The organism is Lutibacter agarilyticus (assembly GCF_900188235.1).
In the GTDB taxonomy this organism is placed as follows: Bacteria; Bacteroidota; Bacteroidia; order Flavobacteriales; family Flavobacteriaceae; genus Lutibacter; species Lutibacter agarilyticus.
Genome location: NZ_FZNT01000001.1, coordinates 230687 through 288357, shown reverse-complemented (window position 1 = coordinate 288357; position 57671 = coordinate 230687). Strand labels below are relative to the sequence as shown.

Below are 57671 nucleotides of genomic sequence, written 5' to 3'. Positions count from 1 at the left end.
AAAACATTTTAAAGGATTTAGAGTAGCTGCTGTTTATGGTGGTGCCAATATTGAAGAGCAAATAAGAAAATTGAAAAAAGGTGCACATATTGTAGTAGGTACACCAGGAAGAACTGTTGATTTAATTAACAGAAGACAATTAAAATTAGCTAACATTGAATGGCTTGTATTAGATGAAGCTGATGAAATGTTAAATATGGGTTTCAAAGATGAATTAGATAAAATTCTTGAAGTTACTCCAAATACAAAACAAACTTTATTATTTTCAGCAACTTTCCCTAGAGAAGTAGAAAGTATTGCTAAAAATTATATGACCAAACCAGTAGAAATTACTTCAGGTCAAAAAAATAAAGGTTCTGATCAGGTATCACATCAATATTATGTGGTTTCTGAAAGAAACAGGTACAATGCACTTAAACGTATTGCGGATGTAAACCCTGATATTTATAGTATTATTTTTTGTAGAACTCGTAGAGAAACACAAGAAGTTGCTGATAAATTAATTAAAGATGGTTACAATGCTGATGCACTTCACGGAGATTTATCTCAAGCTCAACGTGACAGTGTAATGGGTAAATTCCGTAAAAAACATTTACAAATTTTAGTTGCTACCGATGTTGCAGCTAGAGGATTGGATGTAACAGACTTAACACACGTAATAAATCATAAATTACCAGACCAAATAGAGTCTTACACACATCGTAGTGGTAGAACTGGTCGTGCTGGTAAAGAAGGTATCTCAATTGCAATTGTAACTGCAAGAGAAAAAGGAAAATTACGCCCAATTGAAAGAATTATTGGAAAACAATTTGTAAGTACACCTGTACCAACAGGAAAAGAAATTTGTCAAAATCAATTATTAAAATTAATTGACAAAGTTCATGACATTGAAATTAATGAAACTGAGATTAATGATTTTTTACCTTCAATTTATGAAAAGTTAGAAGGATTAGATCGTGAAGAATTAATTAAAAGATTTGTTTCTTTAGAGTTTAACACATTCTTATCTTACTATGAAAATGCTCCTGATTTGAACGACAGCGATCAAATGAGAAGGTCTTCAGATAGAGATAGCCGTGGAAAAAGTAGAGATGATGAAAACATGTCTCGTTTCTTTATCAACATTGGAAGAAAAGATAAATTAAACCCAGCTCGTTTAATTGGTTTAATCAACGATCAAGATATTGCTAAAAATATTGAAATTGGTCAAATTGAAATTTTAGATACTTTTTCATTTTTTGAATTAGATAAAAATTATACTGAAGAAACTATCAGCGCATTTCAAAAAGGTGATGTAGATTTTGAAGGAAGAAACGTAAACGTTGAAAAAACAGAGAAAAAACGCTCAGGACGCGGCGGTGGCGGCGGAAGAAGAGATCGTGGAGACCGTAAAGATGGCGGTGGAGATAGAAATTCAAGAAGCGGTGGTGGAAGATCAAGAAGCAAAGACCGTAAATCTGGAGGAGACTTTAGTGCTGGGTTTGGAAGAAAAAGATCAGACAGTAAAAGTGACTTTGGAGGCTCAAAACCTTCAAGAAGAAGAAAAGGATAATACAAAAAAAAGCAGCCAATTGGCTGCTTTTTTTTATTATTTAAAATACATATACTCATTTCTACACTGAATAATAGCTCGTTTTTTTATTTCGTAAAGTATTTGTTCACCTTTACCATAATATACAAATGCATGAGTTAGTTTTTATAAAGATTCGTGGTATCTTTCGTTATTATAAGTGTGTACCAATTTTTATAAAGCACCTTCCAACCCCTCAGAAGTGTAATTGTAATCTTTCCCTAAAAGAGATAGATTTTCTCATAGTGCTGATAATAATTTTTAATAAAAAATCACATTAATTATTTTGCAAGTTGTTTATTATTTTTTTAATTTCTAATTAATTTTTAATCAAAACTCAATGAAAAATTTACTTATTTTAATAATGGTGTTTTTTGTCTCCCACACATTAACTTCTCAAACACTAGTTTTTCCTTTTACAAATGGTGGAGATAAAGATCAAGGGGCCATTTTTCAATATGACTATTCCAACGGAAATCATGAAGCATTGTTTTTTAATCACGAGATTGAGAAATCTGACCATTTAAATGCAGGTGCATCCAGTCGAGAAAGCAGAGGTGTATATGTAAGTTCAAATAATAGCATCTATTTTACTTTTGCTGCTGGTGGAACTCATGCTTATGATGCAGAGTCAAACGGACAAATAATAAAATATAATTTAACAAATAATGAATTTTCTGTAATTAGAAGTTTTAGTGAGTTAAACTATAACCAAGGTAGTCACCCTTCCAATGGATTAACAGAATATGATGGAAAACTTTATGGTGTTTGTAAAACTGGGGGCTCAAATGATGACGGATTAATTTACTATATTGATTTATCTGATGATAGTTATCATATTGCACACGAATTTTTAGAATCAACTGACGGCTCTATACCTTCTTCACCTTTGGTTTTAGAAAACAATAAATTTTATGGTGGAACAACAACATCTACTGATGGTAATGGTTTTGCTTTATATGAATTTGACCCAAGCAATAACAATTATAACCTGCTACATGACAATACAGGATGGGGTATACTTGAAGAAATAAATGATGTTATTTTTAAATCAGGACTTTTATATTATTGTAGTCAAGATTTAATAGGTTATTATAACTTTTCATTAAACAATATCACAACTATACATACTAGTGTAGGTGTTGATGATATTTTAGGCTATAGTTATCAAGGTTTAAACTTCGCTTCTAATACAGGAGGATTTTATGTGACCGCTACAGGTGGTGGATCTAACAGCACAGGGGCAATCTTACAATTAAACAGCAATTCACCCCATTTAGTTAACGTCCATTCTTTTGGAGCAAATGGAATCTATCCTCAACAAGAGTTAATAGATTTAGGAAATGGTAGTCAATTAGGTGTTACCTTAGAAAACAGCTCAAATATAAATGGTTCTATTTTTCAATTTACTTCTACTAATTTTGAAGTACCAATATTTAGTTTTCCAAACCCAACCACAGATGGGTTCAGAATACAAGGTATACCTGTTTTAGCAAATAATACATTGTATGGTTTTGCAGAAGAAGGAGGTACTTATGGCTCTGGAGTATTTTATAAATATGACCTTGTAACTGGTACTTATAGTAAAATTAAGGATATGGGTAGTACTATTGGTAGAGCTCCAATAGGTCAAATTATACTAACTGGAAATGGAGATTATATTGGTTTAAATACCAGAGGAGCTGAAAAAGGCTACGGATCAATTTTCACAACAGATTTATCCACAACAACTAGTGTGTATGAAAATATCAATAATAATATTATTGAAAAATTTGAAACTAATTTAGTTCATTACAATGACTTATATTATGGTGTTGGTCTCGCTTTTAATCCAAATTCAATAGAAAGCTTTAGTGTTCTTTATTCTTACGACCCAAATACAAATACTATTAATTCAGTTGCTGCTATAGACCCTAGTGGTATTGGAGTTGCATTACCTAACTCCATCACTCAAGGTAGTTTATTAATAGAAGGTAATAAACTATATGGTTTTACAACTTCAAAAATATTTGAATATGATCTTGTAACAAGTACTTTGTCTTACCCTCACACTTTTAATGAAAGTGTAGATGGAAATTTTACTATAAATGCAGAAATTAATGGTGGAATTATTTATGGTATTAATTCTAACGCTGGCGCCAATGGAACAGGTACGGTGTTTAAGTTTGAAATTTCAAGTACTACTTTTTCTGTTTTAGAAAACTTTACAGCATCAACTGGTAATCCTATTAATATTGGTTTGTCTGGGAATTTTTTATATGGTATTACTTCAAGAGGTGAAGTCAATTCTTTTGGAGGTGTTTTTAAATATGATTTACTAAACAATACATATTCTTTAATTCACAATTTAAATTCAACCGATGGATATTATAGAGGTGCTAAATTGTTTCTCGCTTCAGATGGGGATTTATATGGTACTTTAGATGAAGGTGGTCAAAATGGTTATGGAAGTATTGTGAAAATTAGCCCTAGTAATGACCAAGTTACTTTTCCTTTTCATTTTACACAATCTACAGGTAATACTACTTTAAGAAGTATAATTAGTGAGGTTAATACCTCATTATCTGTTTTAGATATTGATAAAAACAATTTTGATATTTATCCAAATCCTGCAATTGAAACAGTAAATATTTCAGGGGAAAAGATAATTAATATTGAAGTTTATACCCTTCTTGGTAAAAGAGTAATTCTCCCTTACTCTAATAATCAGATTAATGTTTCAAAACTAAAAGCAGGGGTTTATATTCTAAAAATATATACCGAATACGGATACGCTTCAAAAAAAATAATAAAGAATTGACAAACCAATTCAACTAAAAAATTATATAATTAATATTTAAATTGAACATTATGAAAAAATTACTACTCTTTGTTACTTTAATAAGTTTCAGTTTTATTCAAGCTCAAACTTTTACAATTGATAATATTAATTATGAGGTTATTCCCTCAACCACCAATGTAAAGGTTACAGGATTAGCATCTCCAGTTACCGATATGGTTATACCTGAAACGGTAAACAATAGTTCTATAGACTATACTGTAACTATGATTGATGATAATGCTTTTGAAGATAAGATAGATTTGTCTTCTGCTGTTATACCAAACTCCGTAACTTCAATTGGTGCAAATGCATTTAAAGGTTGTCTTTTTATGACTTCCTTAGATATTGGAGACTCAGTTACTTCAATTGGAAACGATGCTTTTCAATCATGCGCAAGTTTAACAACTATAGATTTACCTAATTCTTTAAAAACAATAGGTGATAGGGCATTTGAATATAATGGATTGTTATCTTTAGCAATTCCTAATTCGGTAGAAACAATTGGAAGTTATGCATTTTATGGCAGTGATGTGTTAGCATCTATTTCTATAGGAAATTCAGTAACTTCCATAGACGTATTTGCTTTTGGTGTACAAGCATTAAATTCGACTTTAACTTCTGTTAGTTGTGCAATACCATCACCTTTAACTATAAATGCTAATGTTTTTAGTAATAGAAATCTTAGTGCATGTAATCTAATTGTTCTTTCTAGTAGTTTAAGCGCGTATCAAACTGCAGATGTTTGGAAAGACTTTAACACTATTAACGGTACATTGAGTGTTGAAAATGTACTTCTTCAAAATGAAATTTCTTTTTATCCTAATCCTATTCAAAACGAATTATTTATAGATGTAAAAGGTTTAAATAATGCTAAACTTGAAGTGATAAATGTTCAAGGAAAACAACAATTTAATCATGTATTAAGAAAAATAAATACGATAAATACTAGTAATTTATCCACTGGAATTTATTTTATTAAAGTAACCTCTGATGAGGGAACAATTTCAAAAAAAATAATAAAAAATTGATAAACCAATTCAACTTAAAAATTAATATAATTAACATTTAAATTACACAGTATGAGAAAATTACTCTTTATTTCTATTATTACTTTACTATTTTCTTGTTCAAAAGATGACGAACCAGATAGAACTATGTATAATATTACATACACAGTTACTGCTACTAATGGTGCAACCATTAACAAGGTAGAATATAGAGATAGTCAAGGCAAACTTATCGAATTAACCAATGTTAATTCACCTTGGACCATCAACCTTAATGTTAGAGCAGGTCTTGGATTGGAAGCAGTAGCATACGGAGACATTCCTTATCAAGGCTCATTAAGTATTACTGCTGTTTGGGTACCAGAAGGCGGAGATTCACAATCAGAAACTGATACACTTGGGAATAATACTCCCGATTCAACTATTAATAATGGAAAAGTGGAAATTTCGGGTAGAACTTTACCTGATTAATAATTTTTCCCTATAACAAAAACAAAATGCCAACAACGGCTATAGTTCATTACGGCTTGAAATTCCTAATCGGATTTTCAAGCCTTTTTGATAAATTTATGGTTACAGTGGAATGATACTCGCGTACCACTCGCTAACGAAATCAAAGCCAAGATCGTTAGCTACAAGCTGAAAACATGTACTGACGTAACATTAATAAATTTGATGAAAATAAAATATATACATATTATGAAAATGATAATTTATACCGTTTTATTGTGTTTACCTTTAAGTTTGGTAGCACAAGAAAATACAGATAATCTGGATTTAGCAAACAAGATTTTAGAAGTTAATGAGAAAAATATTTTAAGAGATTCTGATTATCACAATTGGGGTTCTTCAATAGTAAAAGGAGAAGATGGAAAATATCACCTCTTTTATGCTCAGATGTCACAAGCAATTGGCTTTAGTTCATGGCTTACCGACGGTATTGTATCTCATGCAGTGGCTGATTCGGTTGCAGGACCCTATGTTCATAAAGAAGTTGTATTAGAAGGTCGCGGACCTGATTATTGGGATGCTTACACTGCACATAACCCCAGAATCAAGTTCTTTGATGGTAAATACTACTTGTATTATATGTCAACTAATGTAGGTGGAAGAATACTATCTAAAATAGAATGGGAAGAGGCACGGCATGGTGGCATCTCTAATGAATTTCGAGCACTGGTAAGACAAAATCAACGAATTGGAGTTGCTGTTTCCGAAAGTGTGAATGGACCCTGGAAAAGATTTGACAACCCCATAGTAGAACCTGAAGGTCCTATTGCTCAAATTACATGTAATCCGGCTGTTTCAAAACGACCTGATGGTGGTTATATCATGATTGTTAGAGGTGATAAGCCAAATGTTAAATACTCAAATGGCAAATGGCCAACTCAAAATGAACTCATAAGAAGTCAAGCAATTGCTTTGTCAAACACACCGATAGGCCCCTGGAAAATTCAACCTAAACTAGCTGTGGGGAATTTAAATTCTGAAGATCCAGCTATTTGGTATGATGCGACAAGAGATCGTTATTATGGTATTTATCATGCATTTGGATATATGGGCATGATTACATCTGTTGATGGAGTTAACTGGAAAAAAGCAAAGCATTATAAGGTGTTAGATAAAGCAATAAAAAAAGCTGATGGTACAGAAATATTAGCAGGCAGATTAGAGCGCCCTTTTATCTTTGTTGAAGATGGTGTTGCAACTGTTTTAACGGTTGCAGTGCTAGAAAAGGATGGCAATTCATATTCTCTTTTTATTCCTTTAAAGTAATTATTCCAAACCCGTTAAAATATATAAAAAGTTTGATTTAAAAATTATAATATGGCGTACAATCTAGTAAGTAATTTTGTCATTACCATACACCGTTTGTTAACACACACATCGGGGATTAAAGATTTTACTAGAGTTAAAGGACTAAATAGAATTTCAAAACAAGACTTGACTCCTCTGGAGCTAATTGATTTTTTTTGAAAACGAACCTATTGATTTTGTTCAAGGGGAAAAATTTAAATATAATAATTCGGGATATGTAATATTGGGCCATATCATTGAAAAATTAAGTGGACTGCCATATGGTGATTTTGTTAAAGAACAAATTTTTATAAAACTAGGAATGATAGCCTAAAATATAGAAGTCATAGAGAAATTCTTAAAAACAGAGCTTCAGATTACCATAATAAGAATGGTTATGTTAATCGTAGACAAGTTAGTTATTCTTTTGCTTATTCTACCAGTGCATTGATATCTAACGTCAATGATATGTTTACTTGGCAAGAAACCATAAAAAATAACCTTTTAATTAGCAAAGAAACAACTGAAAAAGCATATACAAATTATACATTGAATAACGGGGAGCATATTAACTATAGTTATGGATGGCATATTAAAGAAATAAATGGAGTTCCTACCAGAGAACATGGTGGACTCTTTTTTGGATTTAAATCTACGGGTGTATATCTTCCTAATTATGATATTTATGTTGTTAGACTGAAAAATTGTGATTGTAATTCACCAACAAAAATTACTAGAGAAATAGCAGAATTGGCAGCGAAGCATTAAATTAAAAACGCATTACAACAACTTATATCAAAAATAAAGAAGTAAGTACAAGTCTAGAAGGTATGCACTTTTTTTTGTAAAATTGTTTTAACCGAAAAATTGGTGATTTTTAATCGCTACTTTTTATATACGCGAATGTTGGCTCTTCAAATCAATCCTAAGTGTGTATTTGCCCAAATTAAGAGTTCTTAAAACCCTTTATATTGTTTAAAAAAAAACGATGAAGGTCTGTTTTGTGCATATGAGTATCTATTGTTAATTTTGACACATCAATTCCGATTAAATCTACATAATTTTTCATAATTTTATAATTAAATTAAAAATTATTACATTACTTTTAATGGGGTCTCCAAATGGTCGTAAGCAACCTAAGAGAGAAAAGAGAACTAATACTAATAATAGAACTTAATTCTAAAACCCGTTTTAGTTCTCATCTTGTTTCTTAGTAAAGGTTAATAAGTCTAATTTTATAGTGCAAAATAAAGGAGCCCGTTGGCAATAATTTATAGAAGGTTTGATTAAATCACAGAAAAATGAATAGACAAGCCATATTAAGACATGTTATCCTAACAGTAACGTTTTCACTGTGTGTATTAATTTCTATTAGGGCACAAACAACAGATAGTCTAGGTGTGAAAATTGAAGATGGCTGGATAGAAAAAATGGGAGATAAAATTGCTGTAGATATTTCATTAAATAATTCCTACGAAATATTTGAAGTTAAAACTGTTACAGAAAAATTTATACTATACCCTAACACTCCTACAAATTTACGTTTAAAATTAAATTACAAATTCATATCATTTGGTTTAGAGGTTGCTCCAAAATTCATACCCGGTAATGGTGATGAAGATGCAAAAGGTAATACAAAATCATTTAGGTTAGGCACTTCATTAGTTTTTAAACACTGGTTTTCAAATCTTTCGTATTCAAAAGTTAAAGGTTATTATCTTAAAAATTCAAACGATTTTACAACAAGGACTAAAGGAGATCCATATATACAGTTTCCTGATTTAAAATATAAAGGGTTTTCCTTTACTTTAGGTTACTATAGTAATACCAAGTTTTCACTTAGAAGTTTAACATCACAAACTGAGCGCCAATTAAAAAGTGCTGGAAGTTTTATACCCGTATTTAATTTTCGTTACTATACAATTGATGATACATCATCTAGTTTTAACACGCAAAAATCTAATAACTTTGAAACAAGTGTTGGACCAGGTTATGCTTATACTTTTGTTGCAAAAGAAAAATTTTATGTTTCCTTAAATTTTCAAGGTAGTTTAGGTTATTTAAATACTAAATTAACAACAAGACAACCAACTAGAAATATTAAAACAAACCAAGACAATTTTATTTTAAGATGGGATGGAAAAACTGGCATAGGCTATAATGGTGATGGTTTTTATACAGGGTTGTACGCAAACATTTCAGGAACAAAATATAAACAAGAAAACACAACTGCTATTAATTTTGAAACAAAAGTTTTTTATCACCTTTTTTTGGGCATACGATTTAAATCTCCAAGTGCTATAGAAATACAAATGAATAAAATAGAAAACAAACTTAATTAGTTAAACTATGGTTAGCAAGGTTAAACCCTTTGAAAAATAATCATTTATATATTTCAACCCTACTTATAAATTATACAAAAAAATAAATTAGCACTATAAATACCCAAAACTTAACTAAACGAATTGCAAACATTAAAGCTGAATTTTCACTTAAATTTGGAAAATTTCACTTATCAATTTATTCTAAAAATCAAATTATTTCATAACATAAAACACACAATTTAAACACAATGGTTAGTTTTATAAACATGAGTGAATTAGACACCATTTATATTTTAAAAGCCGATTATTTCGATACGCACGGAGCATCTGTCAGAAAATATTTAAAAGAGCCATTTTTTTAACCCCAATGGAATCAACAGAATTTATGATAGCTGAAATAGATGTTGCCGGTGGAACAGGTTCAAATTTTATGTTTGAGTGGAAATTACCCTACAATTTCACATCATAAATATTAATGAATAAGTATCTTTGTCTTTAAGACATAACACAACATCTAAAAATATAAAGAAACCTATTTTTCATTATGAATGTAAATTATTTAATGAATTTAACTTTAATAGCTGTTTTTAGCTGTTTCTTTTTTATAGGTTGTAAAAAAAATAAACATACAATTGAAAAAATAGATTTTTTTTCAAACAAACAATACAACTACGAAACTATTGGTGATTCTCTGAAAATGGCTTATTTAGATATTGGAAATCGTAAAGATCCAATAATTTTATTGATGCATGGAGAACCAAATAGTTCATTTTTGTATAGAAATATTGCTCCAAAATTAGTAAAACAACATTTTAGAGTAATTATTCCTGACCTTATTGGGTTTGGATATTCTGATAAACCAACAAATTCAAACATAATTACTTATTTAAACCATACAAAATGGCTTACTAATTTTATTAAGCAACTTAAACTAACTGATATTCATTTATTTGCTCACGATTGGGGTGGAATGATTTCCCTAAGAATTGTTGCAAATCAACCAGAATTATTTCAGAAAGTAGCTGTTTCATATAGTTATTTATTTGAAGGAAGTGAAACCATACCTGACAGTTTTATGGGTTTTGTAAATTATGCACAAAACGAGCCTACATTTTCCGCAGGAAATATTATGGATTGGGGTTCAAATATAAAATTACCAGACTCTATAAAACTACAATACGATACCCCTTTTAAGTCGAAAAGTGATTTTAATGCTGTCCGTAAATTTCCTTCATTGATACCTACCAATAAGGATGAAAAAGAAGCTATTATAAATCAAGAATTAAATGTAAAGCTTAAAAATTTCAACAAACCATTTATTACTATTTGGGGAAATCATAACGATTTAATGTGGAAAGGTAAAGACAGTATTTTGCAACAAAATATTCCAGGAGCAAAAAATCAAACACATTATAATTTAAATGCAAATCATTTTATACAAGAAGATCAACCAGAAGAACTAACGCAGATTCTTATTGATTTTTTCTCCTATAATAATTAATAAAACTATATTTGAATAACTAAATTTAGGACTTTAAACTCAAACAAATCTGTAAAATTAAGCTATATGAAACTATTGAAAATTTTCATCTTAATCATTTTTATCACAATTCCTCAACTAACTTTTTCTCAAGAAAAAAAACCAAAAGTAGTCGTAGTTTTGAGTGGTGGAGGTGCAAAAGGAGTAGCGCATATACCGTTACTTCAAGCTTTAGATTCCTTAAATATTGTACCCGATTTAATTATTGGAACAAGTATGGGAAGTATTGTAGGTGGTTTATATTCCGCAGGCTATTCAGGTGATAGCATTGCTAACATTGCAAATAATGCTGACTGGAATTATTTGTTAGGTGGAGGTATTTCTCTTAAAGATGTTAGTGTTGAAGAAAAAAGTGAATTTAATAAATATGTAGTTGATTTTGACCTTGATAAAGGAAAACCAAAAGTTAGTACTGGACTTATAAGTGATCAAAACCTTCGTGAATTTTTAGCTGTTTTAACCTACCCTGTTTATAATATCGTTGATTTTGATAAACTTCCAATACCATACAGAGCTATGGCTACAGACATTGTAAATGGTAAAGAAATAATTATGGATAAAGGCTCTTTATTGGTAGCTATGAGAGCCAGTATGTCTATTCCTACAGTTTTTGAACCTGTTACCTATAAAGAAACCTTACTTGTTGATGGTGGTGTGCTTAACAACTTTGCAACTGATGTTGCAAAGGAAATGGGTGCTGATATTATTATTGGAAGTGATGTTGGTGGAGGAATGGCTCCTATTGAAGAATTAGACAATATTGCTACATTACTTTTTCAAACAGGAATGATAAACAGTAATTTAAAAAATCCTGAAAATAGAAAACTATGTGATGTTTTAATAGACCATACTGAATATTTAACTTATTCTACTGGTGACTTTACTAATAGTAAAGAAATTTATGAACAAGGAAAAATAGGTACAAATATAAATATGAAAGCGCTTGTTGATTTGTCTGAACAACTAAAAAGATTTAATTCAACTCCACAAGGTCTTCCTAAGATAGCTAAAGAATTTATACTTGATTCAATAAAATACTCGGGAATAAGCAAGGCAAATATTGATTTGGTAAAAGCTAGAGCCAATATAAAAATCAATACAAAATATACAACTAATGATCTTATTAAAGGTATTGATAAAGCAATGGGAACTCAAATTTTTAAACAAATTACGTTTCATTCTCTTGGTCTTGAAGATAAAAAATCGATAGAAATAACGGGATATGAAAAAGCTAAATTTCAAATTAAAGGTTCTTTACATTATGATACTTATAGAGGTGTTGGTTTAGTTTTAAATAGTACAGCTAGAAATTTGCTAGGAAACTCTTCAAGATTATTACTAAGTGTTGATATAGCAGAACAGCCAAGACTTCGACTACAATACCAGAAAAATTTTGGACATTTAAAATCTTGGTGGTGGAGATCTGAATTTTTCTCAGAAAACTTAAAACAAAAAATTTTTATTGATGGTAATTCTGCCGATAAAATGAAATATCGTTTTATGCAATTTGATAATCAGTTAAACAAAAATATCAATTCATTAAATAGGTATGTAGGTTTAGGAATTAATTATAATTACACCAATGTAAAACCTGAAAATGACCCAAAATACAACGACAATATTTTAGATTTATATAATTACAGGTTCAATAATATACAGGTATATGCGCAATATTTGTTCAATAATATGAATCAAGTTTTTTACGCTACAAATGGTACTTATTTTAATGCAATGCTAAGCCGTTCTTTACTTCATGATACTGATGTGAAATTTACCAAAGAATCTATTGAAGATCAAAAAGGTAATACAAATGGGTTTACAAAATTAAGCTTCGATTTTGAAGAAAGAATTAATTTCAATAAAAAAATTACTGGAATTATTGGAGCTACTGCAGGTTTTATTTTTGAAGATGATTTATTAGAAAATCAAGTCTCTTTTACTGATTTTGGCTATGCTGCTAAATATTTTTTAGGTGGAAATATGCTAAACCCAAGAAATGGTAGTTTTATGTTTCCTGGCTTGCATGAAGATGAATTAAATGTAAATCAGATACTAAAATTAAATTTAGGTATTCAGTTTAATCCATTAAATAAAGTTTACCTAACACCTCATTTTAACATTGCTTCTGTAGGTTTTAATAATTTTGATGAATATATAAAAGAAGCTTTTTCACCTAAAGGAGACTGGAGCACTGGTTTTGAAACAAGTACTATAATGTCTGCTGGTGCAACTGCATCTTACCATTCTTTTTTAGGACCAATTACGTTTGATGCTTCTTGGGTAAACGATATAAATAAAGTACGTGTATTTTTTAACATTGGTCTGGTTTTAAATAGATAAACATTAAAAAAACTATTATTTATAACTTGTATTGCTTACTAAAATAGTTTAATTTACTTTATTTCAAAAACTTATATTTTTTTTGTAACTTAGAGAAAGCCTTAAATAACATAAACTATTATGAAAAAATCAGCATTATTACTAGTAGCCTTTTTGATGTTTTTAGGATGTCAAAAAGAACAACGTTACACAACTTCTTCACCTGAGATTGATATTGCAAAAGAGCACATACAATCTTATGAAGATGGAGATTGGGAAACTTGGAAAAAACAATACACGGATGATTCAAAAATATACCATAATAATTGGGATGTTGCAAGAACTAGTACAGAAGCTTTAAACGGACATAAATTAATTATTTCAAGATTGTCATCGTATGAATACCTTGACGAACCTATATTTTTTGAAATGATTATTGATGATAATGGTAAAAAATGGGTGAATTTTTGGGCTGTTTGGCAAGGAACGCTTAAAGCAAATAATACTACATTAAAAATTCCAGTACATTTGTCAATAAATTACAAAGATGGCAAAGTGGTTGAAGAATATGGATTTTGGGATACCAGTAAGTTAGTTGAAGCTATTGACGAAATTGCTATTGATGGTGATATGAGTTCAGAGTTAATTGAATAATATAAATTAATAAAATAAAGGACACTTCATTTTATATAAGATGAAGTGTCTTTTCTCTTCATAAAATACAAATATGGCTAAAAAAGGACGTGCAAAAAACACAGTTAACAAAGCAAAACACAGCAAACTTATGGCGCAAAAAAAAAATAAATTAACTACTAAAAAAATTGTGCATCAAGAACGTTTAAAAGCTATAATCAAAAAAAGTCAAGAAACTCCAACTACAGATTCATAATTAATTTATTTTAATGCCTTTTTTTAAATAAATTAGGTCGTTTATAAATTTTCAGTATATTAGCTTAAAATATTAGCAATACACGCTCATTTAATAAGCTTTATGAATTACCTAGCAAAAAACATCAAACATCTACGCACCTTAAAAGGATTAACCCAAGAACAATTCTCATCTATTTTAAAGGTATCTCGCTCAAGAATTAGCTCTTACGAAGAGGATAGAGCCATTCCTCCTGTTGATTTTTTAATAGATTTATCAAATTTCATTAATTTACCCATTGATGCACTTATAAAAAATGACTTGACATCAGCATCAGAAGCCTCGTTTATAAATGTAGGAAACAAAAGAACACTGTTTCCTATTACCATAGATACTAATGATGAAGAGTTTATTGAAATGGTGCCCGTTGAAGCTTCCGCAGGTTATTTACGTGGCTATTCTGATCCAGAATATATAGAACACCTAAACAAAATTAAATTGCCTTTTTTACCAACTGGGACGCATAGAGCGTTTCCTATAAAAGGAGATTCTATGTTACCTGTAAAAAGTGGTTCTTATATTGTTGCACGTTTTGTTGATGATATTAGAGATTTAAAGGATGGTCATACTTATATTGTATTAACGTTAAACGATGGGATTGTGTACAAAAGAGTATATGATAAAATTGAAGAACACAATATGTTATTACTAGCTTCAGACAATAAAAAATACGATCCGTATTATGTTCCTGTTGAAGAAATTATTGAATTATGGGAATTTACATGTAGTATAAATACCCAAGAATACAGCGAACAAGAATTAAAAATTAGCAGTATTGCCTCAATGTTAACTCAATTAGGAGTTGAATTAAAAGAATTACAAAAAACGGTTAATTAATGTATTCAATTGTAGATATAGAAACAACTGGTCACAGTTCAAAAATTACTGAAATTTCAATTTTTGTTTTTGATGGAAAAAAGATAATTGACGAGTTTACAACCCTTGTAAATCCGGAGTGTGTTATCCCTCCTTTTATCACCAATTTAACGGGTATTACAAATGCAATGGTTGGTGGCGCTCCAAAGTTTTATGAAATTGCAAAACAGGTAGCCGAAATTACTAAAGACACTATTTTTGTGGCGCACAATGTTAATTTTGATTACAATATTATTCAAAAAGAGTTTAAAGATCTTGGTTTTGATTTTAAGCGTAAAAAATTATGTACGGTTCGTTTGTCTAGAAAATTAATTCCAGGTCTAAAATCGTATAGTTTAGGTGCTTTATGTACTACACAAAATATTCATATTCAAGACAGGCATAGAGCAAAAGGAGATGCTGAGGCAACTACTATTTTATTTGAAAAATTATTGAATTTAGATAAAAATGAAGAAGTATTTACTTCATTTTTAAATCCACGATCACGCCAAGCCACATTACCTCCTTTAATTTCAAAAAAAACCATTGATGAACTTTCTGAAAAAACTGGCGTATATTATTTTAAAGATAGTAATCAAGACATTATTTATGTAGGCAAAGCAAATAATATAAAACAACGCGTTTTAAGTCATTTTTACGATAAGTCTAAAAAAGAACTCACTATGTGTTTAGAAATTGCTGCTGTTACTTTTGTAGAAACAGGTAGCGAACTATTAGCCTTATTGTTAGAATCTTCGGAAATAAAAAAATGGTTTCCAAAATATAACAGAGCACAACGAAGAACTTCAGAAAGTTATGGCATTTTTAGTTATGAAGATAGAAATGGAATTATCCATCTTGCATTCAATAGGCTGAAACTAATTACCAATCCTTTAATGAAGTTTTACAGTAGTTCAGAATGTAGAAATTTCCTTGAAAAATTATGTAAAGAATTTACCTTATGTCCTAAGTATTGCCATTTACAATCAAACGTATCAAACTGTTTTCATTATCAATTAAAGCAATGTAATGGAGTTTGTAAAGATGAAGAACCTATAAACACCTATAATTCAAGAGTTGAACAAGCTATTGAATCTGTAAAGTTTAAAGCCGAACATTTTGTAATACAAGAACAAGGAAGAATACCTAATGAGAATGCATATGTATTAATTGTAAATGGTATTTATAAAGGCTTTGGTTACGCACCAAAATCAAGTGTTTTATCTTCGGTAAGTGACTATACAAACATTATTTCAATACAAAAAGATACCACTGATGTAAAACGAATTTTAAATTCGTACTTAAAGAAAAATACAGCATCTACAACTATTTTAGACAATGTGGTGATTGAAATGAATTCTTTTGATTTATTTGCATCATAAAAATTAAACTATGAAAGCAGTTACGGTAACCGTATTAAAAAAAGAATTAAAGTATAAAACTCAAAGTGAGTTGATTGAGCTTTGCTTACGTTTATCAAAGTTTAAGAAGGAAAATAAAGAATTATTAACCTACCTACTTTTTGAAGCTTCTTTTGAAGAAGGTTATATTGAAACTGTAAAATTAGAAATAGATGAACAATTTGAACTTGTAAATACCAACACCTATTATTTCATAAAAAAAAGTATCCGTAAAATTTTACGATTGATTAAAAAATACATTCGGTATTCAAAAAATAAGGAAACTGAAATAGAACTCCTCCTCTATTTTTGCCAAAAATTAAAAGAATTTAAACCATCTATTTCAAGAAATACCGTGCTTCAAAATATTTTTGATCGTGAAATTATAAGCATTCAAAAAAAGATCCTTTTAGTGCATGAAGATTTACAATACGATTATAATTTAGCACTTCAACAAGTATTAAAAAAGTAATTTCTTTCATGGTATTTTTTAGCTATTTAAAGGTGATGTCCTGTCAAGTATGTATAAAAATGTAATGGTTAAGCTAAAAAACAATCATAACAGCACAATGTGAATTTGATATAGTGGTTACAACAGAACTTAATGCTGAATTTGAACCTCAAATAGTACTCAAAAGAAGTATTTTCTCAGAAGGTATTGAAATTCTGACTGTATCACCTTATGCAAAAGGTGTTCAAGATATCTTAATTATAGCTACTGATAATTTGAACGGATTTATCAATACAATTAAGCCGGTTTTCCCTCATTCAACCAAACAAATCTGTCTGGTATCTCAAATCAGAAACGCTGCTAGACATGTAGTTTGAAAAGATCAAAAAGTTTACCAAAGACTTGAAGTATATCTATACTGCCCAAACCAACAAGCGGTAAGAGCTGCCTTGGAAGACTTTAAATTAAAATGGAATAATAATTAAGCCTATGCTGTAGATTCTTGGTTGAAAAAGTTGGAATGAACTTACAACTTTTTTAGATTTTCCTGTGGAAATAAGACGCATTATTTAGACAACAAATCTTATTGAAAACATTAATGGAAAAATAAGAAAATACACTAAAAAATAAGCTCTCTTTCCAACGGATGAAGCTGTGAAAAAATCAGCGTATTTGGCTCTCTTGTCGAAGTCACTAAAAGATGGACAAAGCCATTCCATTACTGGGTAATCATTTTAAACCAATGTATGATTATGTTTGAAAATAGGGTTCAATTTTATCAAATTGAACCCTATAAATAAGTTTAAATACTTTACGAGATAGCGGCTGAAAATTATTGGTTTCCTAAAATAATTGGCATTCCATTTTTTCCACTTCCTATAACAATTACTTTACTGTTTGGTGAGTTAGCTAACTCTAAAGTAGCTTCAATACCTTTATCTCTTAAAATTTGATCATTTAATGATGCACTTAAAATACGGTTAGACTCTGCTTTACCTTCAGCTTCAATAATTACTTTTTCGGCTTCTTTAGCAGCTGTGACTAATCTAAACTCATATTCTAAAGATTCTTGCTCTTGTTTTAATTTACGTTCAATAGCGTCTTTAATTGTTGGTGGTAATGTTACATCTCTTACCAATACTTCATTCAATTGTATATGTTCATCATCTAAAATTGTTCTTGTTTCTTCAAAAATTTCATTCTGAATTACATCCCTTTTACTAGAATACAATTGTTCTGGAGTATAACGACCAACAACACTACGTGCTGCTGAGCGCAATGCTGGTTTAATAATACGTTCTAAATAATTTTCACCAATTTTTTGATGTAAATAGCCTAATTCATCCGCTTTTGGTAAATACCAAGTTGACGTTTCTAATAAAATATCTAATCCGTTTGATGAAAGAACTTTCATAGTTTCATATAGCTCTTGTTGACGAACTTCGTAAACGATGACGTTGTTCCAAGGAGCTACAATATGAAATCCTTCTCCTAATGGTGGTTGATCAGTTACTACACCTCCATCAAAACGTTTCCATAAAACACCCGCTTCACCGGCATCAATAGTTACAGTAGATTTTGATAAAAATATAATAGCAACAATACCTATTAAAATAATCGGCATTAATGTTTTTGGTAATTGCAATTGTGCGTTATTCGCCATAATTTATATTTTAAGTTTATTTTTATTCAAAAATACGAAACAGAATTCATAAAAAATCTGTTTTTAGCATAATTTAATGACTATGCCCTCCAGCCTCTTCATCCAATGGAATAAAAGCACCTTCAACTAAAATTTGTTTATCTTTCAATGTATTATTTATATCAATAATTTCAATAGACGTTTCATTTTTTAATCCTATATGTACCATTTCTTTTTCAAACGTATATCCATGATTTGTATGTTCATTTAAAATTAAAATATAATACTTGTCATCTTCTTCTAAAACAGCTTCAAGTGGTAATGCTAATTTCTCAGCGGTATAAGTTATTATTTTGGCCTCAACATACATACCAACTAAAAAAGGTTCTTTTTTATCCTCTAAATGTCCGTGAACACGTACTGTTCTATTTTCTTGATCAATAGACGTTCCTATTAAATGAACTTCTGCCTTATAAATTCTTTCTGAATTTTCTGGAGTTTGAAATTCAATTAGTTGACCTTCTTTGATAGACATTACATCCTTTTCAAAAACAATCAACTCTAAATGTTTATGTTTGCTATCAATAATAGAAATTAATACTTCTGAAGCATCCATAAATTTACCAACACTTGTATAAACTTCAGCAACACTTCCTGATATAGGTGCATAAATTGGTATAATTGAAGTAATTTTTCCTTCTTTTACATTTGAAGGATTGATATTCATTAATAGCAACTTTTGTTCTAAGCCATTAAATAAAGCAATGGTACTTTTATAAGTACTTTCAGCTTTTAAATAGTTTTTTTGCGAAGTTATTTTTTCATCAAATAAGGTTTTCTGACGTTCATACTCAGATTTTAAATAGTTTAATTGCTCAAACGTTTCTAAATATTTTTGTTGAATTTCAATATAATCAGGGTTTTCTAGCGTTAACAATCGTTGTCCTTTTTCCACCCAATTTCCTACCAATAAAGGAGATGTTTTAACATAACCTCCCATTATTGCACTTACTTGAGCGCGGTTTGCTGGTGGAACATCAATATGACCGTTGGTAACCACTCCCTTATTAAATGTTTCCATAGAAAGTTTTCCAATTTTCATTTTTGAATTTTGAAATTGCTCTACAGTAATTTCAACTAAATTATCATTATCATGTGTTACCGTTTCAATTGTTTCATCACTCTTTTTGGTTGAAGTACAAGATATAATGAGCATTGCTGAAACGATACAAACGGATTTTAAAATATATTTTTTCATAATGTTATAAGTTTAAATAGTTTATTTCTAACACTATTTTATTGTATGCATTTAAATTTTGTAAATAATTAATATTGATTTGATTGGAAGTCTCAATACTTTGTATATATTGAAAAAAGTCAATTTCACCATTTTTATAGCTTTTAGTGGCTGTTTTTAAAATTTCATTTGCAAGTTGTTGCCCACTTTCCATATAATAAGTAAGCTCTGCTTCACTCCTTTTTAATTTATGAAGTAAATTTTGATACATATATTTCAACTTTAATTCCGCATCAAAAGCAACTTCATTAGACAAATCTTCCTCAATTTTTGCTACAGAAATTTTTGCTGAATTTCCGAAGAAAAACAAAGGAATCGCTATTCCTGCCTGAAAACTATTTACTGAGCTATTCAACGCCAAATCTTTACTATTGAAATAATTAAATTGTAAATCTGGCAATAATTGTTGTGTTTCAATACTTTTTTTAGCTTTAAAATAGCTGCTATTTTCTATATAATATTGTTGAATTAAATGGGCACTGACTTCAATTTCTTTTACATTTATCTTTGGTAACTTTACCAATGCTATTTTAAACTGTTCATCTAATTGCAACAAACTATTTAAATTAGTGTATGCAATTTCAATATCATTATTTAACTGTTTTATTTGCGTTGTGTACTCTTTATATTTAGATTGTGCTGTAATCATTTCTAAATAATTTGTAGCTCCCAACTCGTATTTTCGCTTTGCTGCTTTCGAAAAATTTTGGTATAAACTATCGATATAAGTTACATATACTAATTTTTCATTCAAATAAACAACCTCGTAATATGCTTCAGAAATATCCTTTATTAAATCGTTTTTAGATAATTCAAAAGACAATTCGGCCATTTTAGTTTGAATTTTATTCATTTTCTTTCGAGCAAAATAAATAGATGGAAACTCAACAGTTTGAGAAACCCCAAAAGTTTCAAATGGCTTGCCATCAATTCCTAAATTAGTTCTGTCTTTTGTATAATAAACGCTGGTTTTATTGATATTAAAAGCACTGTTTTCTAACTTATCACTTCTATCAACAGTTAACTTTTGAATATTTAATTGTTTATTATTTTCAAAACCAATTTCAATAGCTTCTTCTAAAGAAATTACTCTTTCTTGTGAAAAACTGGCTAAAGGGAATAAAAACAATACCAAAACAGAAAGGTTTTTTAATTTGTTCTTTGGTTTTATCGTTATTTTTTTAGTGTCGAAAATAGCATATAAAACAGGTAATACCACCAATGTTAAAATAGTTGCTGTAAATAAACCACCAATTACTACGGTAGCTAACGGACGCTGAACTTCAGCACCTGCATTTGTTGAAATTGCCATTGGTAAAAAACCTAATGCAGCGGCTGCCGCAGTTAAAATTACAGGTCTTAAACGTTCTTTTGTTCCTACTAATATTCGTTCGTACACATTATCCATTCCTTTTTCTTTCAAGGATTTTAAATGCTCTATCAATACAATTCCGTTGAGTACTGCAATACCAAATAAAGCAATAAAACCAACACCTGCTGAAATACTAAAAGGTAATCCTCTTAACCACAAAAACAGCACACCACCAACAGCAGATAAAGGAATTGCTGAAAAAATCATCAATGCATCTTTTATAGAGTTAAAGGCAAAATGCAATAAAATAAAAATCAGCAACAACGCAATTGGAACTGCTACTTTTAACCTAGCTTTAGCACTATTTAAATTTTCAAACTGACCACCGTAAGAAATTGTATAACCAACAGGGAGTTTTACTTCGGTTTCAATAATCTTTTGAACATCTTGAACAACTGATTCCATATCACGGTTTCTAACATTTACACCAATTACAATACGGCGCTTTGTATCATCTCTAGATATTTTTGCGGGCCCTTTTGTATATTCAATACTTGCCACTTCATTCAACGGAATTTTATTTCCCGAAGGTGTATCAACATATAAATTTCTTAAATGATCTATGTTTTTTCGATAACGTGCGTCTAAACGCACTACCAAATCGAATCTGCGTTCGCCTTCAAAAACATTCCCAACGGTTGTGCCTGCAAAAGCCATTGAAACTACACTGTTTAAATTCTGAATATTTAAGCCGTAACGTGCTACTTTTTTACGATTGTAAGTCACTGTCATTTGCGGCAAACCATCAATTTTTTCAACAATAATATCTGAAGCACCTTCAACATTAGAAATCTTCGATTTAATCTCATCTGCTTTATTTGTCAAAACACTTAAATCTTCACCATAAATTTTAATAGCAACATCTGCTCTAACCCCTGTAATTAATTCATTAAAACGCATTTCAATAGGTTGTGTAAATTCATAATCTATCCCAGGAATTATGGATAATTTTTCTTTGAATTTATCGGCCAACTCATCTTTTGAATTTGCTGAAACCCACTCGCCTTTTGGTTTTAATTTGATAATTATATCACTTTCTTCCATAGACATTGGATCTGTAGGCACTTCTGCAGCACCAATTCTAGATACCACCTGATTAACTTCAGGAAAATTATCTAATAAGATTTGTTCAATTTGTGTAGTAATATTAGCCGTCTTCGTTAATGAAGTTCCCGTTTTTAAAACTGGTTGAATTACAAAATCACCTTCATCAAGTGTTGGTATAAATTCACCTCCCATATTATTAAATATAAAACCTGAAACAACTAATAAAACCGCCGAAAAACCAATCACCAACTTTTTATGATACAATGCCCACTTAATAACTGGCTCGTACAAACTGTAAAAGAAGTTCATTAGTCGTTTTGAAATGTTATTTTTTGATTCTTTTTCTGGCTTTAAAAAAATTGATGAAACTACAGGAACATAGGTAAAACACAAAAACATAGCTCCCAATAACGCAAAGCTAAATGCCATTGCCATTGGCTTAAACATTTTCCCTTCAACACCACTTAATGATAATATTGGAATAAAAACAATTAAAATTATCAGCTGTCCAAATACTGCAGAAGTCATCATTTTAGAACTACTTGTATAGGTAATTTCATCTATACTATCTTGTCGTTCATCTTTTGAAAGTAAGCTTAGCTCCTTTTGATTGGCTGTAATTTTAAAAGCTATAAACTCCACAATAATAACTGCACCATCAATAATAATTCCAAAATCAATAGCGCCTAAACTCATTAAATTGGCATCAATACCAAACAAGTACATCATAGATAAAGTAAAGAGTAATGATAGCGGAATTACCGAAGCGACAACCAAACCAGATCTAAAACTTCCTAATAATAAAATCACAACAAAAATTACGATGATAACACCTAAAATCAAGTTTTCAGCAATGGTAAACGTAGTTTTACCTATCAATTCACTTCGCTCTAAAAAGCCATTTATATACACACCTTCTGGCAATGTTTTTTGAATTTCAGCAACCCGTTGTTTTACAGCTTCAATCACTTTATTTGAATCGCCATCCTTTAACATCATTACTTGTCCTAAAACTTTCTCTCCTTCGCCATTTCCTGTAATAGCACCAAATCTATTAGCCGAACCATAATTAACTTGGGCAACATCTTTTATCAATACAGGAACGCCTTCAACATTTTTAATAACAATGTTTTCAATATCGTTTATAGATTTGATTAAACCTTCACCACGAACAAAGTAACTTTCGTTTATTTTTTCAATATAAGCACCACCTGCAACACTATTATTTTGCGCTAATGCATCTAAAATTTGAGCCGAAGAAATATGCATCGATTTTAATTTCTCTGGATTTATGGCAACTTCATATTGCTTTAAAAACCCGCCCCAAGTATTTACTTCAACAACACCTGGTATTCCTGACAATTGTCGTTTAACCACCCAATCTTGAATGGTTCTCAGCTCCATTGCTGAATATTTATTTTTGAAACCCGGTTTTGTATCTAAAATATATTGATAAATTTCACCCAAACCAGTTGTAATTGGCCCCATTTCAGGTGTACCAAATCCTTCTGGAATTTTCTCACTAGCCGTTTTTATTTTTTCAGCAATTAATTGTCGTGGCAAATAAGTTCCCATAGCATCGTTAAATACAATAGTTACTACTGAAAGCCCGAATTTTGATGTAGAACGAATTTCTTCAACACCCGGTAAATTTGCCATTTCAAGTTCAATTGGATACGTAATAAACTGTTCAACATCTTGAGTTGCTAAATTTCTTGAAGTGGTAATTACCTGTACTTGGTTGTTGGTAATATCTGGAACAGCTCCAATTGGAATTTGCGTTAAGGCAAATAATCCAAACCCAAAAAAGGCCGCTGTAAATAACAAAACAATTAACTTGTTTTGTATACTTAATTTTATAATTTTTTGTAACATAATTTTTTTGAATTAGTAATGTAATATGATAAATCTCAATACAATTGAAATTCATTATAATTAATTAAAAACAGAAGAATTATGCTAATTTTGGAGGTTGAAAAAAGTTATTTACTACTAAAGAAGTTAGGGGCTCAGCGTAATTAAAATTATTGTTTTCAGGAATAAATTCTATCATTTGAAAAGGATATTGTTGAAAATAAACTACGAAAGCTACTTGAAAATGAGAATCTAAATGCTGATGTTTAAAAGGAAGTTCTTTGTGTTCATGGTGTTCGCTTTTATGAGTTTCTGATTGATTCCCATAATGCTTTTCAATAAAATCGGCTAAATTATCTCCACCATTCAAATGACAAGATATATGATTTATTAGTGTTGGGATTTTAACAACATCTTGTATATCAAAACTTAAGCTTTGAAATAATATAATAAACGATAATATGAATGCCGCAATTTTATTCATCAATACAATAATACAAATTAAGGAATATTAATTTAATACTAAAAAATAACTTTTATTAATAGCAGTATCAATTTACTTGATAATCAAGCACAAAAAACTTACGATTAGTGATTTAACGTTTATTTATTTTATATTTTACCAAAGTATTTACGTGTAAACCACTCAAAACTTAATAAAAATAAAATGAATCCTAATAGCCATTTCCAGTCTATTAAAGGTGTTTTTATAATAGTTGCTTTCTGTATACTTTTTGAAGCTTCTGCATTAACAAGTGTTTGTATTAAATCTGCTGTTTCATCTGAGTAAAATGTTTTTCCTGAAGTTTTTTCAGAAAGAATTTTTAAACCACGATCATTAGATTGGCTAAATTGCTGTTCAACATCAAAAGGAAGTACTTTAAAATTTCCCGAAACACGTTCCGATTGATTTTCAACAGTTACAGTATAACTATACTCTTCTGGTGGAATATTTGATAATTCAGCTACAAAACGATTGTTTGTAATTGCAAACGGAATTTTATGAATATAGTTATTTTCTTCGTTAATAATTGTCAACCAAAGCTTTGCTCTTGTATCTAAATTTAAATTTTTATCAAAATAATTGGCTGTTACCTGTATGGTTTCATTAGCATAAAATAACGATTTCACACTTGAATTTAAACGTTTGTTTTTTAAATTAGACGTTAAATATTGCATTAAATTTGAAATAAAACCATCAAAAGCCTCAAACGATTTTGTTGCTGTAAAACTACTCATTCGCCATCTCCAACTATATTCTCCAACAAAAAGTCCTATTTTTTGAGCGTCATTTTCAAAAGTCACCAATAAAGGTTGCTCAGTAGTAATTGCGCCTATTTTTTTATACAATAATGTTTGATAAGGTATAGAAAAAACCAGCTCTCCAAACTCATTATTTAAAGGCGAAAAGGATTCAAAACCAATATCTGTATTTATAAAAGAGGCATAATTCGGATTAAATTCAGGTAAATAATGCTCTGTTACGTTACTACTTTCTTTTTTGAAAAAAGGTTGAGCAGTATTTAAAAATCCCCAATCTGTACTTGTTCCCGAAACAATAAAATAATTTATTTCCTTGTCTTTTACTTCAGTAAATAGGTTTTTAAATTTTTTAGTTGGTTGATATAAAATAACTAACTGATAATCTGACAACTCTAATTCAGAATCATTGATATTATAAATATTAACTGTTCGCTGTTTATTGCTTTCTATCGATTTTTTAAACATCCCCAAATCTGGGTGAATCACAGAAGTTACAATTGCTATTTCAGATTTTTCTTCAATAATATCAACACTAAACGTTTTAGAATTATTAATGGTATTTTGCTCATTTTTTAAATTTTCAATGGCTGCCGTGTAATATTGAACACCTCCATTATTGGCTGTTAAATAAAAATTTGAAATTTGGCTATTTTCTGTTTCTGAAAAATTTAAGACTTCCTTATGAATTATTTTTCCTTTATGAATTATGGATAGTTTTTTACTTACAGCTTTTTTTCCTGTATAGTTTACAAACAATTCTACAGGAAATTGATTGTTTATAAAACTATACTTATTTGCGTTTAATTGACTAATATAAATATCTTCTATCACCGAGGTATCTCCAATCACAAGTGGATATACAGGACTTTTATAAGTTGAAAATTCTATACTATTTCCTGAAGTTGAATTTCCGTCAGTAATTAAAACAACAGGATTAATGCCTTCTTTATATATTTTTGAAAAGTTTTGTAGTAGTTTTGAAATGTTTGTTTCAGTTTCATTAAAAGCTAAAGAATCTGCTAATTGCACTTCTTTTCCGAAGGAATAATAAGCAACTTCATATTTTGAATTTAATGCTGAATTAGATTTAAATACATCTAAAACTTTAGTTACTGTAGTAGTTTGTTTGTTGTAGTTGATAGATGCTGAATTATCAACAGCAACAAGTAAATTTGGTTTTACAATTTCTACTACTCTTTTTTTTATTGAAGGGTTTATAAGTAGTATAAATATTGAAAAAAAAGTTAAAAAACGTAAAAAAGAAAGCCAATAATTCAATTGGCTTTTCTCTTTTGATTTGTATAAATATTGGAACGCAGCTAGTAATAAAGCGGCAATAGTCGCTAAAATTAGGTATAACAAAGTAGCTGTTTCCAATTTATATGATTTTAAGTTAACATTCCACCATCAACACTCAACGTTTGACCAGTAATGTAAGAACTCATATCTGATGCTAAAAATACACACGCATTGGCAATATCTTCAGGCGTCCCTCCTCTTTTTAAAGGAATTGAATCTCTCCAACCTTGCACTACTTCTTCGTTTAACTTCCCTGTCATTTCAGTTTCAATAAAACCTGGAGCAATCGTATTACAACGAATATTTCTTGAACCTAATTCTAAAGCTACAGATTTGGTGAAGCCTAAAATACCAGATTTTGAAGCTGCATAATTAGCTTGACCAGCATTTCCTTTCAATCCAACAACTGAACTCATATTTATAATTGAGCCAGCACGTTGTTTCATCATTGGTCTAATAACAGCTTTTGTTAAGTTGAAAACCGATTTTAAATTCACTTCAATTACTTGATCAAAATCTGCCTCAGAAATACGCATTAACAAATTATCTTTAGTAATACCTGCATTGTTAATTAATACATCAATAGTTCCAAATTCTTTTAAAACATTAGCAGCTAATTCTTGAGCTGCATCAAATTTTGCTGCATTTGATTGGTAACCTTTTGCTTTTACACCATGCGATTCTAACTCTTTTTCTAACTCTTGAGCGGCTTCAACAGATGAATTAAACGTAAATGCAACATTAGCTCCTTGTTTTGCAAATGTAATTGCAATTCCTCGTCCTATTCCTCTTGTTGCTCCCGTAATTAAAGCAGTTTTGTTTTCTAAAAGTTTCATATATTCTATGTTATTTTATATTTTATTTTACAATAAATCAAAGATACACAATTGTATAAAAAAAGCCTCCAAACTAGGAAGCTTTTCATATGATTGCTTGTTTTATTATTTTAAGATTTCAGCTACTTTAGCTCCAATTTTAGCTGGAGAATCAACAACATGAATTCCATTTTCACTTAATATTTTCATTTTAGCTTGCGCCGTATCATCAGCTCCACCAACAATAGCACCTGCATGTCCCATTGTTCTACCTTTAGGTGCTGTTTGTCCAGCAATAAAACCAACTACTGGTTTTTTATTACCATTGGCTTTTACCCAACGCGCAGCTTCAGCTTCTAACTGGCCACCAATTTCACCAATCATAACAATACATTCTGTTTCGTCATCATTCATCAATAATTCAACAGCTTCTTTTGTAGTTGTTCCAATAATTGGATCACCACCAATACCAATAGCTGTTGTAATTCCGTAACCTTGTTTTACAACTTGATCAGCAGCTTCATACGTTAATGTTCCAGATTTTGAAACAATACCTACATTTCCTTTTTTGAAAATAAAACCTGGCATAATACCAACTTTTGCTTCACCTGGAGTAATAACTCCTGGACAGTTAGGACCAACAAGTCTACAATCTTTATTCTCAATATAAGCTTTTACTTTTACCATATCTCCTACAGGAATTCCTTCAGTAATACAAATAATTACTTTAATTCCGGCAGCAGCAGCTTCCATAATAGCATCAGCAGCAAAAGCTGGCGGTACAAATATGATTGATGTATCAGCAGCAACTTTATCAACGGCTTCTTGTACTGTGTTAAATACAGGCTTATCTAAGTGAGTTTGACCACCTTTACCTGGTGTAACCCCTCCAACTACATTTGTTCCATACGCTATCATTTGAGATGCATGAAAAGTTCCTTCACCACCTGTAAAACCTTGTACAATTATATTTGAATTTTTATTGACTAAAACGCTCATTTAAAAATATTTATTTAGTTAGTTTATGCTTTATTACAAATGTAATTTTTTTAAATGTTTTGATTAAAAAAAATTATGTTTTTTTTTGATCTCTAAGAAACTGATTGATTTCCGCAATATCTTTCAGCTTTTTTCGGGCTTCACCTGCAGGAGTTCCAAAATACGTTTTTCCTCCTTTTAAAGATTTTGCAACACCACTCTGACCAAGTATTACAGCTCCTTTACCAATAGTAACACCACTATTAGTTCCTACTTGTCCCCATAGGATTACGTTATCTTCAATAATACAACAACCTGCAACACCTACTAAAGAGGCTATTAAACAATTTTCGCCAATAATTGTATCATGTCCAACCTGTACCTGATTATCAATTTTAGTTCCTTTTTTTATTGTTGTATTTGCTGAAACACCTTTATCAATAGTACAAAGTGAACCTATATCTACATTATCCTCAATTACAACACTTCCACTAGATAATAATTTATCGTATCCAGTAGGTCTATTTTTATAATAAAAAGCATCGGCACCAATACTTGTACCTGCATGAATTGTTACATTATTACCAATTTGGCAATTATCGTAAATAATTACATTTGGATGTATTACACAATTATCTCCAATAGCTACATTGTTTCCAATAAATACATTTGGTTGAATAATTGTGTTGACTCCTATTTTAGCAGTATCAGCAATACTTTTAATGGCTGGTTGAAAAGCACTAAAAAAAGTTGTTAGTTTATTAAAACAAGAAAATGGGTCCTTAGAAACTAATAAAGCCTTTCCTTCAGGACATTTTACCTTTTTATTAATTAAAACTACTGAAGCTTTAGATTGCAGTGCTTTATCATAATATTTAGGATGATCAACAAAAACAATATCCCCTGGCTCAACTACATGAATTTCATTGCATCCAGAAATGGGGTAACTTTCAGGTCCTACAGCTTTTGCTCCGGTAAGCTCTGCTATTTCTTTTAAAGTATAAACACGAGGAAACTTCATAAATAAATCTATTCTTTAACTCTCTCTAAATAAGCACTTTTAGCTGTATCAATTTTTACTTTATCACCTTCATTAATAAATAATGGAACATTTATAGTAGCACCAGTTTCAACTGTTGCTGGTTTAGTAGCATTTGTAGCTGTATTTCCTTTTACACCAGGTTCAGTATGTGTAATTTCCAAAATAACACTTAAAGGCATATCTACTGAAAGTGGCATATCATCTTCCGTATTTACAATAATTGTAACAACCTCTCCCTCTTTTAAAAGCTCTGGAGCATCTAAAACATTTTTTTGTAAGGTAATTTGATTATAATCTTGAGTATTCATAAAATGAAAATCATCTCCTTCAGGATATAAATACTGAAATTTTTGAGTTTCAACTCTAATATCTTCAATTTTTCTTCCTGCAGGGAATGTATTATCTAATACTTTACCTGTAGATAAACTTTTTAATTTGGTTCTTACAAAAGCAGGTCCTTTTCCTGGCTTTACGTGTAAAAATTCTACTACTTTAAAAATATCATTATTATGTCTAATACATAAACCATTTCTAATATCTGATGTTGTTGCCATTTATTTTGTATAAATAATTAATTAAAATAGCTAATTATTAGCTACCTGTATATCCTTTCATAATTCCTCTTTGAGAATTTTTTATAAATAGAATAATTTGATCTCTTTCTTTTGTTGCTTCCATTTCAGCTTCAATTTTACCTAAAGCCTGAGAATTGTTGTAGTTTTTTTGATATAAAATTCTGTAAATATCCTGAATTTCTCTAATCTTTTCAGTATCAAAACCTCTTCTTCTTAATCCTATTGAATTTATACCAACATAAGATAAAGGCTCTTTACCTGCTTTTGTAAATGGTGGAACGTCTTTTCTAACTAATGACCCTCCTGAAACTAACGCGTGTTGACCAATATGAATAAATTGATGTACCGCAACTAAACCACTTAAAATTGCAAAATCTCCTACAGTAACATGCCCTGCAATTACAGAACCATTGGCTAAAATACAATTATCACCAATTACACAATCGTGTGCAATATGTGATGTTGCCATAATTAAACAGTTATCTCCTATTTGAGTTTTACCTAACGCTTTGGTACCTCTGTTAACAGTAACACATTCTCTAATTGTTGTATTATCTCCTATAATTACTAGGGAATCTTCTCCGTCAAATTTTAAATCTTGTGGAATTGCTGAAATAACTGCTCCTGGAAAAATTCTACAATTCTTTCCAATTCGAGCACCTTCCATAATGGTAACATTAGAACCAATCCAAGTACCTGAACCAATTTGAACATTATTATGAATTGTAGTAAAAGGTTCAACAACTACGTTTGTAGCAATTTTTGCACCTGGATGTATGTAAGCTAATGGTTGATTCATTATTCTTTTGGTTTTTTGGCAATTTGCGCCATTAATTCAGCTTCAACAACTAATTTTCCGTTCGCATAACCATACGATTGCATATGACAAATTCCACGTCTAATTGGAGTTATTAATTCAGCTTTAAATATTAAAGTATCACCAGGTAATACTTTCTGCTTAAATTTAACATTATCCATTTTCATGAAATACGTTAAATAATTTTCTGGATCTGGTACTGTACTTAATACTAAAACACCACCACATTGTGCCATTGCTTCAACTTGTAAAACACCTGGCATTACTGGTGCTCCTGGAAAATGTCCAACAAAAAATTCTTCATTCATTGTCACATTTTTCATTCCAACCACATGGGTATCAGATAATTCAATAATTCTGTCTATTAGTAAGAAAGGTGGTCTGTGTGGAAGAATATTCATAATTTGATGAATATCCATTAAAGGTGGTTGATTTAAATCGAATTTAGGAACATAATTCCTTTTTTCTAATTTAATAATTTTTTGTAATTTTTTTGCAAACAATGTATTTACTAAATGACCTGGCTTGTTTGCTATAACTTTACCTTTTATTCTAGTACCAACCAAGGCTAAATCACCAATAACATCTAACAATTTATGACGAGCAGCTTCATTTGCCCAACGCAATGTTAAATTATCTAAAATTCCGTTAGGTTTGACGGTAAGGTTTTCTTTATTAAAAGCTTCTTTTAATTTTACCATTGTAGCTTCAGATATTTCTTTATCTACATATACAATAGCATTATTTAAATCGCCTCCTTTAATTAAATTATGATCAAGTAACATTTCTAATTCATGTAAAAAACTAAATGTTCTTGCGTCTGAAATCTCTGTTTTAAACTCTGATAGTGAATTTAATGTAGCATTTTGAGTACCTAAAACTTTCGTCCCAAAATCAACCATTGTTGTTATTTGGTACTCATCAGAAGGCATTAAAATAATTTCACTTCCAGTTTCTTCGTCTTTAAATGAAATAATTTCTTTAACAACGTATTCTTCTCTTTTTGCATTTTGCTCTTCAATTCCTGCTTCTTCAAGCGCCTCTACAAAATGTTTTGATGAACCATCCATAATTGGTGGTTCTGGAGCATTAACTTCAATAATAATATTATCGATGTCTAAAGCTACAACAGCTGCTAATACGTGTTCTGAAGTATTTATAACAACTCCTCTTTTTTCAAGATTCGTTCCTCGTTGTGTATTGATAACGTATTCTGCACTTGCTTCAATAATAGGCTCTCCCTCTAAATCAATTCTTTTAAATACATATCCATTATTTACAGGAGCAGGTTTAAAAGTCATTGTGACTTTATTACCTGTGTGTAAACCAACGCCAGAAAGCGTTACTTCATTTTTAATTGTTTTTTGATTGTTACTCATCTTGATTTTTAATAGCTTTTAGTTCCTTCTCTAGTTGATTTATTTTATTTACCAATTTTGGTAAATTTTTAAAGTACACATAAGATCTGTTCCAGTCTGAATACCCAAATGCTGGAGACCCTTGTATTACCTCATTATCTTTTATATTTCTTCCTATTCCAGATTGCGCTTGAATACGCACATTGTTACCTACAGTTAAATGCCCTGCAATACCCACTTGCCCTCCTAACATACAATTTTCTCCTATTTTTGAAGAACCTGCAATTCCTGTTTGTGAGGCAATTACTGTGTTTTTCCCAATTTCAACATTATGCGCTATCTGTATTTGATTGTCGAGCTTTACTCCTTTTCTAATAATTGTTGAGCCTAAAGTTGCTCTATCAATAGTAGTTGCAGCACCAATATCAACATTATCTTCAATAACTACATTTCCAATTTGAGGAACTTTGCTGTATTCTCCTTTTTCATTAGGCGCAAAACCAAAACCATCTGCTCCTATAATTGCACCTGAATTAATAACACAGTTATTTCCAATTACGGTATCAGACATAATTTTAGCTCCTGCAAAAATAATAGTATTATCACCAATTTTCACATTATCCTCAATATAAGCGTTTGGATAAATTTTTACATTATTTCCAATAATAACATTATTGCTAATGTATGCAAAAGCACCTAAATATAAATTCTCTCCAATTGTTGAAGAATCACTAATATACGAGGGAGACTCTATTCCAGATTTGTTCATTTTTACTTGGTTGTAAAACTCTAGTAATTTTGAAAATGCTTTATAAGCATCTGGAACTTTAATAAGTGTTGCTATAATTTCTTTTTCAGGTGTAAAATCTTTATTTACAATAGCTATAGTAGCCTTAGTTGTATAAATATATTCAGTGTATTTTGGATTTGATAGAAAAGTTAATGATCCATTTTCCCCTTCTTCAATTTTAGAAAGCTGGTTTACTTCTGCATTTTCATCTCCAATAACCTCTCCTTCTAAAATTTCTGCTATTTGACTTGCTTTAAATTTCATTGTCTACAAAAGTAAAAAAAAACTTCAATTCTACCTATTTCTTTGGGTAACACATGTAGTACTTATACACAGGTTTTGATAAAGCCTTTATATTAAGGTGGTCAGAAGCTGCTGTAATGTCTTTTATATCACCATTTTTAAACAAAATTTGAATATTATTTTGGGTTGAATCATATGCTTGATTGCTTATTTCTCCATAGTACACAAAATAATCTAATTCTTCAGTTGAAAGATTAAAAGCCTCCTTCACATTATTATTTACCTCATTAATTTCTAATTCAGAAAAAGGTGTGTTTTGAATAATAACTTTAGGCAACTGTCTGTTTATTAAAGTTTCGCAAAGTTTAGAAAGCACCATATCTTCATTAGCAATCCACTCTTTAATTGCAGATAACACATCATAATCATCTAATCTTGAAAATGTTTTTAAGGTTTTAAACGTAAAGTTATCATTGTTAATTTGGTGTTCTAGAAAATATGTAAATGCTTTACTTGCTGGCAGTTTAACACCTTTAGAAACCAATTCTTTAGCACGTTTTAATACTTTTACCAATAATTTTTCGGCAACCAAACCTGTTTTATGTAAATAAACCTGCCAATACATTAATCTGCGCGCTACAATAAATTTCTCTACAGAATAAATTCCTTTTTCTTCAACAACTAATTTATCGTCTTTTACATTTAGCATCACAATTAAACGTTCAGAGTTGATATTTCCTTCAGCAACACCTGTATAAAAACTATCACGTTTTAAATAATCTAGTCGATCCATATCTAACTGACTAGCTATTAATTGATATAAAAACTTACGATGGTAATTACCCTTAAAAATTTGAATAGCCAATGTTAATTGTCCATCAAATTCAACGTTTAAAGCTTCCATGAATTTTAATGAAATAGCTTCGTGATGAATGCCTGTAACAATACTTTGTTCTAAGGCATGTGAAAAAGGTCCGTGACCAATATCGTGTAATAAAATTGCAATATAAACTGCGTTTGCTTCATCTTCGGAAATTTCTACACCTTTAAATTGTAATATTTGGACCGCTTTTTGCATTAAATGCATACATCCAATAGCATGATGAAAGCGGGTATGATGCGCTCCTGGATACACTAAATGTGATAATCCCATTTGTGACACCCTCCTTAAACGTTGAAAATAAGGATGTTCTATCAAATCGTAAATTAAAGCATTAGGAATCGTAATAAAACCGTAAATTGGGTCGTTTAATATTTTGAGTTTGTTCGTTTTTTTTTCGGTCAAAACTATTTTATTTTAAAAGTACTACAAAGATAACAATATGAGTGAGATAAACATTTTATGGGTTGATGATGAGATAGATTTATTAAAACCACACATTCTTTTTTTAGAAAAAAAGGGGTATTCTGTATCAAAATGTACCAACGGTGCTGATGCTATTGATATGTGTGACGAACATAATTACGACATCGTTTTTCTAGATGAAAATATGCCAGGGTTGAGTGGTTTAGAAACATTGACTGAAATAAAAAGTAAACTTCCTAATTTACCTATTGTAATGATTACCAAGAGTGAAGAGGAATATATTATGGAAGATGCTATTGGTAATAAAATTGCAGATTACTTAATAAAACCTGTAAATCCGAATCAAATATTATTAAGTTTAAAAAAGAATTTAGATCACTCTAGGTTGGTTTCAGAAAAAACAACTTCCAATTATCAACAAGAATTTAGAAAAATTGCGATGGATTTAGCAATGGTAAATTCTTATGAAGAATGGATTGATGTGTATAAAAAATTAGTGTATTGGGAATTAGAACTCGAAAATATTAGCGATACTGGAATGGTTGAAATTTTGGAAAGTCAAAAGCAAGAAGCCAATTCTTTGTTTTTTAAATTCATTAAAAAAAACTACATAGATTGGGTGAATGATGAAGATAACGCTCCTATCCTTTCCAATAATTTATTCAAAAAATTAATTCTACCAGAAATATCAAAATCTAACGGAACCTTAGTTGTAGTAATTGATAATTTACGTTACGACCAGTTTAATATTATTGAAAAAACCATTAATAAATTCTATAAAAAACAAGAAGAAATTCCTTATTTTAGTATTTTACCTACTGCAACTCAATATGCTCGAAATTCAATTTTCTCTGGTTTAATGCCTTTAGAAATGGCTCAAAAACATCCAACGCTTTGGAAAGATGATACGGATGAAGGAGGTAAAAATTTACATGAAGAAGAATTTTTACAAGCGCAATTACAACGCCTAAGAAAAGATCTAAAATTTAGCTACCATAAAATAACAACACTTAAAAACGGAAAACAATTAGCCGATAATTTCAACAATGAAAAAGAAAATGATTTAACGGTTGTTGTGTATAATTTTGTAGATATGCTTTCACACGCCAAAACTGAAATGGAAGTTATTAAAGAATTGGCTAGCGATGATAAAGCTTATAGGTCGTTAACTAACAGTTGGTTTGTAAACTCTCCTTTGTTAGAAATGATTCAAAAGGCGCAAAAATTAGGTATGAAATTAATTATAACTACAGACCACGGTACTATAAACTCAAAAGTGCCTTCAAAAGTTATTGGTGACAAAAATATCAGTTCTAATTTACGCTATAAAACAGGCCGAAGTTTAACCTACGAACAAAAAGAAGTATTTGCGGTTAAAGATCCTAAAGACATTAAACTACCTTCTATACATATGAGTAGTTCGTTTATTTTTGCTAAGGAAGATTATTTTTTCGCTTACCCAAATAATTACAATCATTTTGTAAAATATTATAAAAACACCTACCAACATGGAGGAATTTCATTGGAAGAAATGATTATTCCGTGCGCTATATTTGTTCCTAAGTAACTTATATTGTTTATTTGTATTATTGTTAAAAATAACTAAAATATATTTTGACAAGAATATTGGTTAACTAAAAAATAAGAGCATTAAGTATGACTAAAAACTATACTTTAGACGAATTACCTAAAATAGCTTCCGAAGTAATTAAAAATGCAAAAAACAACGTATTGCTTTTTTATGGAAGTATGGGGGTTGGTAAAACAACTTTAATAAAAGAAATTGTAAAACAGTTGGGTGTTGCTGATAACGTAAGTTCTCCAACTTTTTCATTAGTAAACGAATATCATACTAAAAATAATGAAAAAGTATTTCATTTTGATTTTTACAGAATTAATGATGAAGAAGAAGCTTTAGATATGGGAGTAGAAGAATATTTTTACAGTAATAGTTGGTGTTTAGTTGAATGGCCAAATAAAGTTGAAAATTTACTACCTTTAAATGCTGTAACAATTACCATTACAGCGAACGAAAATCAACTACGAACCATAGAACTTAGTAATAATGAGTAAAAAAATTACTTCACCATTTAGTCATCAAGAACTAATACCACAAGAAGAAACCCTTGAAATTATTCGGCAAAAAGGTGAATTGGTTATAGGCATACCTAAAGAAACCCATTATCAAGAAAAACGTGTTTGCTTAACACCTGATGCCGTTGCGGCATTAACAGCGCAAGGACATAAATTTGTGATTGAAACGGGTGCTGGTGATGGCGCAAATTATTCAGACTCACAATATTCTGAAGCTGGAGCAAAAATTTCTTACGATGTTAAAGAAGCATTTGGTTGTGAAATTATTTTAAAAGTAGAACCACCTTCGTTGGATGAAATTGAAATGATTCATCCACAAAGTACGTTATTCTCTGCGCTACAATTAAAAACACAAACCAAAAAATATTTTGAAGCATTGGCTAGCAAACGAATTACTGCCATTGCTTTTGATTATATTAGAGATGAACACGGTGTTTATTCTGTTGTAAAATCGTTAAGTGAAATTGCAGGAACAGCATCTATTTTAATTGCCGCTGAATTAATGAGTACTGTAAACGGTGGAAATGGGTTGTTAATGGGAAACATTAATGGCGTACCTCCTACTTCAGTAGTTATTTTAGGCGCAGGAACTGTTGGTGAATTTGCAGCTAGATCTGCCATAGGTTTGGGTGCTCGTGTAAAAGTTTTCGACAATTCTTTAACCAAATTACGCACGTTACAACAACGCTTAGGACATCCAATTTATACTTCAACTATTCAGCCAAAAACCTTACAAAAAGCTTTAATGCGCTGTGATATTGCCATTGGAGCTATTAGAGGTGTATCAAGATCTCCAATTATTGCTACTGAAAGTATGATTGAAAAAATGAAAGATGGCGCCGTAATTGTTGATGTTAGTATAGACAGGGGTGGTTGTTTTGAAACTTCTGAAGTTACAACACACGCAAACCCAACCATTACCAAACACGGTGTTATTCATTATTGCGTACCAAATATACCTTCAAGGTACTCTAGAACAGCTTCAGTATCAATAAGTAACATTTTCACACCTTACCTTTTAAGTATTGCTGAAGAAGGCGGTTTTGAAAATGCGGCACGTTATGATAGAAGTTTGCAAAAAGGAATGTATTTTTACCACGGTATTTTAACAAATAAAACCGTAGCAGATTGGTTTAACTTACCATACCGGGATATTAATTTATTGTTTTTGTAAACTATGACTTTTAAACAACGCTTACCTTTTTTTTTAGGAGGGTTAACTATCGGAATTATTATCGTTATTTTTATTTTTGGTAAAAAAAATACCACTTTTGATTATGGTCCAAATGCTCGTGTACTAAAAACACTTAGAACAAAAGAACGTGTTTTCTCTAAAGAAGCCATAGCTACAATGCATTATTACCAACTTGACACTACTACTGTTTCAAAAATATTAAACAGCGGAAATGTGGATTTAGGAAATAAAATAAAGCTAGATAGTTGTATGTATCAATACAGTATTAAAGGTTCTAAAGAACTAAAAAATATAGAGCTTATTGTTAAAAATTGTGACTCTACTGCTATTATAGATAAAATTACTGTTGAATAGCAATTTTCTCGTGATAATGTGCTTCAATTTTTTTGATGCTTTTAATAGTTTTCTTCAACCACTTTAAATAAATTTCACTTTTCTCTAAATCTGATAATTGCCAATCAATATCCGATTTTTTTAAGCGATCGTTTAAACTTTGAAGAATAATAGCTACTGCTACCGATATATTCAAGCTTTCAGTAAAACCAACCATTGGTATTTTTAAAAACCCGTCGGCATTGTTCATTACGTGTTCAGATAAGCCTTGTTTTTCAACCCCAAAAAAGAAAGCCGACTTTTTACTGATATCAAAATCTTGTAAATAACACGATTCATTATGTGGTGTAGTTGCAATAATTTGGTAGCCTTTGCTCTTTAAATCATCAATACACGCTAATGTATTATTGGCATCTTGCTTATTGTATAACGAAAAATCAATCCATTTTTGGGCACCTTTTGCTACTTGGTTTGAAGCGTAAAACTCATACTTACTTTCAATTACATGCAAATCTTGTATTCCAAATATATCACAACTTCTAACAATTGCACTAGAATTATGAGGCTGAAAAATATCTTCAATAGCTACCGTGAAATGACGAGTTCTATCATTTAACACTTTTTTAAATAAGTTTTTTCTTTTATCTGTTACAAAATCTTCTAAATATTCAATAAATTTATGATCTACCATTAAAATATATTATTTTTTCAAAGATAAAATTTTACTTTTGAATTATGAAGAAAATTGTTGTTCTTACTGGAGCTGGTATTAGTGCTGAAAGCGGCATTAAAACATTTAGAGATGCCAATGGTTTATGGGAAGGTCATGACGTTATGGAAGTAGCCTCACCTATTGGATGGGAAAATGACCAAAATTTAGTACTCGACTTTTACAATAAAAGACGTGCACAATTATTTAATGTGCAGCCTAACTTAGGTCATTTAGCCTTAGCTGAATTAGAAAAACACTTTGAAGTAAATATTGTTACCCAAAATGTTGATGATTTACATGAACGTGCAGGAAATGCAAACATTACCCATTTACACGGAGAATTATTAAAAGTAAGAAGCACCAAAAATAAGAATTTAATTTACCCTTGGAAAAAAGACTTAAATATTGGCGACGTTTGTGCTGAAAATTTTCAATTAAGACCGCATATTGTATGGTTTGGAGAAGAAGTACCAATGTTAGATACTGCAATTGAAATTGTATCTGAAGCCGATGTATTACTTATTGTAGGAACATCAATGCAAGTGTACCCTGCAGCCAATTTAGTAAATTATATTCAGCAAAATACGCCCATCTATTTTATAGATCCTAAACCGTCTATTGCTAAAAACAGCTTTAATAACTTAACAATTATTAATGAAGTTGCTTCAACAGGTGTGCCAAAAGTGGTTACTGAATTAATTGACTTGTTGAAATAAACAAACTTCCTTTTGTAATTTGACCACCCATTTCAATCAATACAAAAAGCTCCGTATTTCTTTCTTTTTGATATTTTTTAACAGCTTTAAAGTATTCAATTGAGTCACTTAACGGATTTTGCATAAACCAATTAAAATCTTCTTCATTTAAAAAACTCTTTGAAACATCATTTAATCGAATATAAATCCGAATAATTTCTTTAGAATTGCATTTAAACAAGTTGATATGATTTGCTGAAATATGCTCAATATATTCGGTTTTATTTAACACATCTTCCCAAACAATATCACTAAATATATTCAACTCATCATCAGCCATTTTTGGTTTCTCTGTTTTAATGGTTTCCCATTCCTTCACATCAATTTGTTGTGTCGCTAAAAATTCAGCAAATTCTTTGTGTAATTCTAAAAACTGTTCTTTAGTAAGTTGTCTGTATTTCATAAATAATCATAAAAATTGCTCAAAAGAGCGGTTCAAATATACTATATTTTCTGTGTTTAGAAAGAATAACGCAATCCAAATTAAACTTTTAAAATAACGATAAACTACCTTAAACAATATTTTAGTTACATAATCCAAAGAATAATAAACATAAAAAAAGACCCACTATAAAAGTGAGTCTCTTTAATATTGTTAAGCAACTAATTAATTAGTTAGCTTCACTTATAATTTCAATAGGTAATTCAACAATTACAGCTCTGTGTAAACGAACTGTTGCGTTGTATTTACCAAGTCTCTTAATGTTTCCACCTTCAACTTTAATGAATTTTTTATCAACCTCTTGACCTGCTTTAGCTAAAGCTTCAGCTACATTACCATTATTTACTGATCCAAATAATTTAGTACCGTCACCTGTTTTAGCTGTGATTTTGATTTCTAATTCTTTAATTGCATCTGCAATTTTTGTAGCATCTTTTATTAGTTTTTCTTCTTTAAAAGCTCTTTGCTTTAAAGTTTCTGCTAATACTTTTTTTGCTGAACTAGTTGCTAATACTGCAAATCCGTGAGGAATTAAGTAGTTACGTCCGTAACCATTTTTTACAGTTACTACATCATCTATAAAACCTAAGTTTTCAACGTCTTGTTTTAATATAATTTCCATGATTCCTTTCAGTTTTATTTTAACATATCACCAACGTATGGCATTAAAGCTAAGTGACGCGCTCTTTTAATAGCTACAGAAACTTTACGTTGAAATTTTAATGATGTACCAGTTAAACGACGAGGTAAAATTTTACCTTGCTCATTTACTAAGTATAATAAGAAATCAGCATCTTTATAATCAATATATTTGATACCGTTCTTTTTAAAACGACAGTATTTTTTTACTTGTTTAGTGTCAATATCTAATGGAGTTAGGTAACGAACATCACCTTGTTTTCCTCCTTTTGCTTGTTGTTCTATAGACATAACTTTTATTTTTTAGATGCGTTATTTCTTACTCTTCTCTTTTCAGCCCAAGCAGCAGCATGTTTATCTAAACCTACAGTTAAATAACGCATAACGCTATCATCTCTTCTGAACTCTAATTCGAATGGAGTAATTGCTTGTCCATCTACTTTGTACTCAAATAAGTGGTAAAATCCACTTTTTTTGTTTTGAATTGTATAAGCTAATTTTTTTAGCCCCCAATCTTCTTTTGAGATCATTTCGGCACCTTTGGAAACAAGATAGTCTTCGAACTTCTTTACTGTCTCCTTTATCTGAGTATCAGATAAAACGGGATTCAAAATGAAAACAGTTTCGTAATGATTCATAATTTTCTTTTTTAAATTTACTTTTAAGGCTGCAAAAGTACAATTTAATATCAAGAAGACAAGCCTTTATTCAAAAATAAATAATATTTATTTACGATTGGGAATGTGAATTTAAATGAGTTCCCATAATTCATAACCTTTATTTAAATTTGAAATCCTGTAGTATCAATAATTATCAACATCAATATTCAATCTTATTGGTCGAAATTCTTTTACCGATTGAAATGCATTTTTAACACGAATAATATTTTTTTTAGTAGCTGCTAAATGTTGCTTTTGAGGTATCTTTATAATAATATGTCGAATATAGTAGTTTCGTATTTTAGAAACTGCTGGTGTTGTAGGCCCTAAAACATTGTCTTTAAACATGCTTGTCAATGATTTCCCAAACCAATTGGCACCTTCTTCTACCCTATTAAAATCTTTATGTCTGAAGGTTATTTTTATCAACCTGTAAAAAGGTGGGTAATGGTATTGCCAACGTTCTTCCAACTGCTCTTTGTACATAACATCATAGCTATTGGTAGAAACCTGTTGCAAAATTTGATGGTACGGATTAAAGGTTTGAATGGCTACTTTTCCTCGTTTTTTATCGCGACCAGCCCTACCTGAAACTTGTACCATTAATTGGTAGCTTCTTTCGTGTGCTCTAAAATCTGGGAAATTCAACATATTGTCGGCATTTAAAATACCAACCAAAGAAACATTTGCAAAATCCAATCCTTTTGAAAGCATTTGCGTACCCACTAAAATATCAATTTCTTGGGCTTGAAACTGACCAATTATTTTTTGATAGCCATATTTACCACGCGTGGTATCTAAATCCATTCTACCAATTTTATGATCAGGAAAAAGCTCTTGCAACTCCATTTCAATTTGCTCAGTTCCAAAACCTTTGGTATTCAATTTATTGCTTCCACAAGCACCACAATTATGCGGCATTGCCTGTCGGTATCCACAATAATGGCAACGTAATTCTTTTCTGTAACTATGAAACGTTAAACTTACATCACATTGCGGACATTGCGGTGAAACTCCACAAGTTTCACATTCAACAACAGGTGCAAAACCACGTCGATTTTGAAACAAAATAACTTGTTCTTTTTCATCTAAAGCTTCCTGAATCATAATTAACAAACGATCAGAAAAATGACCTTTCATTCTTTTCTTTCGATGCTTTTCTTTAATATCAACCAATTCAATTTCGGGCAATAAAACATTTCCAAAACGCCTATTTAACTCTACAAAACCATATTTTCCTTGTTGCGCATTGTAAAAGGATTCTATACTTGGTGTTGCCGAACCTAACAAAACTTTTGCTTTGTGTAAGTTGGCTAAAACAATGGCGGCATCTCTTGCATGATACCTTGGAGCAGGATCGTATTGTTTAAATGAAGGCTCATGTTCTTCATCAACAATTACAAACGATAAGTTTGAAAAAGGTAAAAATAACGAAGAACGCGCTCCAATAATTAGTTGTGCTTTTTGTTTGTTTTGCAACACATTGTTCCAAACTTCAACACGTTCATTCATTGAATATTTTGAATGAAAAACCGATAAATATGCTCCAAAATAATGCTGTAAACGCTCTATTAACTGTGTAGTAAGTGCAATTTCAGGCAATAAATACAATACCTGTTTACCACTTTCTAACAACTCTTTTATCAATTTTACATAAATTTCGGTTTTACCACTACTGGTAACTCCTTTTAACAACACTGTTGATTTGGTTTCAAAAGAGGTTGTTATTTCATTATAGGCAATTTGTTGATGCTCGCTTAATGTTTTTATTTCTGAAGTTTTCCCGTTGAATTCAATTCGGTCTTTTTGAATAAAATAATATTCAAAAATATCTTTATCAACCAACGATTTTATAACTGCCGCAGAAGTATTTGAAGCTTCTTGTAATTGCGTTACTTTAATGGGCTTTTTTGATGCTTGTAGTTGAAAATAAGTAAGTACCGCTTCGCGTTGCTTTTTTGCCCTGTTTACCAATTCTAATAATTCAGGTAATTTTTCGGGCGTATTCCAAGTTGAAGTTAATTGAATATATTTAACCAATTTAGGCTTGTATTGCTCATAAATTTGTTCTTTTATACTAATAACTTCTTTATTTAATAATTCTTTAATAATTGGAAAAACGTTTTTCTTTCCAACTATCTCCATAATTTGATGAATAGATAAACGTGCTTGGTGTTGCAATGCTTCAACAATTAAAAATTCATTATCGCTTAATTCATTTTCACCTTTGAAATCGGAAATTAAAGATATTTCTGTTTCACTTTCTAATAAAAAAGCCGAAGGCAACGCGGCTCTAAACACATCGCCTAAAGAGCACATATAATATTTTGCTATCCACGCCCAGTGTTGTAGTTGCAGTTCATTCACAATAGGTGTTTCATCTAAAATTTGATGAATCTCTTTTGCTTCATACCCTTCAGGTGCAATTTCATGAATTTCATGTACCAATGCAGTGTACACCTTAGATTTTCCAAATTCAACAGCTACACGCATTCCTTTTTGTAAAAAATCGGCTTCAGCAGCTGTAATTTTATAGGTGAATTCCTTTTGCAAAGGAATGGGCAATATGACGTTTATATAATGAATAGCGTTAAAAATTGTTACAATTATTAATATGTACAAAAATACTTATTTGAATATTGTATTCATATTAAATTAAACAAATAAACAAAAAACTTTATACAATACTGATTAACAGTTGATTGCTTCTTATTATTAATTTTGGCACGTTGTTTGTTTTATATGAAGCACAAAAGCTAACCACAACTTTTTAATACGAACCCTTTAAAACTATTTAATTATGAAAAAATCACTACTTACATTCGTAACACTTTTATTACTTGGCTTTGGTAATTCATATGCTTCTAATAACGCCACAACAAATAATTATAACAACAGACTAGGAAATGCTTTTACTTTTGTAGAAAGCGGTATTACATTTTCTGTTTTTCAAAATGGTGAATTTGATTTTTATTTGAATCATCGCAATAATTTTAACGCCAACTATTATAACAATGGTGTTAACATTAGTTTTAACGCTGGGTATAATTACGATGCTTATGTACAATACGATCGTTTTGGAGCAGTAATTCAAATAGAAAACACCCCTGTATATTACGATTATTACGGACGAATTTCACAAGTTGGATCAATAAACATCAATTATACAAACGGTAGGTTGGTACGTTTAGGCGGTATGCATATTTACTATAACAACTATGGAAATTATGCTTATTACAGAGGTTATGTGAATCGCTATAATAGAAATTACGCTTATCATCCTTACCATAATTATTTTACAAGACCTTGTTACGATTATAGAGTTGTAAGCTACAAACCCTACCGTAATCATTACAAAGCTCAACGGTATGCTTATCATAGAGAGCACTCTAAAAACAAGTATTACATTAAAAATAACAACTATAAAAAACGTGGAAATAACAGCAAATACAACAATTATAAAAGCCACGAAAACAGACAACGTTTTGCAACAAATTCAGTTCCAAAACGAAAAGAAAACAATGTTACAAACAACAGTAGAAACCAGGTAAAAGCTACTGATTTATTTAAAAATGAACGTGGAAATTACAATAGAGCCACAACAAACAACAATAGAAAAACAGCAAATATTCAACACAGAAATACTGAACGCTCAACTTCAACAAGAAGTGGTTCTAACCGTAATTTCGACAAGAGAAAAACAACTGCTGTAAATAAAAAATATGCTGAAACTAGAAGTTCTTCAGCTAATATGCAAAATAGAAAAGGCAGCACTTCAAACAAAAAAGAAAGTACTGTAAATGCTAGATCAAAAAAAGAATATACTAGAAAACCTGTTTCAACCAAAAATAATAAAAGAACGGTAGCTTCAACATCAAGAAGAACGTTATAAATAGTACTAAATAAAAAAGCTGTTTAAAAAGTTATAAGACTCTTTAAACAGTTTTTTTTTATGGTATAAACTTACTTTTAAGATTCACTTTCAGTAGTTTCTTCTGTATTTTCTATCTGTTTTGGCTTATTTTTTGAAGCCTTTCTACTACCTGCATACATATCATAACGTACAAAACGACAATCTAAATCGGCATTTTTGATAGGAATTCTTTTTGAAGTTTTTAGGCCTACATGCTTTAGAGCTTCTAAATCTGATGTTATAAACCAAACCGTAGAATCGGGATATCCCTGCTTTAAAGTGTCCCCAATACTTTTATAAAATTCTTTTACATCAATGTTTAAACGCTCACCATAAGGTGGATTGAACAAAATAGTAGTTGCTCCAAAAACTTCTTTCATTGAATTAAAGAAATTTACATGGTGCACACCTATAAATTCGGTTAAATTTGCATTTTTAATATTATCATTTGCTTTTTGAATGGCAGAAGGTGCCTTATCAAATCCCATAATTTTAAAATGACAATTACGGATTTTCTTCAACAACACCTCTTGAATTTTAAAGAATAAATCTTCATCAAAATCCTTCCAAAGTTCAAAACCAAATTCTTTTCTATTGATATTTGCCGGAATATTATTAGCAATCATAGCCGCTTCAATTAATATGGTTCCCGAACCACACATAGGATCAATAAAATTACAATCACCTGTATAACCAGAAAGCAATACCAATCCTGCCGCCAAAACTTCATTAATTGGTGCAATATTTGTTGCCGTTCTATACCCTCTTTTATGCAACGATTGCCCTGAACTGTCTAAAGAAACCGTACACAAATCGTTTAAAATATGTACGTGAATTTTCACATCAGGATGATGCACATCTACATTGGGTCTTTTATGGTATTTATGACGAAAATAATCGGCAATTGCATCTTTGGATTTTAGCGAAATATAATGCGAGTTGGTTGTAAAATGTTTTGAATTTACAACTGCTCCAATAGCAAAAGTAGAATCAACGGTCATTTCGCGCTCCCACTCCATTTGCATTAATTTCTTGTACAAATCGTCTTCATCAAAAACTTTAAAACGTTTGATAGGTTTTAATATTCTAATGGCTGTACGCAAAGCAATATTTGCTTTGTACATAAAACCTTTATCGCCTAAAAAAGAAACGTTACGAACCCCTACTTCAACATCTTGAGCTCCTAAATTTCTAAGTTCGGTTGCCAAAACTTCTTCTAAACCAAACATTGTGGTGGCAACCATTTTAAAATTATGATTCATCTATACTTATTTTCTGCAAAAGTACTCAATTTAGAAACGCTAAAAGAACTTCTTATTTTAAAAATTGAAGAAACCTATAATAAACACGCTTATAATTATTTCAATTCACTATTTTTGTAACTATTTTTTTTGACAATGACAATAAACAAAGATTGGTTTGTATCTTGGTTTGACACCAATTACTACCACATACTATACAAGCACCGAGATGATACCGAAGCACAGGAATTTATGCGAAATTTGGTGTCACTTTTACAATTTAATAGCGACGATTTATTACTAGATTTGGCCTGCGGAAAAGGGCGTCACTCTATTTATTTAAATTCTTTAGGTTACAATGTTGTTGGAGCAGACTTATCTAAAAATAGCATACAACTTGCTAAAAAATTTGAAAATGACCGACTGCATTTTGTTGAACACGACATGCGAAATGCTTTCAAAAATAAATACAACGCTATTTTAAACTTATTTACAAGTTTTGGCTTTTTTGAAGATGATAAAGAAGATATAGCTATTCTTCAAAATATAAAAAACGGTTTATTACCTAACGGAATTGCGGTTATTGATTTTATGAATGCTGAAAAAGTAACTGCTAATTTAGTACCTAATGAAGTACAAACTATTGATGGCATAACTTTTCATATTTCACGTTATCTAGAAAAAGGATTTATAGTTAAAGAAATACGTTTTGAAGCCGATGGCGCGCAGCATATTTTCTTTGAAAAAGTAAAAAGTTTAAATTTAGAAAAAATCAATAGCTATATTCATAGTGTTGGTTTCAAAATAAAGCATATTTTTGGTAATTATCAGTTAGCTGATTTTGATTCAAAAACTTCAGATCGTTTAATTTTAGTTTTAGAATGACCTATATAGTACTTATATTATCCGTTTTAGTAGGTGTGGTTATTGTTTTTGGTCTAAAACCAAGTACAAAAACTGTACAATTACTATTAGCTTTTAGTGGTGCTTACTTACTATCAATTACCATACTTCATTTATTACCAGAAGTTTATCATACGCATAATGAATCCATTGGACTCTTTATTTTAATTGGATTATTGTTGCAACTCATTCTTGATTTTTTCTCAAAAGGTGCTGAACACGGACATATTCATGTACAACAAGATGTTGTTTTTCCTTGGGCTTTATTTATAAGCTTATGTTTACATTCATTTATGGAAGGAATTCCTTTAGCCAACAATCACCATCACGACCATTTACTTTGGGCTATTGTAATTCATAAAGTACCTATTGCCATTATTTTAGGTACGTTTTTTGTAAAATCAAACATTTCAAAACAAAACTCAATCTTATTTTTAGTGCTTTTTTCGTTAATGTCTCCTTTAGGAAGCTTGGCTGGAGAAAATATCCCTTTATTAGTTACTTACAAAACACAAATATCAGCCATTATAATTGGTGTGTTTTTACATATTTCAACCATTATTTTGTTTGAAACTTCAAAAGATCATAAATTTAATTTATTAAAATTTATTGCAATTTTAGTAGGAATGATCGTAGCTATTTTAGCATAAATAAAAAACTCCGAAGCTATTTTCTTCGGAGTTTTTTATTTAATAATCATTGGTTATCCACATTATAAGATTCTGAAACAAGTTATTTTATAATTAATTTGCTACTTCGCTAATAAATTTAATTCGCATTAAACGCAATTCATCATCATCATAATCACCATCAAATTCATCCATTGCATCCTGTATTCTATCACTGTCAGATTCCATAAAATATTCATAAATTTCTTCTTGTTGCTCTTCATCTAACAACTCGTCTATACAATAGTCTATATTAATTTTAGTACCACTATAAACAATACGTTGCATTTCCTCAATTAAATCTGCAAATTCTAAACCTTTAGCCTTTGCAATATCTTCAAGCGGCAACTTTCTATCTGTATTTTGAATGATGTATAATTTCAACCCAGAATTAACACCTGTACTCTTTACAACAAAATCATCAGGTCTCAAAATATCATTTTCTTCCACATACTTTGCTATCAAATCTAAGAATGGTTTTCCAAACTTTCGAGCTTTTCCTTCACCAACACCATAAATATTCTTTAGCTCATCCATTGTTATTGGATATTTAAGCGCCATATCTTCTAAAGATGTTTCTTGGAACACAGCATAAGGAGGTACTTTATTTTTCTTTGCTACAGACTTTTGTAGTTCTTTCAATAATTTTACTAATACTTCATCTGAAGCTGCTCCAGCCTTTTTGCTATTTGTTACAATACTTGGATCATCGGTTTCATCATATATATGATCTTCCGTCATCATAAATGATGTAGGTGTATCAATATATTTTAAACCGTTTTCTGTAATTTTAACAACTCCGTATTGTTCTATTTCCTTTCTAATAAAACCTGCCACTAGTGCCTGTCGAATTAAAGCCATCCAGTAACTACCTTCTTTATATTTACCACAACCAAAAAATGATTGTTCATCGGTTTTATGAGATTTCAACAAAGCATTTACCCTTCCTATAAGTGTATTTACAAGCTCTTTAGATTTGTATTTTTCTTTGGTATCTCTAACAACTTCTAACAAAAGTTTTAAATCGCTTTTAGCTTCATGTTTTTTCTTTGGATTTACAACATTATCATCCATCTCAGCACCTAAACCATTTACATCATCAAATTCCTCTCCAAAATAATGCAATAAGTATTTTCTTCGAGACATCGAAGTTTCAGCATAGCCAACAACTTCTTGTAATAAAGCATTTCCAATTTCTTGCTCGGCAATTGGTTTTCCTGATAAAAATTTTTCTAACTTTTCAATATCTTTATATGCGTAATATGCCAAACAATAACCTTCGCCACCATCACGACCAGCTCTTCCAGTTTCTTGATAATAACTTTCTAAACTTTTTGGAATATCATGATGAATTACAAAACGAACATCTGGCTTGTCAATTCCCATACCAAAAGCAATTGTTGCAACTACAACATCAATGTCTTCCATCAAAAACATGTCTTGATGTTTTGCTCTTGTTTTAGCATCTAAGCCTGCATGATAAGGAACCGCTTTTATACCGTTTACTTGTAATAGTTGTGCTATTTCTTCAACCTTTTTACGACTTAAACAATAAATAATGCCCGATTTATCAGCATGACCACGAATAAAACGAATAATATCTCCGTCAATATTCTTGGTTTTAGGGCGTACATCATAAAATAAATTTGGCCTGTTAAACGAAGCTTTAAATGTTGTAGCATCTGACATTCCTAAGGTTTTCAAAATATCTTCCTGTACCTTTTCAGTGGCGGTAGCTGTTAAACCTATAATAGGTACATCATCAATTTTTTGAATAATATTTCGAAGGTTTCTGTATTCTGGTCTAAAATCATGTCCCCATTCAGAAATACAATGTGCTTCATCAATGGCTACAAATGAAATATTTTGAGCTTGTAAAAACTCAATATAATCTTCTTTTATTAAGGATTCTGGAGCTACATATAATAACTTTGTAATTCCTTTTTCTATATCGCCTTTTACTTGGGCTACTTCCGTTTTATTTAATGACGAATTTAATACGTGCGCAATTCCATGTTGAGATGAAATTCCTCGCATAGCATCAACTTGATTCTTCATTAATGCAATTAATGGAGATACAACAATAGCTGTACCATCCTTAATTAATGCAGGTAATTGGTAACACAACGATTTCCCACCTCCTGTTGGCATTATAACAAAAGTATCATCATTATTCATAATACTTTTAATCACTCCTTCTTGTAACCCTTTAAATTTTGAAAAACCAAAATATTGCTTTAGGGCTTTGTGTATATCAATATCTTTTTTGTTCATTCTTTTTTAAAAAATTAATTGTCAACAAATAACGCGTTCTTACTTAAGTTATTTTCTTTTTCACACAATTATAATAATTTTTGTTTTACTTTTTAGCTTAGTTTAACAAATATCTAATTAAATAAATTTATTTTTGTCTGCTATTAAAGATAAAACAATTTTTTAATTCAAAAAACATAAACTTTTGAAAAAAAATAAAAATACAATTCTAGAGACTGCTAAACAAACAATCATAGCAGAAAGTAACGCAATTTCAAATTTAGTTAATTTTTTAACAGAAGATTTCGAAAATGCTGTTAAATTTATTCATAAATCTAATGGTAGGCTTATAGTTACAGGTATTGGAAAAAGTGCTAAAATTGCTGATAAAATTGTTGCAACACTAAATTCTACAGGTACACCTGCTATTTTTATGCATGCTGCTGACGCCATTCACGGTGATTTAGGTAATATTCAAAAAAATGACGTTGTTATGTGTATTTCAAAAAGTGGAAATACTCCTGAAATAAAAGTCTTAGTGCCATTTATTAAAAATTATGGCAATAAAATTATAGCACTTACTGGAAATACACAGTCTTATTTAGGGTTAAATGCTGATTTTGTATTGAATTGTTATGTTGAAAAAGAAGTTTGTCCTAATAATTTAGCACCTACAACAAGTACCACCGCACAATTAGTTATTGGTGATGCCCTTGCTGTTTGTTTGTTAGATTTGAATGATTTTTCAAGCAAAGATTTTGCTAAATATCATCCCGGTGGAGCTTTAGGTAAAAAGTTATACTTGAGAGTAAGCGATTTAATTAACAAAAATGAATTGCCACAAGTTGTCACTACTACACCTATTAAAGATGTTATTATTGAAATCTCTAAAAAACGTTTAGGTACAACTGCTGTTATTGAAAATAATAAAATTGTTGGAATTGTAACAGATGGAGATTTAAGACGTATGTTAAAAGATAATTCCGATATTAGCGAATTAACAGCTGTTAATATTATGAGTGAAAACCCTAAAACAATTCAAGTTGATGCCATGGCAATTGAAGCTTTAGAAACCATGGAGAATAATAATATCACACAAATATTAGTAGAAGATAACACCAAGTATGTTGGTGTAGTTCATTTACATGATTTGTTAAAAGAAGGATTATTTTAAGATGGCTAAAGAACAAAATGAAATGTCTTTTTTAGACCATGTTGAAGAATTAAGGTGGCATTTAGTTCGATCTACAGGTGTCATACTATTATTTTCTATCATTGCATTTTTAATGAAGAATCTTATTTTTAATGTAATCCTTTTTGCGCCTAAAAGTGCCGATTTTGTAACCTATAGATTCTTTTGTAAAGTCTCCCGTTTTTTTGGAACTGAAGGTTTGTGTATAGAAGATTTGCCTTTTACATTTCAAAGTTTGGCAATGGCCGAACAGTTTAGCGTACATATTTGGACTTCTATAACTGCTGGTTTTATATTAGCATTTCCGTTTGTTATTTGGGAATTTTGGAAGTTTTTAAGCCCTGGATTGTATGAAAATGAACGAAAAGGAGCCAAAACATTTATTGTAATCTCTTCTTTTTTGTTTTTTATAGGGGTATTATTTGGTTATTATGTAGTTACACCATTATCTGTAAATTTCCTTGGAAACTATTCTATTAGTGATTTAGTTGAACGTAATATTAAAATTGGATCGTATATTTCATTGGTTCGTTCTTCTGTTTTAGCATCAGGGTTGATCTTTGAATTGCCTATTATTATGTTTTTCTTAACTAAAATGGGGTTAATTACTCCAGATTTTTTAAAAAAATACAGAAAACATGCGCTAGTAATAGTACTAATTTTAGCGGCTATTATAACACCGCCAGATATTATTAGTCAAGTAATTGTAGCCATACCAATCTTAATTTTGTACGAAGTAAGTATTTTTATCTCCAAAATTGTGATAAAACGAGAACTTAAAGCAGCCCAAGAAAATGCCTAATCAAGTAGAAGAATTTAATGAGTATCGTCAAAAAATGAACGATAAGATTTTATCAGAAGATCATAAAGTCATCAAAAGAATATTTAATTTAGATACCAATGCCTACAAAGCAGGTAGTTTAGATGTAAAAACAAAAGAATTATTAGGTCTGGTTTCTTCAGCCGTTTTACGCTGCGATGATTGTATAAAATACCATTTAGAAACCTGCTTTAATGAAGGTATTACAAAAGAAGAAATGATGGAAACATTATCAATTGCTACCTTAGTTGGTGGTACTATCGTAGTTCCTCATTTGCGAAGAGCTTATGAATTTTGGGAAGCATTAGAATTAAATGCACAAAAATAAAATTCATAACAAACTAATAGCCTAATCCATTTACATTCAACACAAACAACAACTAAAAATGATATTAAGAGCTGAAAATATAAAGAAAAAATACGGAAGTAGATACGTTGTAAAAGGTATTTCACTGCAAGTTGAACAAGGTCAAATTGTTGGCTTGTTAGGTCCTAATGGAGCTGGTAAAACTACCTCTTTTTATATGATTGTTGGCATGATTAAACCCAACGAGGGTCAAATTTATTTAGATGATAAGCCCATTACTAATTTCCCAATGTACAAAAGAGCACAACAAGGTGTTGGTTATTTAGCACAAGAAGCTTCTGTTTTTAGAAAACTTTCTGTGGAAGACAATATTATGTCAGTATTGCAATTTACCGACCTTTCAAAAGCCGATCAAAAACGAAAATTAGAATCGTTAATTGATGAATTTAGTTTAGGTCATGTACGTACCAATAGAGGTGATTTATTATCTGGAGGTGAACGTAGAAGAACTGAAATAGCACGTGCATTAGCATCAGATCCTAAATTTATTTTATTAGATGAACCTTTTGCTGGAGTTGACCCAATTGCGGTTGAAGACATACAAAGCATTGTAGCACATTTAAAAGATAAAAATATTGGAATTCTAATCACCGATCATAATGTACAAGAAACTTTAGCCATAACCGATAAAACATATTTAATGTTTGAAGGTGGTATTTTAAAAGAAGGTACACCACAAGAATTGGCTGAAGATGAAACTGTTAGACGTGTATATTTAGGTAAAGATTTTGAATTAAAAACACGAAAGTTTTAAGAATAAAAACCCTTTTTAATTTATCATGGAATATCAAAAGTTATTTATTAAAATTAATAATGGCCTACAAGAATTTCATGATTTAGGACAAGTAGCTGATTATATTCCAGAATTAGGCAAAGTAAATCCCAATAAATTTGGAGTCCATTTAACAACAGTTGATAAACAGCACTTTGGTTTTGGCGATGCTAATGAAAAGTTTTCTATTCAAAGTATATCAAAAGTATTAGCGTTAACATTGGCCTATACCTTGGAAGATGAAAATTTATTTAAACGTGTAGGTGTTGAACCTTCTGGTACGCCATTCAATTCTTTATTTCAACTAGAAGCAGATAACGGAATTCCTAGAAATCCATTTATAAATGCCGGGGCAATAGTTATTTCTGACGTATTGGTTAGTCATTTAAAAAACCCGAAAGAAGATTTTATACAGTTTGTACAGCAAGTAGCTGAAAATTCAGAAATTTCATTTTGTGAAAGAATTGTAGCTTCTGAAAAATCATGTGGTTTCCGTAATATGGCACTCGCTAATTTAATGAAATCCTTCGGAAATATAAAAAATGATATTGATGAAGTGATGGATTTTTACTTCAATTTATGTTCTATTGAAATGACTTGCCAAGAACTTTCTAAAACATTTTTATTTTTAGCAAATCATGGGGTTTGTCCGTTTACCAATACTATAATATTAACTCCGAGTAAAACAAAACGAATCAATTCAATTATGCAATCTTGTGGATTTTATGATGAAGCTGGCGAGTTTTCGTTCAAAGTAGGATTACCAGGTAAAAGTGGTGTTGGCGGTGGTATTGTTGCTATTCACCCAGAAAAATATAGCATTGCTGTTTGGAGTCCAAAACTAAATAAAAAAGGAAATTCTAACAAAGGAATTGAATTCTTAGAACGTTTTACTTCAGAAACAAAAATTTCTATCTTTTAGATTGTTATTTCTTAGCTTATTTAAACTTAACAGGTTTTTAAAAACTGTTAGGTTTGTTTATTCGTTTATACTTTTCTTCCTTGTAATTAAAGACAACAACACATACAAAACAATTACCAACGGAATTGCAATGTATTGAAAAAGAACTACTAACAACAAGGTACTCAAAACAAAAATATATTTTATAACATTATTTCTCCAACTATAATCCTTAAATTTTAAGGAAAATAAAGGAATTTCTGCATTCATAAAATAACACAATACCAAGGTTAGCAACACTAAAAACCAAGTGCTTTCAATTAAATAAAGTGCCAACTCATTATTGGTATATAGCTGAATTAAAGGTAGAGACAATACTACTAAAGCTGCTGCAGGTGTTGGTAAGCCAATAAAAGAACTTGTTTGACGTTCATCAATATTAAATTTTGCCAAACGGTAAGCTGCTGCCAACGTAATTAACAAGCCAATAATTGCTGTTAAATAAACAATGCTTAAATATTCTTTCAGTGGTAAATCTGAAATACTTTGCCCTTTAATCGTCCATTCGGTATTACTTACTGAAGCTAAAATTAGTTGAAACATCACAATTCCTGGCACTACTCCACTTGTAACTACATCGGCTAAAGAGTCTAACTGTTTTCCTAATTCGCCTTGCACTTTTAATAAACGTGCTGCAAAACCATCAAAAAAGTCGAAAAATATACCTAAAAACACAAACAGAGCAGCAACTACTAACTGCTCTTTAACTGCAAAAAATACAGCAATAGTTCCTGATAATAAATTCAATAATGTTAATATATTTGGTACGTGTTTTTTAAAAGTCATCTGTAAATAATTTCAGTAAATTTAATAAACTATTTTTTAGGAAGAATTAATTATCTGTAATTTTAAACAAAAAAAGTAATGCCTTTAATTTCTTCAACATATAAACCCCCGTTTATATTTAAAAACACACATATTAATACGGTTTATAAGACCCTTTTTTTTAAAGATGAAGTACCATATATTAGAAAACGTATTGAAACTCCCGATCAAGATTTTTTAGACCTTGATTTTTCTTTAGTTCCGTCTAATACTTTAGTCATTGCAATGCATGGACTAGAAGGCAGTTCCAATTCAAAATATATACTTTCACTTGTAAATCATCTAAATAACCATAACATTGCTTGTGTTGCAGTAAATTTTAGAGGTTGTAGCGGAGAAAACAACAAGTATTTACATTCGTATCATAGCGGAAAAACCGATGATGTTTCAACCATCAACAATTATATATTAAGCAATTATAGTTATAAGAATATTGTATTGGTTGGTTACAGCATGGGAGCTAACATCGTCCTTAAATATTTAGGTGAAACAACAACTATTCCTTCGGAAATTAAAGGAGGCATTGCTATTTCAGCCCCTTGTGATTTAGAAGGTTCTTCAAATGCTTTGTCTAAATGGGAAAACACCATTTATATGCAACGTTTTCTAAAGACTTTGAAAAAAAAATCTATAGAAAAAATAAAACTATTTCCAGAAAGCACCTTAAATAAACAAGCTATTTTAGGTGCTAAAAACTTTGCAGACTTTGATGGTGCAGTTACCGCCCCTTTATTTGGTTTTAAAAGCGCCAAGGATTATTGGACACAAAGTAGTTCAAACAGCTTTTTACCAAGTATAAAATTACCCACATTAATCATAAACGCCTTAGATGATACTTTTTTATCTGAAAATTGTTTCCCGTTTGAATCTTCAAAACAGCATAAATTCTTAACCTTGGAAACTCCTAAATACGGAGGACACGTTGGTTTTAATACTTCAACACCTTCAAAAGACATCTTATGGAGCGAAAATCGTATAAGAAGTTTTATACAACATATTATTTCTTAAAATGAAGCGTTTACCTTATAAAGTTTTTTTACTTTCGCCTTTTAATTACAATACTTTGAAAAAAAGTTTATTATTCATACTGCTCATTTCTTTTCAACTTGGCTATAGCCAAACTACACGAAAATATTCAAATGAATTTTTAAATATTGGTGTAGATGCTGCCGCATTTGGAATGAGTAAATCTGTTGTAGCAACTAGCAGAGATGTGAATTCAACGTACTGGAATCCTGCAGGTTTAACAGCAGTAACCGATTATCAAGGAGCTTTAATGCATGCTGAATATTTTGCTGGTATTGGAAAATATGATTATGCTGCTTTTGCGATGCCTATAGACAGGCAAAGTGCTTTAGGAATTTCGTTAATTCGTTTTGGCGTTGATGATATTTTAGATACCACCAACTTAATTGATAGTGAAGGAAATATAGATTACAACCGAATTAATTTGTTTTCTGCAGCCGATTATGCCTTAAATTTTGCCTACGCTAGAAGTTTATTGCTACAAGGATTAGATATTGGTTTTAACGTAAAAGTTATTCGAAGAATTATTGGAGATTTTGCTTCGTCTTGGGGATTTGGATTAGATGCTGCGCTACAATTTGAAAGAAATAATTGGAAATTTGGCTTAATGTTACGCGACATTACAACCACATTTAATACTTGGAGTTTTAATGAAGATAAGTTTACAGCTATTTATGATGCCATTCCCGGTGAAAATCAGGAATTGCCTGAAAGTACAGAATTAACATTGCCTAAAATGCAATTTGGAGTGGCAAGAAAATTTGAATTGAATAGAGATTTTAGCTTGCTTACGGAACTTGATTTGAATTTTAGATTTGCGCCAACTAACGACATTATTTCTAGTAGTTTTGTGAGTATAGATCCTTCTTTTGGCTTTCAAGCAGATTATATGAACTTGGTATTTTTAAGAGCTGGAATAGGAAATTTTCAAAACGAACTACAATTTGACAATCATAAAGAAGTAACCTTACAACCAAATTTTGGAGTAGGATTTCGCTACAAAGGTATTCAAATAGATTATGCCTTAACAAATATAGCTAGCATTGGAAATGCACTGTATTCCAATGTTTTTTCACTTAAATTAGATTTTGATTATTTCAGATAATATGAGGCATTATTTCTATATTTTTTGCTTGGTAATTTTTAGTTGTTTTCAATTAAATGCTCAACAACAATTAACTGAGAAAGCAA

At 30.3% G+C, this 57671-nt stretch carries 53 protein-coding genes and 2 pseudogenes (2 of these 55 running past the window's edge); 33 read left to right on the top strand and 22 right to left on the bottom strand.

Annotated elements, in window-relative coordinates; genetic code table 11:
- The 17 genes and pseudogenes from CHB67_RS01075 to CHB67_RS17515 all read left to right on the top strand — a co-directional run.
- Window positions 1-1552, top strand: partial view of a DEAD/DEAH box helicase gene (locus CHB67_RS01075; RefSeq protein WP_089379889.1) — the 3' portion only. Its footprint begins 284 nt before the window's first position; the window shows 1552 of its 1836 coding nt (coding positions 285-1836); its start codon lies off the left edge, out of view; its stop codon occupies window positions 1550-1552.
- A gap of 358 nt (window positions 1553-1910) precedes the next feature.
- Window positions 1911-4370: a T9SS type A sorting domain-containing protein gene (locus tag CHB67_RS01070; RefSeq protein WP_089379888.1), complete on the top strand. Its 2460-nt coding sequence runs from the start codon at window positions 1911-1913 to the stop codon at window positions 4368-4370.
- 50 nt (window positions 4371-4420) lie between these two features.
- On the top strand, window positions 4421-5419 hold the full coding sequence (locus CHB67_RS01065) for a leucine-rich repeat domain-containing protein (protein ID WP_089379887.1): 999 nt from the start codon (window positions 4421-4423) through the stop codon (window positions 5417-5419).
- A gap of 51 nt (window positions 5420-5470) precedes the next feature.
- On the top strand, window positions 5471-5869 hold the full coding sequence (locus CHB67_RS01060; protein ID WP_089379886.1) for a hypothetical protein: 399 nt from the start codon (window positions 5471-5473) through the stop codon (window positions 5867-5869).
- Between the two features lie 228 nt (window positions 5870-6097).
- Window positions 6098-7174, top strand: coding sequence for a glycoside hydrolase family protein (locus CHB67_RS01055; protein ID WP_089379885.1), 1077 nt, complete (start codon window positions 6098-6100; stop codon window positions 7172-7174).
- A 187-nt stretch (window positions 7175-7361) separates the two neighbouring features.
- Window positions 7362-7529 carry a serine hydrolase gene (locus tag CHB67_RS17445; RefSeq protein ID WP_089379884.1) on the top strand — a complete coding sequence of 56 codons (168 nt, stop codon included), beginning with the start codon at window positions 7362-7364 and terminating at the stop codon, window positions 7527-7529.
- Between the two features lie 20 nt (window positions 7530-7549).
- The gene (locus CHB67_RS01045; protein ID WP_141119664.1) at window positions 7550-7963 is read left to right on the top strand and encodes a serine hydrolase; all 414 of its coding nucleotides are present in this window, start codon (window positions 7550-7552) and stop codon (window positions 7961-7963) included.
- 533 nt (window positions 7964-8496) lie between these two features.
- A complete protein-coding gene (locus CHB67_RS01040; RefSeq protein ID WP_089379882.1) occupies window positions 8497-9537 on the top strand; it encodes a DUF4421 family protein in 1041 nt (346 codons plus the stop codon).
- Window positions 9538-9767: 230 nt separating this feature from the next.
- Window positions 9768-9988, top strand: a pseudogene (locus CHB67_RS17440) (DUF3124 domain-containing protein).
- A 93-nt stretch (window positions 9989-10081) separates the two neighbouring features.
- Window positions 10082-11020 (top strand): haloalkane dehalogenase, encoded by a 939-nt coding sequence (locus tag CHB67_RS01025; RefSeq protein WP_176461181.1) that lies wholly within the window; start codon window positions 10082-10084, stop codon window positions 11018-11020.
- Between the two features lie 66 nt (window positions 11021-11086).
- Window positions 11087-13399, top strand: coding sequence for a patatin-like phospholipase family protein (locus tag CHB67_RS01020; RefSeq protein ID WP_089379878.1), 2313 nt, complete (start codon window positions 11087-11089; stop codon window positions 13397-13399).
- A 120-nt stretch (window positions 13400-13519) separates the two neighbouring features.
- A complete protein-coding gene (locus CHB67_RS01015) occupies window positions 13520-14032 on the top strand; it encodes a nuclear transport factor 2 family protein (RefSeq protein ID WP_089379877.1) in 513 nt (170 codons plus the stop codon).
- A gap of 73 nt (window positions 14033-14105) precedes the next feature.
- Entirely contained in the window at window positions 14106-14267 is a 162-nt protein-coding gene (locus CHB67_RS17090) for a hypothetical protein (RefSeq protein WP_176461180.1), read from the top strand.
- Between the two features lie 102 nt (window positions 14268-14369).
- Window positions 14370-15143 carry an XRE family transcriptional regulator gene (locus CHB67_RS01010; protein WP_089379876.1) on the top strand — a complete coding sequence of 258 codons (774 nt, stop codon included), beginning with the start codon at window positions 14370-14372 and terminating at the stop codon, window positions 15141-15143.
- Entirely contained in the window at window positions 15143-16543 is a 1401-nt protein-coding gene (locus CHB67_RS01005; RefSeq protein WP_089379875.1) for an exonuclease domain-containing protein, read from the top strand. The genes CHB67_RS01010 and CHB67_RS01005 overlap by 1 nt, the downstream gene beginning before the upstream one ends.
- A 10-nt stretch (window positions 16544-16553) precedes the next feature.
- Window positions 16554-17033: a hypothetical protein gene (locus tag CHB67_RS01000; protein ID WP_089379874.1), complete on the top strand. Its 480-nt coding sequence runs from the start codon at window positions 16554-16556 to the stop codon at window positions 17031-17033.
- A 212-nt stretch (window positions 17034-17245) separates the two neighbouring features.
- Window positions 17246-17812: pseudogene (locus tag CHB67_RS17515) on the top strand (transposase); the annotation flags it as partial.
- A gap of 32 nt (window positions 17813-17844) precedes the next feature.
- On the opposite strand, the gene CHB67_RS00990 reads toward CHB67_RS17515, so the two are convergent.
- From CHB67_RS00990 to CHB67_RS00930, 13 genes are all read right to left on the bottom strand, one after another.
- Entirely contained in the window at window positions 17845-18675 is an 831-nt protein-coding gene (locus CHB67_RS00990; RefSeq protein WP_089379872.1) for a prohibitin family protein, read from the bottom strand.
- A gap of 73 nt (window positions 18676-18748) precedes the next feature.
- Window positions 18749-19912 carry an efflux RND transporter periplasmic adaptor subunit gene (locus CHB67_RS00985; RefSeq protein WP_245813389.1) on the bottom strand — a complete coding sequence of 388 codons (1164 nt, stop codon included), beginning with the start codon at window positions 19910-19912 and terminating at the stop codon, window positions 18749-18751.
- Between the two features lie 4 nt (window positions 19913-19916).
- A complete protein-coding gene (locus CHB67_RS00980) occupies window positions 19917-24245 on the bottom strand; it encodes a CusA/CzcA family heavy metal efflux RND transporter (RefSeq protein ID WP_089379870.1) in 4329 nt (1442 codons plus the stop codon).
- A 79-nt stretch (window positions 24246-24324) separates the two neighbouring features.
- Window positions 24325-24711 carry a hypothetical protein gene (locus CHB67_RS00975; RefSeq protein ID WP_217900238.1) on the bottom strand — a complete coding sequence of 129 codons (387 nt, stop codon included), beginning with the start codon at window positions 24709-24711 and terminating at the stop codon, window positions 24325-24327.
- 125 nt (window positions 24712-24836) lie between these two features.
- Complete coding sequence (locus tag CHB67_RS00970; RefSeq protein ID WP_089379868.1) at window positions 24837-26864, bottom strand: vWA domain-containing protein; 2028 nt, start codon at window positions 26862-26864, stop codon at window positions 24837-24839.
- A gap of 11 nt (window positions 26865-26875) precedes the next feature.
- Window positions 26876-27622 carry a 3-oxoacyl-[acyl-carrier-protein] reductase gene (fabG, locus tag CHB67_RS00965; RefSeq protein WP_089379867.1) on the bottom strand — a complete coding sequence of 249 codons (747 nt, stop codon included), beginning with the start codon at window positions 27620-27622 and terminating at the stop codon, window positions 26876-26878.
- A 105-nt stretch (window positions 27623-27727) separates the two neighbouring features.
- Window positions 27728-28600, bottom strand: a complete 873-nt coding sequence (gene sucD / locus CHB67_RS00960; RefSeq protein WP_089379866.1) for a succinate--CoA ligase subunit alpha — start codon at window positions 28598-28600, stop codon at window positions 27728-27730.
- Window positions 28601-28673: 73 nt separating this feature from the next.
- On the bottom strand, window positions 28674-29600 hold the full coding sequence (locus tag CHB67_RS00955; protein WP_089379865.1) for a UDP-3-O-(3-hydroxymyristoyl)glucosamine N-acyltransferase: 927 nt from the start codon (window positions 29598-29600) through the stop codon (window positions 28674-28676).
- Between the two features lie 8 nt (window positions 29601-29608).
- Complete coding sequence (gene efp, locus CHB67_RS00950) at window positions 29609-30175, bottom strand: elongation factor P (protein WP_089379864.1); 567 nt, start codon at window positions 30173-30175, stop codon at window positions 29609-29611.
- 37 nt (window positions 30176-30212) lie between these two features.
- Window positions 30213-30995: an acyl-ACP--UDP-N-acetylglucosamine O-acyltransferase gene (gene lpxA / locus CHB67_RS00945; RefSeq protein ID WP_089379863.1), complete on the bottom strand. Its 783-nt coding sequence runs from the start codon at window positions 30993-30995 to the stop codon at window positions 30213-30215.
- Entirely contained in the window at window positions 30995-32392 is a 1398-nt protein-coding gene (locus tag CHB67_RS00940; RefSeq protein ID WP_089379862.1) for a bifunctional UDP-3-O-[3-hydroxymyristoyl] N-acetylglucosamine deacetylase/3-hydroxyacyl-ACP dehydratase, read from the bottom strand. The genes lpxA and CHB67_RS00940 overlap by 1 nt, the downstream gene beginning before the upstream one ends.
- On the bottom strand, window positions 32385-33425 hold the full coding sequence (gene lpxD, locus CHB67_RS00935; protein ID WP_089379861.1) for a UDP-3-O-(3-hydroxymyristoyl)glucosamine N-acyltransferase: 1041 nt from the start codon (window positions 33423-33425) through the stop codon (window positions 32385-32387). The genes CHB67_RS00940 and lpxD overlap by 8 nt, the downstream gene beginning before the upstream one ends.
- A gap of 34 nt (window positions 33426-33459) precedes the next feature.
- A complete protein-coding gene (locus CHB67_RS00930; protein ID WP_089379860.1) occupies window positions 33460-34689 on the bottom strand; it encodes an HD domain-containing protein in 1230 nt (409 codons plus the stop codon).
- A 37-nt stretch (window positions 34690-34726) separates the two neighbouring features.
- On the opposite strand from CHB67_RS00930, the gene porX reads away from it, so the two are divergent.
- From porX to CHB67_RS00910, 4 genes are all read left to right on the top strand, one after another.
- Complete coding sequence (gene porX, locus CHB67_RS00925) at window positions 34727-36277, top strand: T9SS response regulator signal transducer PorX (protein WP_089379859.1); 1551 nt, start codon at window positions 34727-34729, stop codon at window positions 36275-36277.
- Between the two features lie 89 nt (window positions 36278-36366).
- A complete protein-coding gene (gene tsaE, locus CHB67_RS00920; protein ID WP_089379858.1) occupies window positions 36367-36783 on the top strand; it encodes a tRNA (adenosine(37)-N6)-threonylcarbamoyltransferase complex ATPase subunit type 1 TsaE in 417 nt (138 codons plus the stop codon).
- Window positions 36776-37978, top strand: a complete 1203-nt coding sequence (locus tag CHB67_RS00915; RefSeq protein ID WP_089379857.1) for an alanine dehydrogenase — start codon at window positions 36776-36778, stop codon at window positions 37976-37978. Before tsaE ends, CHB67_RS00915 begins: the two co-directional genes overlap by 8 nt.
- Window positions 37979-37981: 3 nt before the next feature.
- Entirely contained in the window at window positions 37982-38353 is a 372-nt protein-coding gene (locus tag CHB67_RS00910) for a hypothetical protein (protein ID WP_089379856.1), read from the top strand.
- On the opposite strand, the gene CHB67_RS00905 is transcribed toward CHB67_RS00910, so the two are convergent.
- Entirely contained in the window at window positions 38340-39023 is a 684-nt protein-coding gene (locus CHB67_RS00905; RefSeq protein WP_089379855.1) for a TrmH family RNA methyltransferase, read from the bottom strand. The two genes, CHB67_RS00910 and CHB67_RS00905, sit on opposite strands and share 14 nt — an antisense overlap.
- A gap of 44 nt (window positions 39024-39067) precedes the next feature.
- On the opposite strand from CHB67_RS00905, the gene CHB67_RS00900 reads away from it, so the two are divergent.
- Window positions 39068-39760, top strand: coding sequence for an SIR2 family NAD-dependent protein deacylase (locus CHB67_RS00900; RefSeq protein WP_089379854.1), 693 nt, complete (start codon window positions 39068-39070; stop codon window positions 39758-39760).
- Here the strand turns inward: CHB67_RS00900 and CHB67_RS00895 are convergent.
- From CHB67_RS00895 to priA, 5 genes are all read right to left on the bottom strand, one after another.
- The gene (locus tag CHB67_RS00895; protein ID WP_089379853.1) at window positions 39732-40202 is read right to left on the bottom strand and encodes a DUF6495 family protein; all 471 of its coding nucleotides are present in this window, start codon (window positions 40200-40202) and stop codon (window positions 39732-39734) included. The genes CHB67_RS00900 and CHB67_RS00895 overlap by 29 nt on opposite strands.
- A gap of 208 nt (window positions 40203-40410) precedes the next feature.
- Window positions 40411-40863, bottom strand: a complete 453-nt coding sequence (rplI, locus tag CHB67_RS00890; RefSeq protein ID WP_089379852.1) for a 50S ribosomal protein L9 — start codon at window positions 40861-40863, stop codon at window positions 40411-40413.
- 14 nt (window positions 40864-40877) lie between these two features.
- A complete protein-coding gene (rpsR, locus tag CHB67_RS00885; protein ID WP_089379851.1) occupies window positions 40878-41171 on the bottom strand; it encodes a 30S ribosomal protein S18 in 294 nt (97 codons plus the stop codon).
- Window positions 41172-41176: 5 nt separating this feature from the next.
- On the bottom strand, window positions 41177-41518 hold the full coding sequence (gene rpsF, locus CHB67_RS00880) for a 30S ribosomal protein S6 (RefSeq protein WP_089380203.1): 342 nt from the start codon (window positions 41516-41518) through the stop codon (window positions 41177-41179).
- Window positions 41519-41683: 165 nt separating this feature from the next.
- Window positions 41684-44161 (bottom strand): replication restart helicase PriA, encoded by a 2478-nt coding sequence (priA, locus tag CHB67_RS00875; RefSeq protein WP_245813387.1) that lies wholly within the window; start codon window positions 44159-44161, stop codon window positions 41684-41686.
- 178 nt (window positions 44162-44339) lie between these two features.
- Between priA and CHB67_RS00870 the strand changes: the two genes are divergently transcribed.
- Window positions 44340-45431 (top strand): hypothetical protein, encoded by a 1092-nt coding sequence (locus CHB67_RS00870; RefSeq protein ID WP_089379849.1) that lies wholly within the window; start codon window positions 44340-44342, stop codon window positions 45429-45431.
- Between the two features lie 77 nt (window positions 45432-45508).
- Here the strand turns inward: CHB67_RS00870 and CHB67_RS00865 are convergent, their stop codons facing one another.
- Window positions 45509-46714 carry a THUMP domain-containing class I SAM-dependent RNA methyltransferase gene (locus tag CHB67_RS00865; RefSeq protein ID WP_089379848.1) on the bottom strand — a complete coding sequence of 402 codons (1206 nt, stop codon included), beginning with the start codon at window positions 46712-46714 and terminating at the stop codon, window positions 45509-45511.
- 135 nt (window positions 46715-46849) lie between these two features.
- Here CHB67_RS00865 and CHB67_RS00860 point away from each other — a divergent pair, with 135 nt between their 5' ends.
- Both CHB67_RS00860 and CHB67_RS00855 read left to right on the top strand, forming a co-directional pair.
- Window positions 46850-47578, top strand: coding sequence for an SAM-dependent methyltransferase (locus tag CHB67_RS00860; protein ID WP_089379847.1), 729 nt, complete (start codon window positions 46850-46852; stop codon window positions 47576-47578).
- Window positions 47575-48246, top strand: a complete 672-nt coding sequence (locus tag CHB67_RS00855) for a ZIP family metal transporter (RefSeq protein ID WP_089379846.1) — start codon at window positions 47575-47577, stop codon at window positions 48244-48246. Before CHB67_RS00860 ends, CHB67_RS00855 begins: the two co-directional genes overlap by 4 nt.
- 93 nt (window positions 48247-48339) lie before the next feature.
- Here the strand turns inward: CHB67_RS00855 and CHB67_RS00850 are convergent, their stop codons facing one another.
- On the bottom strand, window positions 48340-50538 hold the full coding sequence (locus CHB67_RS00850) for a RecQ family ATP-dependent DNA helicase (protein WP_089379845.1): 2199 nt from the start codon (window positions 50536-50538) through the stop codon (window positions 48340-48342).
- A gap of 184 nt (window positions 50539-50722) precedes the next feature.
- Here CHB67_RS00850 and CHB67_RS00845 point away from each other — a divergent pair, with 184 nt between their 5' ends.
- The 5 genes from CHB67_RS00845 to CHB67_RS00825 are packed head-to-tail and all read left to right on the top strand — an operon-like array spanning window position 50723 to window position 54590.
- The gene (locus CHB67_RS00845; protein WP_089379844.1) at window positions 50723-51691 is read left to right on the top strand and encodes a KpsF/GutQ family sugar-phosphate isomerase; all 969 of its coding nucleotides are present in this window, start codon (window positions 50723-50725) and stop codon (window positions 51689-51691) included.
- A gap of 1 nt (window position 51692) precedes the next feature.
- Window positions 51693-52511 carry a twin-arginine translocase subunit TatC gene (gene tatC, locus CHB67_RS00840; RefSeq protein ID WP_089379843.1) on the top strand — a complete coding sequence of 273 codons (819 nt, stop codon included), beginning with the start codon at window positions 51693-51695 and terminating at the stop codon, window positions 52509-52511.
- Window positions 52504-52857, top strand: a complete 354-nt coding sequence (locus tag CHB67_RS00835; protein ID WP_089379842.1) for a carboxymuconolactone decarboxylase family protein — start codon at window positions 52504-52506, stop codon at window positions 52855-52857. Before tatC ends, CHB67_RS00835 begins: the two co-directional genes overlap by 8 nt.
- Window positions 52858-52915: 58 nt before the next feature.
- Window positions 52916-53650 carry an LPS export ABC transporter ATP-binding protein gene (gene lptB / locus CHB67_RS00830; protein ID WP_089379841.1) on the top strand — a complete coding sequence of 245 codons (735 nt, stop codon included), beginning with the start codon at window positions 52916-52918 and terminating at the stop codon, window positions 53648-53650.
- Between the two features lie 25 nt (window positions 53651-53675).
- Complete coding sequence (locus CHB67_RS00825; RefSeq protein WP_089379840.1) at window positions 53676-54590, top strand: glutaminase; 915 nt, start codon at window positions 53676-53678, stop codon at window positions 54588-54590.
- A gap of 57 nt (window positions 54591-54647) precedes the next feature.
- On the opposite strand, the gene CHB67_RS00820 is transcribed toward CHB67_RS00825, so the two are convergent.
- A complete protein-coding gene (locus CHB67_RS00820) occupies window positions 54648-55415 on the bottom strand; it encodes a CDP-alcohol phosphatidyltransferase family protein (protein ID WP_089379839.1) in 768 nt (255 codons plus the stop codon).
- A gap of 78 nt (window positions 55416-55493) precedes the next feature.
- Between CHB67_RS00820 and CHB67_RS00815 the strand changes: the two genes are divergently transcribed.
- The 3 genes in view from CHB67_RS00815 to CHB67_RS00805 are tightly spaced (at most 55 nt apart) and all read left to right on the top strand, a layout consistent with a single transcriptional unit that may run on beyond the window.
- Complete coding sequence (locus CHB67_RS00815; protein WP_089379838.1) at window positions 55494-56462, top strand: YheT family hydrolase; 969 nt, start codon at window positions 55494-55496, stop codon at window positions 56460-56462.
- A gap of 55 nt (window positions 56463-56517) precedes the next feature.
- Window positions 56518-57585, top strand: a complete 1068-nt coding sequence (locus CHB67_RS00810; RefSeq protein WP_449405331.1) for a putative type IX sorting system protein PorV2 — start codon at window positions 56518-56520, stop codon at window positions 57583-57585.
- Window positions 57569-57671: the beginning of a lipoprotein N-acyltransferase Lnb domain-containing protein gene (locus CHB67_RS00805; protein WP_089379836.1), read on the top strand. The gene runs 1088 nt beyond the window's last position; 103 of the gene's 1191 nt are visible here — the first part of the coding sequence; the start codon lies at window positions 57569-57571; its stop codon lies off the right edge, out of view. The genes CHB67_RS00810 and CHB67_RS00805 overlap by 17 nt, the downstream gene beginning before the upstream one ends.

Bases quoted from the DNA above. Each gene is read 5' to 3' on its own strand.
- CHB67_RS01070 (WP_089379888.1), top strand. From the start codon at position 1,911: ATGAAAAATTTACTTATTTTAATAATGGTGTTTTTTGTCTCCCACACA.
- CHB67_RS01065 (WP_089379887.1), top strand. From the start codon at position 4,421: ATGAAAAAATTACTACTCTTTGTTACTTTAATAAGTTTCAGTTTTATT.
- CHB67_RS01060 (WP_089379886.1), top strand. From the start codon at position 5,471: ATGAGAAAATTACTCTTTATTTCTATTATTACTTTACTATTTTCTTGT.
- CHB67_RS01055 (WP_089379885.1), top strand. From the start codon at position 6,098: ATGAAAATGATAATTTATACCGTTTTATTGTGTTTACCTTTAAGTTTG.
- CHB67_RS01040 (WP_089379882.1), top strand. From the start codon at position 8,497: ATGAATAGACAAGCCATATTAAGACATGTTATCCTAACAGTAACGTTT.
- CHB67_RS01025 (WP_176461181.1), top strand. From the start codon at position 10,082: ATGAATTTAACTTTAATAGCTGTTTTTAGCTGTTTCTTTTTTATAGGT.
- CHB67_RS01020 (WP_089379878.1), top strand. From the start codon at position 11,087: ATGAAACTATTGAAAATTTTCATCTTAATCATTTTTATCACAATTCCT.
- CHB67_RS01015 (WP_089379877.1), top strand. From the start codon at position 13,520: ATGAAAAAATCAGCATTATTACTAGTAGCCTTTTTGATGTTTTTAGGA.
- CHB67_RS17090 (WP_176461180.1), top strand. From the start codon at position 14,106: ATGGCTAAAAAAGGACGTGCAAAAAACACAGTTAACAAAGCAAAACAC.
- CHB67_RS01010 (WP_089379876.1), top strand. From the start codon at position 14,370: ATGAATTACCTAGCAAAAAACATCAAACATCTACGCACCTTAAAAGGA.
- CHB67_RS01005 (WP_089379875.1), top strand. From the start codon at position 15,143: ATGTATTCAATTGTAGATATAGAAACAACTGGTCACAGTTCAAAAATT.
- CHB67_RS01000 (WP_089379874.1), top strand. From the start codon at position 16,554: ATGAAAGCAGTTACGGTAACCGTATTAAAAAAAGAATTAAAGTATAAA.
- CHB67_RS00990 (WP_089379872.1), bottom strand. From the start codon at position 18,675: ATGGCGAATAACGCACAATTGCAATTACCAAAAACATTAATGCCGATT.
- CHB67_RS00985 (WP_245813389.1), bottom strand. From the start codon at position 19,912: ATGAAAAAATATATTTTAAAATCCGTTTGTATCGTTTCAGCAATGCTC.
- CHB67_RS00980 (WP_089379870.1), bottom strand. From the start codon at position 24,245: ATGTTACAAAAAATTATAAAATTAAGTATACAAAACAAGTTAATTGTT.
- fabG (WP_089379867.1), bottom strand. From the start codon at position 27,622: ATGAAACTTTTAGAAAACAAAACTGCTTTAATTACGGGAGCAACAAGA.
- sucD (WP_089379866.1), bottom strand. From the start codon at position 28,600: ATGAGCGTTTTAGTCAATAAAAATTCAAATATAATTGTACAAGGTTTT.
- CHB67_RS00955 (WP_089379865.1), bottom strand. From the start codon at position 29,600: ATGAAGTTTCCTCGTGTTTATACTTTAAAAGAAATAGCAGAGCTTACC.
- efp (WP_089379864.1), bottom strand. From the start codon at position 30,175: ATGGCAACAACATCAGATATTAGAAATGGTTTATGTATTAGACATAAT.
- lpxA (WP_089379863.1), bottom strand. From the start codon at position 30,995: ATGAATCAACCATTAGCTTACATACATCCAGGTGCAAAAATTGCTACA.
- CHB67_RS00940 (WP_089379862.1), bottom strand. From the start codon at position 32,392: ATGAGTAACAATCAAAAAACAATTAAAAATGAAGTAACGCTTTCTGGC.
- lpxD (WP_089379861.1), bottom strand. From the start codon at position 33,425: ATGAAATTTAAAGCAAGTCAAATAGCAGAAATTTTAGAAGGAGAGGTT.
- porX (WP_089379859.1), top strand. From the start codon at position 34,727: ATGAGTGAGATAAACATTTTATGGGTTGATGATGAGATAGATTTATTA.
- tsaE (WP_089379858.1), top strand. From the start codon at position 36,367: ATGACTAAAAACTATACTTTAGACGAATTACCTAAAATAGCTTCCGAA.
- CHB67_RS00915 (WP_089379857.1), top strand. From the start codon at position 36,776: ATGAGTAAAAAAATTACTTCACCATTTAGTCATCAAGAACTAATACCA.
- CHB67_RS00910 (WP_089379856.1), top strand. From the start codon at position 37,982: ATGACTTTTAAACAACGCTTACCTTTTTTTTTAGGAGGGTTAACTATC.
- CHB67_RS00905 (WP_089379855.1), bottom strand. From the start codon at position 39,023: ATGGTAGATCATAAATTTATTGAATATTTAGAAGATTTTGTAACAGAT.
- CHB67_RS00900 (WP_089379854.1), top strand. From the start codon at position 39,068: ATGAAGAAAATTGTTGTTCTTACTGGAGCTGGTATTAGTGCTGAAAGC.
- CHB67_RS00895 (WP_089379853.1), bottom strand. From the start codon at position 40,202: ATGAAATACAGACAACTTACTAAAGAACAGTTTTTAGAATTACACAAA.
- rplI (WP_089379852.1), bottom strand. From the start codon at position 40,863: ATGGAAATTATATTAAAACAAGACGTTGAAAACTTAGGTTTTATAGAT.
- rpsR (WP_089379851.1), bottom strand. From the start codon at position 41,171: ATGTCTATAGAACAACAAGCAAAAGGAGGAAAACAAGGTGATGTTCGT.
- rpsF (WP_089380203.1), bottom strand. From the start codon at position 41,518: ATGAATCATTACGAAACTGTTTTCATTTTGAATCCCGTTTTATCTGAT.
- CHB67_RS00870 (WP_089379849.1), top strand. From the start codon at position 44,340: ATGAAAAAATCACTACTTACATTCGTAACACTTTTATTACTTGGCTTT.
- CHB67_RS00865 (WP_089379848.1), bottom strand. From the start codon at position 46,714: ATGAATCATAATTTTAAAATGGTTGCCACCACAATGTTTGGTTTAGAA.
- CHB67_RS00860 (WP_089379847.1), top strand. From the start codon at position 46,850: ATGACAATAAACAAAGATTGGTTTGTATCTTGGTTTGACACCAATTAC.
- CHB67_RS00855 (WP_089379846.1), top strand. From the start codon at position 47,575: ATGACCTATATAGTACTTATATTATCCGTTTTAGTAGGTGTGGTTATT.
- CHB67_RS00850 (WP_089379845.1), bottom strand. From the start codon at position 50,538: ATGAACAAAAAAGATATTGATATACACAAAGCCCTAAAGCAATATTTT.
- tatC (WP_089379843.1), top strand. From the start codon at position 51,693: ATGGCTAAAGAACAAAATGAAATGTCTTTTTTAGACCATGTTGAAGAA.
- CHB67_RS00835 (WP_089379842.1), top strand. From the start codon at position 52,504: ATGCCTAATCAAGTAGAAGAATTTAATGAGTATCGTCAAAAAATGAAC.
- lptB (WP_089379841.1), top strand. From the start codon at position 52,916: ATGATATTAAGAGCTGAAAATATAAAGAAAAAATACGGAAGTAGATAC.
- CHB67_RS00825 (WP_089379840.1), top strand. From the start codon at position 53,676: ATGGAATATCAAAAGTTATTTATTAAAATTAATAATGGCCTACAAGAA.
- CHB67_RS00820 (WP_089379839.1), bottom strand. From the start codon at position 55,415: ATGACTTTTAAAAAACACGTACCAAATATATTAACATTATTGAATTTA.
- CHB67_RS00815 (WP_089379838.1), top strand. From the start codon at position 55,494: ATGCCTTTAATTTCTTCAACATATAAACCCCCGTTTATATTTAAAAAC.